Source organism: Candidatus Paracaedibacteraceae bacterium, from assembly GCA_019636055.1.
Taxonomy (GTDB): Bacteria; Pseudomonadota; Alphaproteobacteria; order Paracaedibacterales; family Paracaedibacteraceae; genus Paracaedibacter.
The window spans coordinates 403,701-452,369 of record JAHBYH010000002.1; the positions used below are offsets into that span (position 1 = coordinate 403,701).

Consider the following 48,669-nt stretch of genomic DNA (forward strand, 5'->3'; position numbering starts at 1 on the left):
ACGCGTCGGGCAAAGTATATTTTGATTCATACAGATACTGGTTATACCTGGATTATCCATTTAGGGATGTCTGGTCGGATTCATCAGGTGGCCTCAGGCGATCCGTATGGTAAGCACGACCATGTGGTTCTTCATCTTGACGATGGACGACGCATTGTCTATAACGATGCGCGTCGTTTTGGTTTTATGGATATTATACCAACGCAGCGTTTGACTGAAAGTCTTCATCTAAGCCATCTCGGGTGTGAACCCTTTGATCCGACATTGACGCCTGAAGGTCTGGTGAAACTTTTTGCCAAGCGAACCAGCCCCATTAAAACGGCCCTTTTAGATCAGCGGTTTATTGTGGGATTAGGCAACATTTATGTTTGCGAAGCCTTGTGGCGATGTGAAATTCACCCTACAACACCAGTTAATCAAATTACATTAAAGCAATGGCAAAAACTATTGCCTGAAATCCAAAAAACATTACAAGAAGCCATTGATTCAGGAGGATCAACTTTACGGGATTACCGTCAGGTTAGTGGCGAGCTTGGTTATTTTCAGCATCGATTTTTTGTTTATGATCGTGAAGCAGGGGCTTGTCAACGACCGCAATGTGGGGGCACAATAGAACGACTACAGCAAAGTGGGCGATCCACTTTTTTCTGTCCACAATGTCAACGGAGGAAATAATGACAGCACAAGATATCCAAGAACGTCCGCAAAATGAAGAACTTGTCCGTGTCGATTTTGACGACCGCGTTATGATCATCACCTTAACACGTCCCGATGCTTTGAACGCCTTGTGTCGTAAGCTGATTAGCCAGCTGAATTCAGCTTTGGATCAAGCGGAAAATGATACGCGAATTGGTGCTATTGTGGTGACAGGTGTTGGTAAAGCCTTTGCTGCAGGGGCAGATATTTCAGAAATGAAAAATCTTACTTTTGCCGAGGTTGCTGAAAAAGACTTTATTCAACCATGGGAACGCTTATCCCGATGCCAGAAACCCGTTATTGCGGCTGTGAACGGCTATGCACTGGGGGGCGGGTGTGAAATGGCGATGATGTGTGACATTATCTATGCTAGCGATCAAGCCAAATTTGGCCAGCCAGAGGTAACCATTGGAACCATGCCGGGGGCAGGTGGAACACAGCGTTTGACAGCCCTTGTTGGTAAAGCGAAAGCCATGGAACTCTGTTTGACAGGGCGGATGATTACGGCGCAAGAAGCCGATACGATGGGATTGGTGACACGAGTCATTGCGGGTGATGACTTAATGAAAGAAGCCCTCGCGACTGCCCATAAGATTGCGAATTTTTCAGCACCCGTTGTTCGCATGATCAAAGAAGCCGTTAACGACGTTAGTGAAATTCCGTTGGTCGGTGGTATTCGCATGGAACGACGCATGTTCCAGTCGACCTTTGCTTTGGATGATCGTAAAGAGGGCATGACCGCGTTTTTGGAAAAGCGTCAGGCTAACTTTAAACATCGTTAAGTAAGTAAAAAGTATCTCTCCCCCTTGAGGGTAGAGGTATTTTAATAAAGTGATTCTGGCTTTTTTTTGAGATTTGGTATATCTTTTTAGTAAGCAATTATAAATTGAATGCAAATGAGAAACCCATTATTTCTTGGTCTTGTTGAACGTCTAGCTGTGGTCTCAGTCCCCCTTGTTGGGTTGTGGATTGGGGCTATCTATTTAGGATAATATTGTGTCAACGTTGATATCAGTCGCCGTCAAAAATCATTGTTATGGAACCATACGGGCTTTGTGTGATGTGACGTGTTCGATATCTAAAGAATCCATGACCGCCGTTGTTGGCCCCAATGGGGGGGGGAAAAGTACCCTGATTAAACTGGTTGCCGGTTTATTTGATGCAACGGATGGTCAAATCAACAGGCATGGCCTAAAACCCAGCGATATAGCCTATCTAGCCCAGAGAACCGAAATTGATCGCACATTCCCGATTAAGGTCGAGGATGTAGTTGCCATGGGACTATGGCCAAAAATAACATCATCCACACGATACAATAAACATCACCATGGTATCATTGAGGATATTCTTGATAAAGTTGGTTTGTCGGGGATGGGGCGACGCTCCATATCCCAGCTGAGTGGCGGGCAATTGCAACGGCTGTTTTTTGGACGAGTGATGGCCCAAGATGCTCAGTTGATTTTGTTGGATGAGCCCTTTGCAGGCATTGACCAACCAACCGTTTCCCATTTAATTGGGCTGATTCAAGGATGGCACAAAAGCGGTAAGACCATTGTTGCTGTTTTGCATGATATTAATATGGTTCGAAATTTGTTCCCCGAGACAATTCTTATTGCGCGATCTCTGATTTCTTCTGGGGTGACTAGTCAAGTTTTGACACCTGAAAACCTAACAAAGGCGGCGTTTAATGTATGATATTTTAATTGCCCCCTTTGTTGAGTATATCTTTATGCGCCGCGCTCTGTTTGCCTGTTTGGCCATTGCGTTAAGTTGTGGTCCCATTGGTGTTCTGTTGGTTTTGCGCCGTATGAGTTTGCTGGGCGATGCCTTATCCCATGCGATTTTACCGGGGATTGCAGTTGGTTATTTGGTAACAGGGTTGTGGTTGCCGGGCTTAAGTCTGGGCGGCATTGTTGCAGGCCTATTGGTCGCAGCCATCAGCGGTGCCGTCAGCCGTCGGACAATCCTACATGAGGATGCGAGTTTTACCGGGTTTTATTTGATTGCCTTAGCCCTTGGGGTTTTGATTCTCTCAGTCAAAGGCGGAAACATGAATCTGACGCACTTTTTATTCGGCAGTGTTTTAGCGGTTGATAAAGAGACAATGGGCTATATCATTGGTGTGACTACCATTTCATTGCTGACACTAGCAGCCATCTACCGTCCTCTCGTCTATGAATGCTTTGATCCAACCTTTGTTCGGTTGTTGGGTGGTAAGGCTGGTCGCTATCATGCCATTTTCATGATCCTTGTTGTCCTGAATCTGGTCGGTGCCTGCCAAGCGTTAGGCACCCTCATGGCTTTGGGGATTATGATGTTACCGGCGATCACCGCGCGCCTGATCTCGACACAAGTCTGGTCAACAGCACTGCGTGCCATGATTATTGCGGCAACCTGTAGCTATTTGGGGTTGATCCTGTCCTTCCAATTCAACTGGCCATCCGGCCCCACCATCATCCTGTTGTGCGGTGTGGTGTACCTAACCGTGCTAAGCTATAAGACGTTGCAGCAAAAGACGGTGATGGGGTAATGCTGGCTGGATTCCAGGTTGAGAGAAAAATTTTTCTTTATTTGTGGTTTCAATCTAGAGACCTTAAATGAAACGTAATAGCATTAGCCCCGACAACTAAAAACATATTTTCACCATGAGTTTCAGAAAGATCTTTAAAGTTAAGTACGCCATCAATTCCAAGAGAGTATAGTCTATGTTGAGTGTCTGTAGCAGAAAAACTGATAGCTTCTAACCAGCTGACTGAATCTTTAGGGGCTAAAATTTTCACAGTTCTAGGGGTTCTTGCAAATGCTGATTTTAAATGGACACGGGTTGCTGATAAAACAATATCTCCTTGGGCCTCATAAACAGTTTGTTGCATTAACATATTATTTCCAGTAGTGACTTTTATGTCGGTTTCAGCCTTCATAACAACGCATATATCTTTGGAGTCAGTTCCTGTTTCTATATCGATATGACTTTGAGAGAGCATAGTGCATCCCTTGTATTTTGTATTATTTCGTAATGCTTCGGAGTAAATGTCATTCCATGCTTGTATAATATTTGGATCTGAAAAAAAACCTGTTTCAATTCCGTTATCTTTAATTTCATATGTTATATTTGATGGGGAATCTACTTGACAGGTCACAGATATTCTTTCTGCTCCATTAAAATCAACCTCTTTTCTATCGATTGTAATAGCATAGGTGTATTGGGTTGAAAAAATAACGGCAAAGATAAAATTTATCATAGATAATTTAATGTGCTTCATTCTATTCTCTGTATTTAATGTAACGTTTATACATCCTTTTATCTTAAAATTTAATTTTTGTAAAATTATTTATTACCTCATTTCCCTTCATCTCAAAACACCGTGGTTGACAGGCTTATTCATGTGTGCAGTTGAAAAATGACTTTAATTTAATCTGAAATCTGGTAAAAAACCGTGCAAAAAAACGATGGTGGAGGAGCGTTTCTAATCTCGGTTATTGATACATGAGACTAATGAATCTCATAAAACGACCGTTTTATGAGATTGATGGTTTACCTTTTGAAGTATTATAAATTTCAACACGTGTATTGTTTTATATACTCATCTCATAAAACAAAGTATTATAAACTCATATATTGGCATATTAAATGAGGTTTTATCGAATCATGGGACGAGTTATCGGATATGCGCGTGTTAGCACAAACGAACAAGACCTAAATTTACAACTTGATGCTTTGAAAAAAGCAGGGTGTCCTAAAGAACTCATTTTTGTTGATAAGGCTTCAGGTGCAAAAACAGAGCGGCCAGGATTAGATAAATGCCTTGAGGAAGTGGAGTCAGGCGATACACTTTTAGTCTGGAGATTAGATAGACTAGGAAGATCTATGGTGCATCTTGTCAATTTGGTTCAGTCGTTGTTTCAGCGACAAATAGGATTTAAGTCTTTATGCGATGGAGCCATAGATACGACGACTGCTTCTGGCGAACTTATATTTAATATTTTTTCAGCAATGGCTCAATTTGAGAGGCGACTCATTCAAGAAAGAACACGGGCTGGACTCGCATCTGCGCGAGCAAGAGGAAGAGTAGGGGGCCGTCCTCCTTTAAGATCTGATGACCCAAAAATCATAACGGCTCGTAAAATGTATGAGAACAAGAGCCTTTCTATTGATGATATTTGTAAGACTCTGAAGGTTTCGCGGTCTACTTTCTTTAGGTATTTAAAAAATTAACATTATTTTTAGCTTGAGAAAGGTACAATTTTAACATGTTGTCATTGGGGGGTAAAAATTTGATCCATATGAAAAGTACATCTGTAACTTCTGGAGATTTTAGTGAACAAACGATTTCAAAAACAGAAAGGGTAGAAATAGTCTGTAAGGCACAATATGCTAAAAAGCAGAATGAGGTTGTTGTATCCCTTAGACTTATTCTAGAGAAGAAGAGAAAAAATAAAAGTAATTGGGAAACTGAAAGACAGATAGAATTAAATAGTGAATCTACAAATAATCTACTTGAATATATTGAAAAATGTAAAGCTCTTATAAAAGAGAATGGGTTTGTATTTGGAGAGAAATCCTACCATGTAATTTCCGTGGATATGTATGACCTTTCATCACAAAATAATAAAATAGATTGTATTAGAAAACTTATAGAAAATTTGGGCAATGTTCCATATGAATATCTAGATGAATTTGTAGAAATCGATAATCCTGTTCTAGACAAACTGGCGGATCTACAAACTATTGCCAAAAGAAAAAAATCTTTAGCCGATTTTGACGAGCTTCTTGGAAAAGACACTAATGAATCCGAGTGGCAAAGGTTCTTTGAAACTAATTCATGGATTTTTGGTTATGGATTAAGTTATCATTTTCTTCATTTAGAACAACCTCAGGTTCTTGTTGGTGGAAAAGATATGAAGAATAAAGATGGACAGATTTCTGATTTCTTATCCTCAACGACTTCAAATAATGTAAGATATACAGTCCTAGTTGAAATTAAGACACCTAAGACAAAGTTGTTGCACAATGATGAGGTTAGAAACAGAGTATACCCCCCCCATCATGAATTATCTTCTGCAGTTGCACAGGTTCAATCTAATGCTTTTACTTGGCAAATAGATGGTTCACAAGATCCTAATAATAAGGAGATTCTGGCGGATCTACAAACTATTTATCCTCGCCCAATATTGGTCATAGGAAATACCAATCAACTTACTTCTGATAAACATAAAAAATCCTTTGAAATATACAGAAGAAGCCTTAAAGATCCTGAAATTATCACCTTTGACGAATTAAGAGAGCGTGCTGCTTATATTCTAAATAACGAAACAGAAGTTCAAAAGGTGAAACAATGGAGCAATGTTTAGTAGTAGGCCCTACGTACACACCAGGCCAATTACGATACTTGTAATTTTCATTAAATACTATCTGATTAAATAAAACTCATGACAAACAATTCTTTAATAAATGATCTTTAATATTTAATATATAGCAAGGGAGATAAAAATTATGGTCAACCAAAACGGAACCTTTATTAACAATCAAAATAATTGTGATTCCTGTAAAAAAGATCATTTTCCAGAAAATAGACAAACTATTGGAAGCCCAGTCTATCATGAAATCTCAATAGGAAGAGGATATGATAGAACAGAATATTATTATTACCAATGCTTAGATTGTGGTTCGATTTGGGCAAAGATTGTAGATAGTGGTGCAGGAGGTCATGGAACATATTATCACAAAATGGGGAAATAGGACTTGGATTATATAAAATCAAGAGATTTACATAAGATTATACTTATTGATCCCTTTATTTTTGGGATGATTACCGGATTAATTATTCTTAAACCAATCGTATCGATTTTTCCATTGATCCAAATCTTTATGTTCTTTATTTTCCATATAGTATGAATAACCCTCTATAAAGTGCTGTACTTTTGGTGTAAGAGCGTGTAAATCCTGAAATATATTTTGGAGATCCTGAGCTTTAGTATCTCGGATGTGATCAATTATATTTTCTCTTATTTTACCCCACTTTTGCTTATTTTCTTTCGGTATTGCAGGATGATCAATGTTTACTGAATTGATTATTGCATAAACGTAATCAATCTGAACCCATGAATGCCAGTTTTTCTCTTGTATTTCTCTAATCTGTTCGGGGGGGATTTTAACTTCTTTGAGCACATTTCCTATTTCATTATAAATAGCCAATTTTCTGTCTTCATCATCTTGCATGAATCTACCTTGACACTGTTCTAAGTAAAGGATAGAACTTGCCATTACCTGACTAAGTTGGCGTAGTTCAGTAATGGTATCTTTTATTTCTCTTAGTTTTAAACTGTTTCCAAAAATGGAAATAGATTCAATATTTGATTGTTCAGTTAAAACGAAAGAAATTATACTAAAAGTTAGCCAAAGAGTAGACATAGTAACATTTGGCACGTCAACCCAAAAACTAAAATAGAAAGCACTCAATAGTCCTATTAATGATATTGCTGTTATAAAAAATTTTCGCATATATTTAGTAATTTCATTTTAATATTTACAATATTACCTAAAATTTCATTTTGATGAAAGTGTATGAATGTTGGTTCCAAAATTTGGAAGAAAATAAAGGAACAAGGTTTAGGAACAGAAATTAAGGTGTTTTTGGATAACTGGTGGAGTAGGGGAGTTATGTTCGTAAAACGATCATTAATCGGATAAACATACATTCCGTGTGATTCATATAAAGTATTGAAATTTATCAGATGAAACCCAATCATTCTAAATAAAGTTATAATTTCCTGAGAAGTAAAATTTATGAAGAAGATCATCTTAGCTATTAGTTTGTTTTCGATTTTTGATACCTGTCGTGGGGCTGACTCAATCCCTTCGTCTAGCTCAAACGGTCATTTACAGCCATGTGTTTCTTGTAAATTATTTGAGACTGACAATCTTAGATTAGAATTGATAGATTCAGCTGAAAAAGATACGGCTTGTTATCTGGCTATTTATCAAGATTGTGGCTGGAGAAATCCATGGTTCTCAGGAAGTTCTACCAGTGTTTATCCTGATAACTTCAATACGCCTCATAACATTGATATGCTCTTAGGGGATGATGTAATTGATCCAGTTTTTGAATCTCAGCATGAACGGATTCAGGAAAAAGACATAGAGAACTTTAAAACGAAAGAAAAAACCGGCTTTTATAGTCAGCTAGATAGTTTTCCTAATTATATTATTTTTGATAGGCAAACAAATGAGTTAGTTGGGAAATTTATTTTTTGCCAGAGTGTAAGATCTGGAAGAATTGAGAAAGGTACATATATACTCAGTAAGTTTAGAGGTAAAGGTTATGCTCCTGAAGCTTTAACGGGTGTCATGAGAAATGTTATTGATCCCGCTTTGGGAAAACCATTTGTTGCAGAGGGGGTAATTCATCGTGAATTTAAAGGTATATACTCGAAAATATCGCCTTGGTATAATTACCCTTCGTTGAAGGCAAATTTCAAAGCAGGATCTGCAATACGTTGGATGGACTATTGTCCTATTACATTTTATCCTGCGGGAGAAGATGCTTTTTTAGACCCATCTAATGAATTACAATCTTTTCTTAATGTTATTTATTTGATTCATGTTATGAGTACTACCTTACCCTTTGACGCCAGCACAAAACACATTGACCTCAAGCTGATCTTTCTTTTTATAAGGGGATTAGAAGATAAGATTAAAAATCCGATGATAAAAGATCTTTATAATCTTGTTATGTGCGGTGATGAGTCAACGGCAGCATTTGCTCAAAAAGCTTTAAATGTTTTAGAAGAAGAACTTTAAATAGTGAAAAGTCTGAGTCAGGTGAAGATTAGTATGGTAATATAAACCTTATATTATCTCTATTTACCTTATTTTTTAAGTTGTGAATGTGGATTCCTTTCATTCAATTTTTAGGTGTACACAGCCCCGTGATTATAGGAAATCTTCCCCCATCACAAAATACTGTGCTCGGGACCTTGATTCATGTACACTGTTGAAAAATAATTTTAATTTAACAGAGTCCTATGAACTTAAAGAAAATATCATTTAAAACAACATCAGCAGCAGCTCTTATTTTCGGGGATGCTTTGGATGAGCAAGTATTGGCTGTCTCGTGGCATGAAATTGATGAGGATACAGATCATTGGGTTTTTGAGGCAACCGTGTCAGATGCCCATGATCTGGATTTGATCCAGTCGCTTCTGGTGCAAGCCGCAGCTCATCATCAACTGGCTGTACCGCAAATTGTGGTTGAGGTATTGCCTGAAACCGATTGGTTGGAACAAACGTGGAAGAACTTTCCGCCGCGTCAGATAGGTCGCTTTTATGTGTATGGCAGCCATACAAAAGGCGATGTGCCTGCAGGTTTGATTGGTATGGAAATCAATGCTGCAACAGCCTTTGGATCTGGTGAACACGAAACCACGACAGCGTGTATCGAAGCGTTGACGAAAATGCACGCTCAAGGCATGACTTTTAACAAGCCGTTGGATATGGGCTGTGGGTCCGGTATTTTGGCGATGGCTATTGCAAAACTATGGGGCATTTCTGTGTTGGCGGTGGATAACGATCCGGAATCTGTTCGTGTTGCAACGCGTAATGCTGAGCTTAACACCTGTGATGATTTGGTTTCTTGTTTGTGTAATGAAGGATTTGACGGAACTGTTGTTAAGGATCAAGGACCATTTGATCTGGTTTCGGCTAATATTTTGGCGGCTCCCCTGTGTGAGATGGCGCCCGATATGGCAGACTGTGTAGCGCCAAAGGGGAGAATTGTTCTGTCTGGTTTGTTAACGCGTCAGATCGATCAGGTTCGTCAATCCTATGAGGCAGTTGATTTTACCTTTGTTGAGCATCATCTTATTGGTGATTGGGCGGCGTTAGTTTTTGAGAAGAAATGAAAGTGACTATTCAGTCTATGAGATGAATAGTTTTATGAATGGTGAGAAATGAAACATTTATACATCATGCGCCATGCGGCAGCCTCTCATGCTTCTTCTGATTTTGATCGCCCTTTAAATATAGAAGGGCGCAAACAGTTAGAGGATTTTTGTAGCCACACTTTAGGATTGTTTGATAGCGTCAGTCATGTCTTGTGTTCAACGTCAACGCGAACGCGTCAGACCTGTGCCGGAATTAAAGATATTTTGATGCCCTCAATTCACTACCAATTTTTGGATAGCCTGTATCATGCACCGGCAGGAATTTTGTTGGAAGAAGTACAGTTATTGCCGGATACGGCTCGTGATATTCTGGTTATTGCCCATAATCCGGGTGTCTCTGACTTTTTGGGATTGTGTGCTACCTCCGTTTCGATGACGCTAGGCACGGCACAAGTTGCTTGCTTTGAGGTTAAGGCTGATTCTTGGGCGGCCTTGACGTTTAATGATTGTACCCTTCAAGAGATCAGATAGATCTCAAAAAAATATTCACTTGAACTCGCGGGTCATGTATTAATAGGATAAGTAAAATTTTTATCCTGTATGATCATGAATATATTTAATAAATTACACCAAGACCTTCTCTCTATTCTCACCTCACTCAAAGCTGAAAAAGTACTGCCTGACGATTTAGATTTGTCACGAGTTGTTATTGAGACACCTAAGGATCCAACGCACGGTGATCTGGCGACCAATGCAGCCATGGTTCTGGCAAAGGCTGCAGGGACAAATCCGCGAGCATTGGCTGAGCATATTTGTGCGAAGTTAAAAGCAGTTGATCATGTCACTAAGGTTGATGTGGCAGGGCCCGGTTTCATTAATTTCTTTATGTCGAATGATTTTTGGCAATCGCAGCTCTTTAATATTATCAAGGCGCAAGATCATTATGGTTCATCGGATCTGGGTAAGGGAGAAGCCTTGAACGTTGAGTATGTTTCTGCGAACCCAACAGGCCCCCTGCATACAGGGCATAGTCGCGGGGCTGTTTTTGGTGATGCGATTGCCTCTTTATTGGCGAAGATCGGCTATCAGGTGACCCGTGAATATTATATCAATGATGCAGGGGGACAGACTGATATTTTAGCGCGATCTGCCTATTTGCGTTATCTACAGGCCTGTGGTGAAGTAGTTGATGAATCTCGTTTCGAAGGGTTATATCCGGGGGATTATTTGGTTGATATCGGCCAAGAGCTTTATACCCAATATCAAGGGCAGTATGTTGATCAGCCTGAGACAGCGTGGTTGGATCTGTTTAAGCAATTTACCATTGCCAAAATGATGGACACCATCAAGGACGATTTGTTGGCTGTTGGGGTCAAGATGGATGTCTTTACATCCGAGCGTGAACTTGTTGAGGCTGGCGGTGTCGTCAAAGCTGTTGAATTTCTAAAGGAACAAGGTGATATCTATACCGGTGTTTTAGAAAAACCAAAAGGTCATGACATTGAGGATTGGGAACCCCGTCCACAACTGTTGTTTAAGGCAATGGCTTATGGCGATGATGTGGATCGGCCCTTACAAAAATCAGACGGGAGCTGGACCTATTTTGCCGGTGATATTGCCTATCACTATGATAAATGTCGTCGTGGCTTTAACAAAATGGTCGATATTTTCGGGGCAGATCACGCGGGGTATGTGAAGAGAATTAAGGCAGCCGCAGCAGCCGTGACCAGTGGTAAGGGCCAAGTTGATGTGAAAACGACACAACTTGTCAATTTTATGGAAAATGGTCAGCCTGTTAGAATGTCTAAACGTGCCGGGACCTTTATTACTATGCGCGACGTTATTGATCGCGTTGGATCTGATGTGACGCGCTTTATCATGTTGACCCGCCATCAAGACATGACCATTGATTTTGACTTTGCCAAAGTGATTGAACAAAGTAAGGATAATCCGGTTTTTTATGTTCAATATGCTCATGCTCGTTGTCATTCGGTTCTGCGTCATGGGAAAGAGGTTTTTGGGGATCTTAGCTTTGTTAACACTGATATGTCACCCTTGACCGATGACGCAGAGTTAGCGATGATTAAAGTATTAACCCAATTGCCAAAGCAAATTGAAGTTGCAGCTATGGCGCGTGAGCCTCATCGCGTTGCAAACTATCTGTATGACGTGGCGGCAACGTTCCATGCGTTGTGGAATAAGGGTAAGGATCATGTAGAACTTCGGTTTATTGATCCGGCAAATAAAGAAGGAACCATGGCACGTTTAGCGTTAGTGCAAAGCGTGGCCAATGTAATTGCAGAGGGGTTGATTGTGTTGGGCGTCACCCCAGTTGAGGAGATGCGTTAATGACACCTTTTTTCCGTAAACTTCAGGAAAATGATGAGCCAAATCAACCATCGTTAGCGCCGAACCCTTATAAACAACAGGAACAACGTCAACCTGTTAATCAGGATATTCGTGTTGGGGAGGTCCGCGCCACATTTGGTCATGTGGATCGGGATGAACAAATTCATCGTCTGCGATTTATGCAAGAAAAAGATCCTATCTCATCCAATGAGCAAGAAGATGATTGGGATGATCGTCAATCACCCTTGAATTTTGTAATTTTGGCCAGCTTGGTTATCATTCTTGTTGTACTTGGTTGGTTTGGCTATCGTTGGTTTGCCCATTCTTATAATGAAGCACCGCCTGTCTTGATTGCTGATGAGTCTCCGTATAAAGTCCGACCGGATAATCCGGGGGGGATGGTGATTCCTCATCAAGATAAATTAATTTACGGTCGTATTACACCCCAACAACAACAAATGCCAGAGCGACTCTTGCCGCAACCAGAGACCCCTGTTCTGCCAGAGCAACAAGTCTATCCGCAACAGCCTCAACAGGCGTATGAGCAACTACCTCAGACGCAGATTTTGTATGATCAATATGGTAACCCTGTAACCGTTCCTGTTTACCCACAGCACGCTATGCCGTCTCAGCAACAAGCATTTGTTTCTTCCCCACAGCATCATGCACCGCAACCTCAAGTGCAACCCATGTATCCGCAAAATCAAGAGGTGATACAGCAGCCAGTGCCCCAACAACATATCTATCCACAGCAGCAACACTCGGCACCTTATGGGCCATCTGCCGCAGCACAGCAGTTAGTACAACAACAGACTGCTGTTCCTGTTGAGGCTCCCAAGGCTTTAAATCAACTATCGGAGTCTGAAGAAGAAATTGATCCCTTGGATAATTTGGTTTCAAACGAAGCGTCTCGTATTGAAAAAATCGATACAACAAAATTAAAGCTGGCTTCTTTAAATAATGATTCACCTTATGCGTCGACGCAGGCTGTTAAAAAACCGACTATAAAAGAAAATGTTCGATCAGCGATGGCTGTTCAAGGTAACTATAGAGTCCAACTTGGAACATTTTCTTCTGAAAAAGAAGCGAAAACTGAGATTCGTCGTCTAAAGGGAATCGATGGATCAGCATTTTCCGGTAAGAAATTTATTATTCAAAAATCGACATCATCGTCTACGGGAAAAATCCTTTATAAAGTTATGGTTGGTTTTTTCGCATCAGCCAACCAAGCAAATACATTCAAGAATAAATTAAAGATTCACCGAATTAACGGTGCTGTTGTTAAGGGATAAAAAACACCTCTCTTTACAAGAGAGGTGCAGCGTTTATCTTAGATAGAAAATCATATGATCAAAGCGCTTATTATGCCAAAGCTCGATCGAGCGCTTGGAGCATTTCTTCAATAGTTGAAATCCCTCTAAGATCTGCTGTATAACGCTGTTGATCGACAATCAAGTCCGTAAAGACTTCGGCTGTATCGATCGTTGATTCTTCAAGGCTAGCTGAACGAATGCCTCCGGCAGTTCCTTCGTTTACAAAATTGAGCGTGTAATTTCCGGAATCTCCCGAGGCAACAAAACTACCGCCGGTTTGCTCAACTAATTTATTGGGATCAGGAAATGTCGCTAATGGAATTTTCGCATATCGGCGTGTATCTCCATTATCGAATGTAGCCCACATGTATCCTTGATCGTCAATCGATGTCCGCATGTATTTCCCAGCTTGCATCCCATCAACTACGGGTTGCGGAAGGTCATAGCTTTTTGCCGTACCAAAAGAACGCATACCGTTGGTTCCACCAATTGCCCCAAAATTCATATTGATGGTTGATGGTGCTGCTGCTGTTGACCAAGTAATAGCTAAATTCGGGGCTGGACCGGCTGCGCCATTAATAAGTGCCGGGTTACCTGTGGCTCCGTCGAACTGGATAATCATGCCCGTATCATAAGGAGCACCAATGGTCGCCGCATTCGGTGATGATGCCGTAACCGTCCATTCCATAGGGCTGACGTTTGTCTTGGCAAAGTTTAACGTGATTGTTTGGGCAACACCTAAGGAATCATAGGCATTCATAATCATTGATTTCGTTGTTCCAAGAGCTGCATCACTGGCGAGAACGCCTTTAATTGTGGCAGCTGTTGTGGCCGACGGGTTCCCCGATAAACTAGCACTTGATGCTGTTTCTAGGGCGTCAATTGTGGCCGTATTCGTACTAATGGGGTCACCATTAGCGTCAACATAAAAGACTTTCAAATATTCGCCAACATGGTTGACAAAATTATGATCTTTATTTTCTGAAAAGGTACCGACGCGTGTAAAACCATAAGCGCCAGGGTTTGTATTATCAGCTTTTTTGTTAACAACAAAAAATCCTTGCCCATCTAGAGACATATGCGTATCGACACTGGATTGTACGGGGGATCCTACGGTTGAGACAAAATGCTGTTGAGTTGCTGTTATCCCTGCAGGGATAAAGGCATCCAACGATTGTCCTGTATTGACAACGGATAAGAATGCTTGGCGTGATTTTGAGGCATAAGCACCAGCTGCTGCTAGGTTTTGTGAGTGACAATTAACACGTGCCGAGACACCTTTTAATCCTGATACGCATGCGTTCATTCCTGAGTTTAAACCTGCCATTTTATGTTCTCCTAACTATAATAATCTGGAATTGGTGTGGATGTTGGTTCTGGTGGAATTTGGCTTTTAATCAATTTATTTAATTCCTCGTACTGTTTTATTTGTTCTTGCATGGTCTTTGTCAGGCCGACAATGTCTTGAGAAGCTGGTTTGCTGACACTTAAAACATCATCTAATCCCACGCCTACTGAGTCATTCACGAGTAAAAGAAAATCTCCGGAATCATCTTGATAGGCAATTTGTTGGACACGTCCTTTAAAGGCTGTTGGGATTTCGACAACTTGTTTTTTACTGTCAACTGCCAGAACTTTGGTATGATAGATTCCATGGCTTGCCGGCATTTCACTATCATTGAGCCCATCCCAAGAAAAAGTTTGTTTGCCAATTTTAGACGGATCTAAAGGAAACGTTTTAACACGATTGAGTTGTTGGTCAAGAACAACGAGTTCTGCTTCAACAACACCGCCGGGCATAATCAATGAAATGTCTTCAGGTTGTCCATTAAACACAAGGCGATCATCTTCATAGACAATTTCTTTGTTAAGATAAGTTTTGGCAGCAGCCATTTGTTCTTTGACCTTCATGTCATTACCGTGTTTGAGCAATTTATTGGTTTGTGCTTGCTCAGCGGCACTAAAGAACGACATGACGCTTTGGGTCATCTCGTGCGTACTCATGGGATTATCGGGGTTCTGGTTCTTAACTTGGGCTAAGAACATTTTCATGAACACGTTATATTGTTCATCACGGCTTTTCTCAAGCATGCGAGATAAGGCGCTGCGATCTTTCGTTTTTTCAGTTGCGACAGCTGGTTGAGCTGTTATTGGTGGTTGAACAGATGTAACCATAACTTAGCTCCTTTAAGTTAAAATATTAATCTGAGAGGATGGTAATAGCCCTGAGTTGATGGCTTTGACTTCCTCTAATTCAGGTGTGGTTTCTGCAGAGAGCATTTCTCCAAAGGAATTTTGTTCATCATGATTTCCTCTCGACATGGAAAAGTTCATGCCTTGTGAATCTGCTTGTAGCCCTGCTTCATTGAAAATATTTTGAAAATCAATGGCGTGGCGGGTTAGGGTTTCCAGCGTTTCTCGATTTTCTGCCTTAAAGGCAGCTGTGACAAGGCCATCGCGTGAGATATCAAGTTTGATATCAACTTTCCCCATTTCATGAGGTTTTAGCTGAATTTTTAAGTGTGTTTCCCCTTTTTGAAGAGATTGTTTCAACTGCTCTTTAATTTGGTTCAGTGCATTCAATTTATCTAAGGTTGTTAATGTTGCTGCTTTTGTCCCTTTGACTGAGGATGTGTTGGTTGCTGAGACCTTTAAATCGAGTCCGTTTTGCTGAGATGTTCCCTTTTGTAGAGGTTGAAACTCTGTTTGTGCGGCTATAGGTTGGACAACAGGAGGCTGTATTTGTTGATTAACCTGTTGAATTTCATGAGCCCTAGATGGGCTTGAGCTCAGGCCACTAGATAAATCATGTTCATTGTTCATCAAAGTTTCCTGATTGTATAATATATCATTTTTATCTGATCTATCTTGACTGATGGCTTGTTGTTCCACAGTTGAGTGCTGGGCTAAGTTAATATGAGTTGCCATAGATTCTTGATTTGGTTCCGTCACGAGTTCTATTTTTACGCGGCCCTCTTGTATCCATTCTTGGATATCATGCTCTTTCATATGAACACTTTGCGATTGTGCAGGTTTTTGTTCTTGAAGTTGGATAATTTCAGGCTGCGATTTTATCTGTATAAAATTATTTAAGTCAGATTCTTTTTGAATCAGTGTTGTGCATTCATCAAGATCTATTTCTGATTCAGATATTGCCTCAGAACCTGTTTCCTTATTGGATTCTGTATATTCAGCGTTCTTTTTATCAACTGCTTTGTCTGCTTGTCGAGTAGTTGGTCTCTGATTCGAAAGATCCTTTTTTGATCCATCAGATTTACTTTGAGTCTGAGTTTGATTAGATTCGACAGTTTTATGTGCAACAGGGTCAATTAAAAAGTTTTTGAAGTCATTTTTTTTCTGCCCTTTTGCGGATGCGTCTTTAATAGCATCCATCAGATCATTCAATGGTTTTTTAGTAACCTGAGATGCCGTCATCTTTTGGGACGATGCTTTTGAAATCGCCATAATTTACCTCTGAGTTTAATGTTCACCCAAAAGTCAGCAATTATCGTGCCAAGTATGAAATAAGCCCAGAGTAGATGGTTTAAATCAAAGGCTAAGAAATAATATCTTTCTAATTTTTTCAAATGACTCTTGAATTTCATCGCTCGTCACACAATAAGGCGGTAACAGGTAGATTGTTTTGCCAAGAGGGCGAATGAGTAGTCCTTGATCTAAGAATTGTTGACGCAGAGCAGGCGTTGCCGTTTCAGCAATATCAAAGGCTGCAATCGTTCCCTGGATTCGAACTCTTTCGATATCTGTAAGGTTTTTTATGTTATTTCTATGGGCTTTATTAATTTCTGTAATCCGAGTTTGACACTCCGGGCTCATTAATAAATCAAAAGAGGCGACCGCAGCCGCACACGCCAAAGGATTGGCTGTGTAAGAATGACCATGGGCAAAGGCTTTGTCCCAATGATTACTTAAGAAAGCTTGGTAAATGGTGTCGGTTGTGATGGTCAGGGCAAGCGGTAAAAACCCCCCCGTTATTCCTTTAGAGACACATAGAAAATCTGGTATTCGATTAACTTGTTCTAAGGCAAAAATAGTCCCTGTTCGACCAAAACCCGTCATGATCTCATCAAAGATTACTAAAATTCCATGAGCTCGAACTTTATCTATGATTTGTTGTAAGAATTCAGGGCGACAGATGCGCATACCTGCGGCTCCTTGAACAAGAGGTTCAGCGATAAAGGCGGCAATATGATCGGCAGATTTTTCCAAGTGACGATCTAGGATCGCGAGTGTATCGTTTTCTTTTGCATCGAGATCAGGATCATTAACCCACGTTTCAGCGTAGGGAATCGTGAGAACTTGAAACAATAGATCATCAAAGGCGGTATGAAATCCTGATTTTTTACCGACTGACATGGCGCCAAAGGTATCTCCGTGGTAGGCACCATCAAAACTTAGGAAAAGGGTTCGTTGAGGCTCATTCTTGTTACGCCAATATTGATAAGCCATTTTTAGAGCGACTTCAACGGCAGTGGAACCATTATCAGAGAAGAAAAAGCGATTTAAAGTATCAGGCAGAATAGTCTGGAGTTTTTCGCATAAACTGACAGCAGGTTCGTGGGTAAATCCAGCAAAAATGATATGCTCTAGTTGTTGTGCTTGGTCATAAATGCTTTTGGCAATAGCAGGATGGGCGTGGCCATGCAGGTTGACCCACCAACTGGAAATCAGGTCGAGATAGGCTTTGCCGGATTCATCATAAACATACGCCCCTTTCCCATGGCTGATGGGGATAACCTCAGCGGCAGTTTGGTGCTGTGTAAAGGGGTGCCAAATGATGGTTTTGTCACGATGCGCAAGGGACATGATAACTCCTTAAAATAGATTCTTTAATTTTTCGGGTAAGGGGATTTTTTGCAGTTCTTGTTTAGTAATGATTGGTAAGTGCGGTAGGGTTGCTAATATTGAAACATTTCCGTAGTGTTGAATAGCTGTTGCATTGTCAGTATTAGGCTCTCCGCTTAAAATCACACCGGCGATTTTTAGTCCTTTCTGGCGGATTGCCTGAAGTGTTAGAAGTGTATGGTTTATGGTTCCCAAGGCTGTTCGCGCAACAATAATGATGGGTAAGTTAAATTGAACCATCAAATCAAGCATGACATCTTTGTCATTCAGAGGCACAAAAACCCCGCCTGCTCCTTCAACGATAAGGTTTGAGGTGTGTGGTAGATTGATGGTAGATAAGTCAATCTGAAGACCTTCATGACGAGCTGCCAGATGTGGCGATAATGGTTCTCTTAAGGAATAGCATTCAGAATAACAATGGGTATTAGATAAACGCTGAACCTCAATTCTGTCAATGGATTCAATCGTTCCGCTTTGAATCGGTTTGAAATAATTATATTGAGTATGTAAGCATAACCAACTGCTGATCAGTGTTTTTCCAATATTTGTGTCAGTTCCGGTAATAAAATAGGACATGGCATAATTCCTTTTTAAACCTATAGGTTAATATTTTCGCTGCAAAAATCAACTTAGAGGCTTATCTTTTGATGCTATAACACAAAATAGAACTTTGTAGGTAACTGTAATAGGCTCTTTATGATGTTGAATAAGGGCTTTGAATTTTGCTTTTTCTTGGATCCTTTTGCCAACGGTTGCTCCTAAATCTCTGAGGTATTGAATAAAATCAGAAATACTGGTGAAGGTTAGGCTATAGTCTTGTAAATAAATGCGGCTATCCTGATTCAAGTTTAGGCAAATTTGGTTCAGTTCTTGGACAGAGAGCATGGGTAAAAGGGGACTGGTAATCCCATTTTGACAGAGCAAATCTTCCCATTCTTGGAAAGTCCCTTGCGTTAATGTTGTAAAGGCAACTATTGAGGTTTTACTTGTAAGATTTGACAAAAGGGCACGAAGATCTTTAGACCACTGAACAGCAAGATTACTGATGATTAAATCGGCTGAGGGGTAGATATATTCATCCATATTGGCTGTGGCAAATGTAATTGAATCATTGTTTTTATATTTCTCGCGACAACCTGCGATCATTTGATCTGATAAATCAATGAGGTGAAAATGACTATCTTTGTGTTTTGTTAAGAGAGCATCAGTGACAAACCCTGTCCCGCACCCCAGATCAATAACAGAGGTCAAGGGCAGTTTCGGTAAATACTCAACAAGCTGGTTGGCGACACGATGCTGAATCGTTGCGGTTGAATCATAGGTGGGTTGTGCTTTATTAAAGGCTAATTGTACATCCGGTGTTGTCCAAGTCATTATTTTTCCTTTTTATGATGGATGCAACTTCTGCTGCGTGATTGTATCCTAAACCGTGACCTCCTGACTCTAGCATAGTTATCATCTCAGAGCCAAAATTATCCTGAATAACGTCAGGAGGGCAGACGATATCATCTTGGGTTGCAATCAGTGTTAGCCTGTCCGGAACAGGAAATGAATCTCGTAAGAGGTCTAGATCACTTAAAAGTCTGTCCTTGTTAGGATCCCTTAGATTGAATGTTACGCCACACCGATGATGAAAGGATTTTAAAGCAAGGTTAGGACTTGTGCGAATAAGAATTTCAAAGGTATCAAGTTCTATGGCGCGACGTTTATGGATATGAGGCTCATTGCCCAGAAAATTCACAAAACTATTAAGACCGATCAGGGTTTTGAAGTGGAAGTTTTGTTGCATTAATTTAATAAGTCCTAACGAATGTCCGATACCGATCAATGGTTCTTTTATTTCTGGGATGTTCAAATCTCCATAATATCCTAAATCCATATGATGAATTGTAAATTCTGGTAGGAGGGTTATAAGATTATCCCAATAATCTGGGGAATAGCTAAACCCATGACAAAAGACAAGATGCGTCATGATAAAAGGCTTTCAATGAGTTGATCGACATCCTTTTTTGTATGCTGAGCATTGATCGCAATCCGTAGTCGATCTGTGTTTTTAGGGACGGTGGGCGATCGAACCGCGGAGATTTCTATGCCGTTTTGCGACAAACGATTTTTCAAATCAACTGTTTTTGCAGGATCACCGATGATTATGGGAATGATATTTGTTTCTGATCCAATGACTTCGAACGTTGTCAGTTGATGTCGGGCATAATTGGCAAGATCTTGGATATATTGACGTTTGTGCCCAAGAGAAGGGAGTAACTCCCATGCTTTTAACGTCCCACCGATGAGCATGGGGGATGGAGCTGTTGAATAAATGAAACCACCGGCTCGGTTGATTAGGAATTCTTTGATTAAGATGGGGCAGGCTATATAAGCACCACTGCTGCCCAAGGCTTTGCTAAATGTGCCCATGATGATTGTTTGATCTGGTAAAGCGTGACAGGTGGACAGGCCATAACCTTGGGGGCCATACAGCCCTGTTGCATGAGCTTCATCCAGATAAAGCCATGTGCCGTAAGTTTCTGCGAGCTCAGTAATCGTTTCTAACGGGCATTTTTGTCCGTCCATCCCAAAAACAGTTTCACTAATAATCCACTTAGGGGAAGGATTATCCTTATGCTTTTTTAGTAAATCCGCCAGATGGTCCATATCACACGAGCGATAACGAATAAGCTGACAATCACTATTTCGGACAGCTTGGTATAGACTTGCATGATTGAGTTTGTCAAAAAAGACAAGGGCGTTCTGATCTGATAATAGAGTTGATAGAGTACTGGTGTTGGCTTGAAACCCTGTGGCAAAAACTAACGCCGCCTCAGACTTTTTATCCTGTGCAATTTGATTTTCTAAGTGCTCAATTAAGAGATAATTGCCGGATAATAATCGTGATCCTGTTGCTCCAATGCCATATTGAAGGCCTGCTTGATAGGCGGCTTCAATAACCTGTTGGTTATGGCTTAATCCTAAATAATCATTGGATGAAAAATCCAGTGCCCCTTGACGGCAAGGGGGCAATCTGCGATAGTTCCGATTATATCGGATCTGTTTTAACGTTTGTTGAAAATGATCTGTCATGACAATAAAAGAGGGCGATCAAATGAAACCTTGGACTACATATCCCAGCAACCAGAAGAAGTCAGATTTTGATCCTTCATCTTGCTCTGTCTTTTCAGCCGATGGTTCTCCTTCGGTAGAGCCAGCTACCGGCGTCGAATCATCATCGAAAACCCAGGGCAACCTGAAGTCCAAAACATCGACTTCTTCTGGTTGCTGGGATATTGACTCTGCAGAAAAAATCTACAATTTACCGTTTTCTGATTTGCTTTTCGAAGCGCAATCGGTTCATCGTGCCAACTTCTCTCCTAATACGGTTCAGATAAGTACACTGATTAGTATAAAGACGGGCAGTTGTCCAGAAAATTGTTCTTATTGCCCTCAATCTGCCCATTATGAGACAGGTTTGAAAAAAGAACCGCTGATGGAAATTCAAGAAGTTGTTGAGGCTGCTAAAAAGGCCCAGGCTGCCGGAAGTACTCGTTTTTGTATGGGGGCAGCTTGGCGCGGGCCACGAGATCAGGATCTGGATGTTGTTTGCCAAATGGTGTCCGAAGTTAAAAAACTGGGCATGGAAACCTGTGTGACACTCGGTTTATTAAAAGACCATCAGGCTGATGCACTGCGTGATGCTGGACTGGACTATTACAACCATAACATTGATACATCCCCAGACCATTACGGCAAAATCATTACAACGCGCACATTCGAAGATCGAATTAAAACTATTGAAAACGTTAGAAAATCTGGCGTGAAAGTCTGTTGTGGCGGTATTCTGGGTATGGGCGAGACTGCTAAAGATCGCCTAGAAATGTTATTGGTTTTAGCAAATATGGATGAACAACCGGAATCCGTGCCAATTAACCAATTGATTGCCATTCCGGGAACTCCACTTGCCGATCAAACCTCAGTGGATCCTTTTGATTTTGTTCGAACCATTGCGGTTGCTCGTATTTTGATGCCAAAATCCTATGTACGGCTTTCCGCAGGACGTGAGCAAATGTCAGATGAGTTACAGGCGCTGTGTTTTATGGCAGGAGCGAACTCCATTTTTTACGGTGAAAAATTGTTGACCGCCGATAATCCAGTCCCTGAAAAGGATATGTCTTTATTCAGCCGATTAGGCTTAGAGCGATTGCAATAATATTAACTCATTTTTTAATTATAGGCATAACGATGGACATTTTTTTAGACTCAACAGATATAGAAGAAATTTGCAAATTATCACAGACAGGCTTAATCGATGGCGTTACAACTAATCCGACATTAGCAGCCCAGCAAAAACGCCCGTTTAAGGAACTTATTCAAGAAATTTGTTCAATTGTTGATGGGCCGATTAGTGCAGAAGTGATTGCCGAAGATGCTGAAGGGATGATTAGCCAAGGTCGTGAACTGGCTCGTTTACATGATAATGTTGTTGTCAAAATTCCAATGACATTAGAAGGATTAAAAGCATGTCGCGTTTTAACAGATGATGAGATCATGACAAATGTAACCTTGGTTTTTTCTACAACACAAGCGCTACTCGCAGCTAAAGCCGGTGCGACTTTTGTTTCGCCGTTTATTGGTCGTGTTGATGATCAGGGTTGGAATGGTATGGATTTAATTCGTGATATCAGACAAGTGTTTAGTAATTACTTATTTGATACATCAATTCTTGCTGCATCTATTCGACATCCTCAACATGTGCTAGAGGCTGCAAAAGCCGGTGCTGATGTTTGCACAATTCCACCAAAGGTATTCCACCAACTGTATCGTCATACTTTGACAGATATTGGTCTGAAAAGCTTTATGGATGACTGGAATAAAAGCGGTTTAACAATATAGACACGTTTTGGCATTGTGGTTTAAAATGTTGTCATAAAATAGAATATTGGTGATCTTATGTATCAAGCGCAGGTTTGTATTCTGGGGGGTGGCTTAGTTGGTGGTGTTATGGCCTTAAGTCTAGCTCATCGTGGTATTTCCTCAATTGTTGTGGATGTTGAGACGCCGGATAACCTCCTAGCTCAAAAACTGGATGGCCGCACGACTGCTGTTAATTTAGCCTCAGCCCAGTTTTTCGAGGAAATAGACCTGTGGCAGCCCTTATCCGGACAAGCAGCTTGCATCGATAATATCAAAGTATATGAAGCAAATCAGCCATGGTCTATTCAATTTGATCATCAAGAATTGGGATCTGATCCCATGGGATATATCATTGAAAATCGCTTTATTCGCCAAGGTATTTTTGAAAAAACTCTGAATCATCCTTTAATAAAATGGTGTGCTCCAGATAAACTTTTGACCAAGAAAATTACAGCGTCCGGGGTTGACGTTTATTTGGAGTCGGGCGAAATGGCTACGGTTTCTCTGATCATTGGTGCTGAAGGACGCAATTCCCCGACTCGGGATGATCGAGGGATAAAGAAAAAGCAATTTGGCTATGGTCAGAAAGGCTTAGTTTTTTCTCTTTATCACGACAAACCTCATCATAATGTAGCTTGGGAAGTTTTTCACCCGTCTGGCCCTCTGGCATTTTTACCGATGTTGGATTCAGTAGATGGAGGTCATCGATCAGGTGTTGTGTGGACATTGCCAGAAGCTGAAGCGGATATTTGGGCTCAAAAAGACCCATCTGATATCGCCAAACGATTAGTTGATATGTTTCCGCATTTGGGTGAATTTGATTTATTTACCCAAGTTTGGTGTTATCCATTAGTTGCCCAAATGGTCGATCGCTTTATTGATGATCGCTATGTGATTATTGGTGATGCTGCGCATGTGTGCCATCCCGTAGCCGGTCAAGGGGTCAATGTGGGGTGGCGTGATGCCAAAGCGTTAACAGACGTCCTTGTTAATCATATTCGACTTGGACTTGATTTGGGATCTCAGACAGTCCTTTCCGCCTATCAGCGATCCCGTCGGGTTGATACCTATGCAATGTTCGCCATGACAGATATAATGGTTCGGTTATTTAGTAACGATTCTAAGATTTTGCGGCCAATCCGCAGTATGGGGTTGGGGGTCGTAAATAAGATATCTCCCCTTAAAAAATTCTTTATGAAGAGAGCTATGGGGATTTAATCCTCAAGTTTTTCAATAACAAATCGCTCAAAGGAATTAATCGCGGTATTTGTTTGTTCGTGCTTTAGTAACGAGATATGAGTGTTGTCGAGTTCAGGTAAATCATAGGATCCTGAGATAATATCAAGATCAAGCGGGATCATTGTCCGGGGTAAAACTGTAATCCCCATCCCGGCACGAACAGCAGCGATTGTCCCTGCATAGCTATGGGACGAGAAAACAATACGCCAAGCCAGTCCATGGTTGTCCAAGGACCGAATAGCGTGATCCCGATAGACACAAGGTATAGGCGATAAAACAAGGGGTTTGACCTTATTAGACGCAGTTAAATCTAACTGATTGCTTTTGCCAACCCATTCTAATGTTTCTGACCACACATCCAGACCGTTTGGAAAATCATGTGGTTTACTCATTTTAACAAGGACGAGGTCAAACTCATTTTGCTTAAATCGTTCGAAAAGCGTCAGGGTTAGATCACATTCCACTTTGAGTAAAATGCGGGGATGTCTTTGGGTAAATTCACTGAGCACATCGGCTAGATAGACGCTGGCAAAATCTTCGGGAACGCCAAATCGAATTTCTCCTTCAAGATCGGGGTCTTGAAAACGGTCGATTGCTTCATTGTGAATTTGGATAATTCTTTGGGCATAGGAGAGGAAAATTTCACCATCAGGCGTTAAGCAGAGTGTTTTGTCACGCACAAATAGCTTAACGCCGATTTGATTTTCTAATTTCGCAATTTGTTGGCTAATGGCTGATTGTGTGCGCCCCACTTTTAAGGCAGCCTGTGTAAAACTACCTGTTTTAACACTTGCTAAAAAACATGTTAGAGAAAATGAATCAAATAGCATCATTAGAAAATCTTATAGATAAAATTAGAATTATTCGTTTTACTAATTATTAAGCGAATTTATATTATGATTCAAGATCAACATTCATGTGTAAAGATAAAAATGGACCATTGGCTAAAATATATCGATCTGGATCAGCTCTCAATTATTATGATTGTGCTTATTAATTATGTGAGTTTAAATGTTGGCTTTTTTGCTAGAAACTACCTGAAAGGTGATGCCAGCTACCGTTCTTTTTTTGTATATTTCCCATGGTTAGTTTTATCATTAAATTTGATGATGGTTATCGACCATGTAATGTTATTCGCGATTTTCTGGGCAACAAATAATGTTTTATTATGTTTTATGATGGGATTGCGTTCCCGATGGAAAGCTGCTCAAGCTTCGGCAATTTTGACCTATAAGACTTTAGGTTTTGGTTGGCTTTGCTTAGGTGTTGCTATCGGTATTTTGGTATGGCAGGCCAACACTTTTTTTATCCATGATCTTTTACTATACCCTTTTTCTTCTGATGTTTTAGGTGTTGCAAGTATCCTGATTTTTATCTCTGCAATGACGCAATCTGCGCTTTGGCCTTTTCATAAATGGCTAACAAGTTCGCTGAATTCACCAACACCTGCATCAGCGATGATGCACGCGGGACTGGTGAATGGGGGAGGATTTCTTCTTGCAAAGTTTTCTCCGTTGTTTATGGGGAATAATTTTATCTTAACATTAGTTTTTACTGTGGGTCTGATAACGGCTGTTGTTGGGACGCTGTGGAAATTGGTTCAAAGTGATTATAAACGCATGTTAGCCTGTTCAACAATGGGACAGATGGGGTTTATGATTGTACAGTGCGGTTTGGGGCTTTTTCCTGCTGCAATCGCCCATTTGTGTTGGCATGGTCTATATAAAGCCTATATGTTTTTGGGGTCAGGAACGGCGCCTCAGGAAAAACGATATAATTTAAATTATCCTCTTTCTGTCCAAGACTTATTATATGCCTTAACCATTGGCCTTATCGGAGGGGCAGTATTTACCGCAATTGCCTATCCGGATATTGATAGGATAGATACGCGCTTTATTCTTATCAGTGTTGCTGTTATGGCAGGGGCGCAGACTGTATTACCCATTATTCGGCAGTCATATCGGTATCGTTGGTTGATGGGGCTGGGGATGGTTATCGTGCTATCTGGGCTTTATGGGATGAGTGTTTACGGAATAGAAGTTCTTCTTGGTCATTCAATTATGGTTTATCCGTATGATCTTAATGTGATTCATATAGTTGGGCTAATTATTTTAATCATAAGTTGGTTATTTGTGCTGTTTCAAAAAAATCTAGATCCATCATCAGCACTTTATAAATTATGGATGAGAGTGTATGTTGCTGCATTGAATGGGGGAAATCCTCAGAAAAATACAATCACAGTCCATAAAACACAATATACAGATCGATGAGGCCCTTGGATGCAAGATAAAGTGAATAAAATAGAACAAGAAGTTAAACATAAGTTAACAGAAAAACTCAGTGAATCATGGTCGGTTATTGCGCCATTTTGGCCTTTAAAAAATTTGATTGCGGTTAATCCCCTGATAGGGTTTGATCATCTGCATTTTACCGATGCGCTTAGGATGGGGTGTGTTTACTTTCAGCAAACTGATCAACCTGTCATTATGGCGGATGTTAACCGAGAGAGCTTAAAATGGTTGCAGGTTTTTTTTGATGAGGGGCAGTCAACGCTTGTTATTCCAGGTCGAAAAAATGGTTTTTTGGCTTGTATTCTTGATCTAATGGCTTTTGATTCTGGTTTGCCTAACAGACAGATTTTATCGGATTTGCCGAAAGATCCGTTTTTGATCATTGATTATTGTTTGTCGGAACTTGAAGTTGGTGAAGAAGATCAACAACAATTCATGACCTTAATGTTGACGACTTTATCAGGCTGGTCATCGTATGTGTTGTATAAAACAGATTGGTCAAGTGGTTCTGATGATGTACCGGTCACCAAAGCAGAATTCACGGCTTTTCGATTGCTCTTATTTGTTTTATTCAAAGGGGACAGTGATGATTTGCTGTCTTGGTATAGATTATCTCTTGAGAACGCTGACATTTCATTGACTTATGAAAAAGTTCAGCAATATGAACAGCAGTATCAAGACCGTCTGTTTAAAAAATTACCCCAAATAAGTCATCAGAAGAAATCATCCGATGCTCAATTTGTGTTTTGTATAGATGTTCGCTCAGAGCCATTTCGTCGTCATTTAGAATCGATTGGTGATTATGAGACTTTTGGGTTTGCAGGATTTTTTGGTGTTCCGGTATCTGTTTGTCATGAAGGGTTGCAAGAAACATATTCATCTTGTCCTGTGTTGATTCAGCCCCGATATCAAATCAAGGACAAATCGACTGTCAAGACACATGCAGAACATATCAAAACAGTTTATCAGTCAACAAAGTATACGTTTACAACATCGTTCCCGCTAGTTGAAGCTGTTGGTTTCTGGTCAGGACTCTTGATGGGCATCAATACGTTTTTTCCGAAAGTTGCGGTAAAAATTGGGAAAATGATGACGAGCAAAAAGAAACCTGTATATCACCTCGACATGCCTTTGGATGATCAGGTTTGTTATGCTCAATCTGCCCTTAGAGGCATGGGGTTAGTTCGTGATTTTGCCGAGCTTGTTTTTATTTGTGGCCATAAGGGTGAATCCCAAAATAATGCATTAGCGACGTCGCTTGACTGTGGGGCCTGTGGCGGACGTCCTGGCGGGGCTAATGCTTATGCTTTGGCATATATCCTGAATAATCCAGGGGTTCGGCTTCGTCTATCTGATTTGGATATAAAAATCCCTAAAACAACATATTTTATTGCAGCAGAGCATAATACAACAATAGATGCTATGGATTTTATCACAGAATCAATTCCAGAGCGATACCAAGATTTACTTGGTCAGGTTCAAGAAGATCTTAAAAAAGTTCAGGTTCTAACATATCAAGAACGCCTAGAAAAATTAGGGGAACAGGGCGGACTTCACCCGTTAAATAGAGCGCAAGATTGGTCGCAACCAAGGCCTGAATGGGCATTGGCTACTAATGGAAGTTTTATTATCGCACCAAGGCAAGTTACACAGTCTGTTGATCTTGAAGGGCGATCTTTCTTACACTCATATGATTGGACAATTGACCCTGATTGTTCAATTTTAACATCAATTATGACCGCCCCAATGGTCGTTGGTTACTGGATTAATTCACAATATTTATTGTCGACTCTTGATCCTGTGGCTTATGGTGTTGGCAGTAAAGTCACTAAGAATATTGCAGGAAAAATTGGGATAACTCAGGGGAATGCAAGTGATTTAATGCACGGTTTATCCCTGCAGTCGATTGGGTTGGATTATGATAACCCTTATCATGAACCTGTGCGATTGACGGTCATTGTATATGCACCCCAATCAATGGTAGAGTCTGTAATTCACAGTGATGACTTATTAACTAAGCTCGTTCGTAATCAATGGCTTCATGTTTTTTCGATGAATCCGGAAACTCATATCCTACAGCGGATTGTCTTGGGAGAAACTACTCATGTCTAGTATTTTTAATTGGATTATGGCTAATCAAGAGCCTGCTTGTGTTATTATTATTAGTTTTATTATCCTATTAACGCTTAGACATTTGTTTTTTAGGCGTCCATTGTCCGGTTTTCTCTATCACAGTGTCATTGGAGTCGCGTGTTTTGTCTTGGCCATTGGCGGTGGTGGTGTTCAGAATGATGGGTATAAAAACCTTGAGATCATCCGAAATTTAGAGCAAAAGGGTCTTTTAGATGATGTGATAAAGCATCCTGAAAAATATGATCATATGATGCGTGCTGATTTAGAACAGTTTAAAAATTCTCAGAACCTTGAGGATTATTTAAGGAAATATGATTCCGATGTTGACAGAAACGAAGCTGTTACCGTTGGTTGGTTGTTTGTCTTATTTTCTGAGTTTTGCTTGGGGCTTGTAGCGCTTATTCGGGGGTTTCATGGTATTAGAAAGTAATACCAGTTACTCAGCAAATTTAGGGAAATGCTGGTTTGCGCATGGACTAACGTGGCATATGATGTTGGATATATAAAATAGCACCTACGGTCTAAAGACTTTCGTTAGCAGTCTAATGGCCTGCCGCCCGAAGCTCATAAGAGCGTAGGGTGGCGGAGAGAGAGGGATTCGAACCCTCGATACGCGATTAACGTATACACGATTTCCAATCGTGCGCCTTCGACCACTCGGCCACCTCTCCAGCAATAGATTGACGATACACTATTTAAAGGTTAAAACTCAAGTATTTTGTTAGTGTCATTGTATTTGACTCTCTAACAGAGTCATCTCATTGCTCCTGTGCGACTAGACAATTATCCTAATTGCAGATGATCATAGGCTATTTCGGTTAGAACACGACCTCGAGGAGTACGTTGTAATAATCCGCATTGAATTAAATAGGGTTCAATGACTTCTTCTAAGGTATCTTTTTGCTCTGATAGGGCTGCTGCAATGGTTTCCACACCAACAGGGCCGCCCTTATAGAAATCACAAACGTATTGCAGATACCTGCGGTCCTGTTCATCCAATCCAAGGGGATCAACCCCAAGACGATTCAAGGCTGTTCGTGAGACTTCAAGTTGAATATCTTGGCTGCCTTGAACGGCTGCAAAATCACGAACACGGCGCACCAATCGGCCAGCAATTCGCGGTGTTCCTCGGGAACGAGACGCGATTTCTGCGGCCGCAGTTTCTGCGATACTGCATCCTAAAAGGTTTGCACTCCGTGTGATAATTTTTTTAAGTTCATCCACGCTGTAGAATTTTAGTCTTAAGGGGATACCAAACCGTTCTCTAAGAGGTTGGGTTAAAAGGCCTGACCTTGTTGTTGCTCCTACTAATGTAAAGGGGGGAAGATCAATTTGAATAGACCGTGCAGATGGCCCCTCGCCAATCATGAGATCGAGTTTGAAGTCTTCCATGGCAGGGTATAAAACTTCTTCAACAGCTGGATTCAGGCGATGGATTTCATCAATAAACAAAACATCATGAGGTTGTAGGTTGGTTAAGATTGCAGCCAAATCACCAGCACGAGCAATAATAGGGCCTGAGGTTGATCTAAAATTGACCCCCATCTCCCGGGCAATAATTTGAGCAAGGGTTGTTTTTCCCAGGCCGGGAGGGCCGTATAGGAGAACGTGATCGAGGGATTCACTTCGAGATTTTGCGGCATGAATAAAAATCTGTAGGTTTTGGCGAACGTCTTCTTGTCCCGTAAAATCACCTAGCTGTTCAGGGCGTAAAGAATGATTGAGATGATCTTCACTTAAGGCATCAAGACTGATCAAACGTTCTTCCATTAGGCGGCTCCTGTAATTTTGGAGGCCAAGAAGCTAAGAGCTGTTCGGATCAGAACTGCTGTTGGGGCTGTTGCACCTTCTTCTTCGATGGCACGGGCAACAGCGGGGGCTGCCTCTGATTTCTTGTATCCCAAATTTTCTAGGGCTGAGATAACATCTGAGGCCGATCCCATCGATGTTTCGGTTTGGCTGGATGGGGTTATTGTTACACCCTTAACTTTGTCTTTGAGTTCTGTTACTAATCGGCTGGCAAGCTTAGGGCCAACACCGTCTGCTTCACAAATGCGTGTTTTGTCAGACGATTGGATGGCTATAATCAGATCATCTGGTGTCAATGCTGATAAGAGTGCAAGGGCAACCCGTGCCCCAACACCTTGGACAGTGATGAGTTTGTTAAACCATTCTTGTTCAAAAGGAGAGGCAAAACCATACAATATAGGTTGTTCTTGTCGGACCAACATTTCTGTATATAAGGTCACAGCTTCACTCAGGGCTGGGAGCTGGGCCATGGTCTTACTGCTAATGAAAACTTGGTAACATAAACCCTGAACGTCAACGATAACCCAATCGAGTCCTGTTGAGTCAACTAAGCCTTTGAGTTTTGCAATCATGGATTTTTCCCATCTGTCCTGAGTAATCGATTAACATCCCGTGCCACATCTTCAGCAAGTGCAATAGCTGCGCGTGTAATCGCTGCCTGATCCGCATTGCGGGTGATGAATTCATCTGTAGCAACCACAGGATAAGATGTTGTTACCTCATTTTTAAATTCGCCAATTGCCCGATCCATGTGGCGAAGCTGATAGCTAGCATGGACAGTGATTTGGCTACGGGTAATGCTTGCGTCTTCTGCATAGGTTGCTGCTGCTTTTGTTTCAGAGAGGGTAATTGCAAGTTTATATTCTTGGTTATTGAGACGTGGGAGAATTGCAAGTTGCTTTTCCAATTCACGACGGAATTTATAGGCAAAGAAACCATCCCCTTTAACTGTTAGGCATATGGCTTGAGTTTGAGATCGATCGCCACAGTACATGGGGCTAAAACCACAAGAAGACAGGCCGTAGGCTAGGATCGGAAGGATCAGTATCCGTTGTAGTTGGTTCATGGTCTTCCTCTCCTTAGTGTCGTTAGTTTGCTACAATATTTACAATACGATTTGGGACAACAATGGTTTTGCGGATCGTCTTGCCTTCAAGATCACGTTGGACTGTTGCCAATTCCTGAGCAAGTCCTAACAATGTATCTTGATTACTGTCGGCTGCAACGTCAAAACTTCCGCGCATCTTACCATTAACCTGTACCGCAATCGTAACTTCCGTCTGAGCCGCAAGTTGTGAATCAACTTTTGGCCAAGTAGAGTCGGCTAGATGAGAACTTGTTAATTGTTGCCACATGTCGCTTGTGAGGTGCGGGATCATTGGGTTAAGTGCCATCATCAAAATCTGAGCGCACTCTGATAGCGCAGATCCTGAAACGGATGGATTAGTGATTCCTTCGTCCAAATCACGTGTTAATTCGCGGGCGAAGGCAATGACTTTGTTAAACCCATTGGCATCGTACCCTTTTGTGAATTTCACAATGGATTGATGCGCTATTTTTCTCAATTTTAAGGTTTCATCCTTTTGGCCGATGCGGTCTTTGTTTTCAATAACCGTTTCAAGGGTACGCCATAATTTATTCAGATAGCGCCACGCGCCTTCAAGTCCTTCATCACTCCATTCAAAGTCTTTTTCCGGGGGTGTGTCAGAGAGAACAAATAGACGTACAGCATCGATGCCATAGGTGTCGATCATTTCTTTGGGATCAACTGTATTCTTTTTAGATTTACTCATTTTTTCAGAACGACCAACAGTAACAGGTTGACCGTCTTTTTTAGAAATATATTTTCCTTCGCTGACGCGGGTTACTTCTTGTGGGAATAACCATTTGCCATCGCTTCCTTTATAACTTTCATGACAGACCATCCCTTGAGTCATCAAATTCTTGAACGGCTCATTAAAGGTGACATAACCACAATCACGCAATGCTTTTGTAAAGAAGCGGGAATAGAGCAAATGCAAAACAGCGTGTTCAATCCCACCGATATATGCGTCAACAGGCATCCAACGTTGAACTGCTTCCTTATTGAGCGGTTCAGATGTTTGATTGTCACAGAACCTTAAGAAATACCAAGATGATTCAAAAAAGGTATCAAGGGTATCTGTTTCTCGGGTTGCTTTACCGCCACAGGTTGGACAAGAGGTATGTTTCCATGTAGGGTGATAGTCTAAAGGATTACCTGTTTGATCAAAGGTCACATCCATTGGTAATTTAACAGGTAAATCTTTTTCCGGAACGGGGACAATGCCACAAGAATCACAATAAATAATTGGAATCGGGCAGCCCCAATAACGTTGACGTGAGACACTCCAGTCGCGTAGACGGAACGTGATTTGCCGTTTGCCAAGGCCCATGGATTCTAACTTATCAATGGCTTGAGTCCGAGCAGACTCTGCATCAAGACCATTTAAGAAATCAGAGTTAATCATGGTGCCGGGGCCTGTATAGGCTGAGCCGTTTAAGGTCTCTCCTGCTGCATTCATGACAACTTGTGTAATCGGCAGATTATACTTTGTTGCAAAATCATAATCGCGTTCATCATGGGCTGGACATGCGAAAATCGCACCGGTTCCATAATCCATAAGGACAAAGTTTGCCACATAAAGCGGAACCGTACGACCTTCTTGGAAGGGAAGTTTAACGCGTAAGCCTGTATCAAAGCCTTTTTTCTCAATAGTGCTAAGGGCTTCTTCTGTTGTTGGGGTGCGTTGACATTCCTCGATGAAAGTAGCTAACTCTCGATTTTTTGCAGCGAGTTCATCAGCAATCGGATGCGTGGGCGCAATGCCACAAAAGGCTGCGCCATATAATGTCTCGGGGCGTGTTGTAAAAACGGGTAGGCGATCGGCGCGTCCTTCGATTTCGAATTCGATATAGGCACCTTCGGATCGTCCAATCCAGTTCTCTTGCATTTTAACAACTTTTTCAGGCCAGCCTGTTAATGTTGATAAATCATCCAACAGTTCTTGGGCGTAATCAGTGATTTTCAAAGACCATTGCATCAATTTTCGTTTTTCAACAAGGGCACCAGAGCGCCAGCCACGACCGTTAATAACCTGTTCGTTGGCTAAGACGCAATTATCAACGGGATCCCAGTTCACCCAAGATTCACGGCGATAGGCTAAGTTGTTTTTATAAAAATCAAGGAAGAATTTCTGTTCATGCCCATAATAGTCTGGCAAACAAGTTGCGATTTCACGCTCCCAGTCAAAAGAAACGCTCAGCATTTGGAACTGCTTTTTCATGTCCTGAATATGTTCCAGTGTCCATTTTTCCGGACAGACGCCCCCTTGAATAGCAGCATTTTCTGCGGGAAGTCCAAAAGCATCCCATCCCATCGGATGCAGAACATCAAAACCCTGAAGCCGCTTTAACCGGGCAATCGCATCACCAATCGCATAGTTTCGAACATGTCCCATATGGAGTTTCCCGGATGGGTAGGGAAACATTTCCAAAACATAGGATTTTGGTTTGTTCGACAGAGCCGGCGTTTTATAAGCATTTGTTGCTTGCCAGTGGGATTGCCATTTTGTTTCAACGTCGCGGAACGGATAGGACATGATTCAGCTTACTTTCCTTTTTGTACTTTTAATTCTCGAGCTTTAGTTAAGATTAGGTCTTCCATGTCGCGAGCAACTTTTGTATCTGCTGTGACAGAAATCCAATCGTTTCCTTTTTTAATTTCTTTGTTGATGGTGACATGAACAGCATCGGCACGTAAAACGCGGTCTGTGATTTTAACAGTTACTTTCAGGCGTTCTGATGGTTTTGATGCTGTAGAATACCAATCTGTGATTAAAACACCACCCGCCGCATCGGATGAGGCAAGCGGCATAAAAGATAGAACATCTAACGTTGCTTGCCATAAGTGATGGTTAACTTTGGAAGAACCACCTAGGCTTGGATCATATTTTTTTGCAGGAGATCCGAATAGCAACAAATCATCACCAAACAGTGTACCATAGCCGCGTTTGCGGGCATCATCGCGTCCAATTGGTGCTTCTTGACCTTCATTCGGAGTGTAATCCCCGGAACATCCGGCAAGGGCTGATACAAGAACGAGAGATGAAATTAGTTGGCGTGACATTATGATTGCTCCTCATTTTACTTATTATCCTGATCAGTATACACAAAAATCTACACCGCATCAAAGAGGTTCTGTTTATACGAATTACGATAAATAACGTGAGTTCGATATAAGAAAGATCAGACACGTTCGTCATCTCCGACTAGCAAAGCTAGGGTTTCGCTAGAAAACCTTAGCTTTGCTAGTCGAGGATGCCGGATTCTATTGCTGGACAGATCTTCTTATGTCGAACTGTCGTTAAATAAGTATCTTATAGCAAATTCTGTGGAGCATCAGCAAATTAATCATTAATAATCCATGCAAATTCATAATTGAATTATGAAATTACATGGATTGTAGGTCTTTGTACAAGGCTAAGGCGCGTTTGCGAGCCACATCATGATCGATCATAGGATAAGGGTAAGTATGGCCTAAACGAACGCCTGCCCCTAGAAGTTTAGTCTCTGATGCTGTCCAAGGGTGGTGAATGAATTTATCTGATAGATTGGCTAATTCCGGAACCCAACGGCGAACATAGGTACCTTTTGGGTCAAATTTTTCTCCCTGCAAAACGGGGTTGAAGATCCTGAAATAAGGTGAGGCATCAGCACCGCATCCGGCAGCCCATTGCCAACTCGCGCTGTTGTTGGCTAGATCCGCATCCACCAACGTATCCCAAAACCAAGCTTCCCCATCTTGCCACGGAATGAGCAAATCTTTGATCAGAAATGAGGCAACAATCATACGTACGCGATTGTGCATGTATCCTGTATGCCACAGTTCACGCATACCCGCATCAACAATAGGGTAACCCGTCAGGCCTTTTGACCAAAGTGAAAACGCTTCAGGATTATTATGCCAAGGAAATGTGGTAAATTTCTGTTGTAACGGTTGTGTTGGCAGGGTCGGAATATGAAACAGCAGGTGATAGGAAAATTCACGCCAGCCAATTTCGGATAAGAAATTAAGGGCATCTGGTTCGGGCGCTTGGCCAGATTCTATCGCTTTGTGAATCAGATACCATATTTGGCGCACACTGATTTCTCCCCAGGTAAGATGGGGGGATAGCCTAGATGTTGCCGAGATATCGGGACGGTTTCGATTGTCTTTATACCCGGACAAATTGTCAATGAAATCTAATAAGCGTTCCTGTGCTCCGGACTCACCGGGAACCCAAGATTTTCTCAACCCGCCTGCCCAATCCGGTTTTGTTGGTAGGAGATCTAAGGTGTCAAGAGAACACCCTTTGATGGATGTGATCTTTTCCAGAGACGGTGTTGCAAGACAGGCAGGAATGGTTGATGCAGCCATGCACCGCTTCCAATAGGGGGTAAAAACTTTGAAATAGGCACCTTGGTTATTTTTAATTGTCCAAGGTTCATTCAGTAAATGACTGTTATAGGTTTTAACCTGAATGCCATTTTCTTCGAGGGTTGATTTGATTTTTTTATCTGTTTCAATGGCTGATGGTTCATAGCGACGATTCCAGTAGACTTGAGTTGCTCCTGTGTCGCGGCAGATCCTTTGTAAGATATCGAGGGGATGCCCCTTATGAAAAGTGAGCTTTTCATTTAATGATAGGGATAGGGTGGATAAACTATGGTGTAGCCACCATTTGCTGGCTCCCCCCAAGGGATATGCCTTTTCTTCATCAATAAAAATTGGGATAACCGATGTGCTCTCTGCCACTGCGTGAAAGAGCGCAGGGTTATCAAATAACCTCAGGTCTTTTCTAAACCAGACAATGGAAATCATAGGGCACCCAATCTAAAGATATTTTTTTAACCAGTCTGCTATTTCGCCAATAATGTTCTTGTTGGCTTGATCAAGAGCTGCGGCTATGTCTTCAGCCGAGGGTGTCGATTCGGCTGACATTGGAATTGACGTTGTAAAGGTGTAGCGCGCAACTTCATCTCGTGAGATAACATTAATGAGCTGGACATAATATTCAGCTTCGGCAATGGGTTGTGTGCACAGATTCACTTGGAATTTGCGAATGTTGATTTTTAACTGTCGATCCGGAATAATCCCGTCATTTTGTCGGGTAACAGCCCGGAACAGATTTAAATTCTGTAAGGAATAAGTCACAGATTCTTGGACAACCAGTTGTAATCGTTCAGCCCATTCCATATTTGCAAAGTAATCAATTTGCTGGGGAGCAGGGACAACCGCGACACGCTGAGTATCCAAAAATACAGATGTTGTCGGTATATCAACGATCAGCTGTAGGGGTGAGGGTTGAGCTCTTTGCTCTACCGGAATTGCTGATAGATTAAAACGTTTTGGTGATTCTCCTGGGATCGGAATTAAGGGGCCGCAGCCAGATAACACAGACAGGATTACGATAATTAAGGAACGCTTCATCGGACGGGGACTCCTTCTTTTGGATCATTGTAAAAGAATCGAGACGGTGAACGCTCAAGGGATTCACTAACACGGCGAATGGCTGCCAGCGATTCACGACCTTCAGTCATAAACCGAGTAAACGAATTAAGACCTGTTGTGGTGAACTCGCGTAGACCTGTTTTATTATCGTTAATAAGCAGTGAGAATTCACGCAAGACGGTGTTCAAGTTGGCGATTGCCTGAGTTAGTTCAAACAAGAACGTATCTTTACTCTTATCCCCTTCTTTTGGCTTAAAGTAGGCGGTGATTTCTGAAATATTTTTCAAGACTTGAGAAAATGCTTCGCGGTTTTCATCGGAGAACATTGAGCGAATATCCGAGACTAAACCATCCATTTTCTTAAGAATATCGGGTAATGTTCCTGAAACCTGCTCTAACAGGGACGATTTTGACTTAATAACAGGAATACCGTTTGACGTATTGATGTTTTTAGCAGCGGCTGTACCTCCATTAATCTGAATGTACGAAATCCCTGTTAAGCCATAGGTTTCCAAACTTGCAATCATGTCTTCTTTGATCAGAACCTTTTTGTCGATTTTGACAGAGACCATAATGCGTTCAACATTTTTAGGGTCAATCTCAATTTTGCTGACTTTTCCGATGGGAACGCCACGATATTGAACAGCGTTACCGGATTTAAGTCCTGAAACTGCACCGGTGAAATAAATGTGATAGGTTTGGACATTTTCCCCAAATCCAAATTTATTCAACCATAAGATAAAGGCAATCATCGCTAAAAAGCCGCCGATGACAAAGCTTCCAACGCGAAGATAATTAACGTGTGTTTCCATCTTAACCTCTATTTAAAATACCGTTCGCCACGGGTGCCATGAAAATAGTCCTTAATCCAAGGGTGATCTATTTTTTGAATCTCATCAAGGGGGCCTATTAATACCTTTTTATCAACCAGTACCGCAATCCTATCACAAATCTGAACCAAACTGTCTAAATCATGAGTGACCATGACGACTGTAATTTTGAGTTGTTCCCGCAAGTGATGGATTAACCGATCAAAGGCTGCTGCACTAATGGGGTCTAACCCTGAAGTTGGTTCATCCAGATAAAGAATGGGCGGATCCAGTGCCAATGCCCGTGCTAGGGCTGCACGTTTGATCATTCCGCCTGATAACTGGGAGGGATATTTAAAAGCAGTATCCAAAGGCAGACCAACCATTTCAATTTTTAACATGCCAATATCTTTGGCTATATCGTCTGGTAAATTTGCCACTTCTTTTAACGGAACAGTGATATTCTCCAGAACAGTGAGAGAGCTAATAAGGGCGCCATGTTGGAACAAAACACCTGCTTGGTAAGGGGTGAAGGGTGTGCCAAGATTATAGGTAATTGTTCCTTTCTGGGGCGGCATTAAGCCAATCATAAATGTCATCAAGACAGATTTGCCTGACCCTGATCCCCCAACAATCCCCAAGACCTCACCCTTGTGGACATCAAAAGATACATCTTTGTGGATTTCTTGCTTGCCAAATTTGGTCGAGAGATTTCGAATTTCTATAAGTGCTGTCATCGTTTACCAATCCATGGCTGTGAAGAAAATTGACATAACGGCATCACAGATGATGACTGTGAAAATAGCTTCAACAACGGATCGGGTCGTCATTTGTCCAACACTTTCAGCACTGCCTTTAACTTGCATGCCTCGATAGCAGCCGATCACAGCGATAATAATCGCAAAAAGGGGGGCTTTGCTCATCCCTGTCCAAAACGTCGTTTTGTGAACAGCGTTTTGATATAGCGACCAAAATTCAGAAAAGGGAATTTCTATGGTTGCGTTGATGACAAACATACCGCCTAAGCTGGCCGTTAGTATTGAAACTAAAACCAATAACGGAAGGGCAATCACTAAAGCAATGATTCGTGGAATAATAAGGACTTGAAAGGGGTGGAGTCCCATCATGCGGATGGCGTCTATTTCTTGATTGAGTTTCATCGTGCCAATTTGTGCGGTAAAGGAGCTTCCTGACCTGCCGGCCACAACAATCGATGTCATGAGCACAGATATCTCGCGCAGAATGGATACGGCGAGAAAATCAATGGCATAGGGAGCCGCCCCAAATTTCTCGAGCTGGCGTACGCCTTGATAACACAAGACAGCACCAATCAAAAGTGAAATCAGACTGATAATACCAATGGCTTTCAGGCCAACTGTCTCAATCAGTGAATAGATAGATGTCCAGCGGAATGTTTCTTGAGATCGGATTGTGTGATATATGCGAAACACAGCCTCACCAAAGAATGAGAGTGTTGATTTGGCATTTTCTACAAAATTCAAAGAATCTTTGCCCACTGATTCAACGAACTTCTCAAGTGTTGGCCGAACATCCGGCTTAGGGTATGTATATTTTTTGTCGATTAATGATCTGATTGAGTCCGGAAGAACTGATTCTGATGATGGGGGTGATGCAGACAAAGTTTTTGCAATTATGAATGCCCCAGCTGTATCGCATTTAAAACTAGGATCAAATTCCACAATTGTTTTTGAGTTTAATTTTGCCTGCGCCAGATCCTCCAGAATTGATTGTAAGGATAACGTAACCCAATCCCCTGAAAAGATTAAATAATCAGTGGTATTTTTTTTAACCCGTTTTACACGGGGATTTGCGGGATCCTGAGGATGCGTCACAATAAAAACCTTAAGATTAAACTCTGATTCTTAAGGAAAATTATTGCATACTTTGTGAAAATAAGCTATATACCATAATAAGATTCTAATTTTATTGGGTATAATTATGAAAAAAGATATTCATCCTTCCTATCATGAAATCAATATTGTCATGACAGACGGTACAAAATTCACAACACGCTCAACCATGGGTAAGCCAGGCGATACAATGCAACTTGATATCGACCCAAAAACCCATCCGGCATGGACAGGGGCTTCAGCGCGTCTCATCGACAAAGCTGGTCAAATCAGCAAGTTCAACAAGCGTTTTGGTGACTTTGGTTCAAAGAAATAAGCTCAACTTGATACGATTGAAAAAACCCCGATTAATATCGGGGTTTTTTTGTTGGGCACGTACTATTTGAGGACCTAATATAGCCACAAGATCTAAACCGATGCGACGGGCATTAACGCGCCAGTCTCCGTCGATGATGCCGCACCAAGGTAGTCGGATAGGGTGGTGTGGAGGGATTTTAAGAGTTCACACGATCAAACAATTTGCAAGACCTACATATCAATAATGATATCGTAGCGGGGGACTTTGGTAAGTTTGTGGTGAACGATTTGGTCTTCGACATCTTGGCGAAGTTGTTCGGGATTGGCGATTTTTTCTTGCATATCTGCGTACCAGTCATCGATGGTAATACTTTTGCCATTTTTATAAATACCATTATCACCATATTTTTCTTTGACACCAGACAATCCCCAGTCAAGACAATCTTGAGCCACTTCAGGGCATCCAGCCCAAGCCGCGATCAAAGCAGGGTCTTCGAAATGGCGTTCTTCGTAAACTGAGCCCGTATAATTTTTATAACCATTAATAATTTGAGAGAGAGTCAGATCCCCCTCAAGCGGGATTGCTGCGAGTTCTTTGATCTCATTTATGGCCTCTAGGAATTTTCCGTCCTCGAATTCTTTCCATGTGACCGAATAACGACGAGACTGTGGTTCGACACCTAAATTGGCGCAACTGTTATCTAGTGGATTGGCAAGATTGAAAACACACCCCATTAATTTAATGTCGGTTCCCCAGTCGACCCAGTACCCTACTGACTGTTCTAAACACCCAATGACCCTTGAGAAATTCTTTTTCCCTAACTTTTTGTAATCAGGTAAAAAGTCCATAAGATAATTTGATATTATAGTAATTTTTTTAGGATCAATTTTTTCTATATTAGTCATTTGAACTACTCGGTTTTACGGTATGAATTGATGCGTTTTGGCCATCTGTTTTAGGTAAGTTTGCCTCATATTTTTGTCGCTGTCTAGCCGACATTGTTGCGTTACCAAACTTATAATCATAAGCTTCATTTACTCGTTTGTTATATACATCAGGTGTAGATGTTCCTTTCGTTCCATCTTTTGGCTTCCACTGACGTCCATCAGCAAACCTCTTCTCTGCTTCCATATGCCGTCTCTCACCTGTCATGCGTTGATAACGCTTATGAACCTGTTCTGCATATTTATGCTTTTGCGTCCCCACGCGCGGTCCTTTGCCTTCGAACTTCTTATCTGCCCGATCAGCCAAACTCTGGACATACTCACGGTCGGACATATCACGAACAGGTTTTGTGGATCTTCCAGCTCTCCCCTCCAACCCCAAACTATCCAGACTTGTTTTGGTTGTGGGTACATCTCTGGTTCTTGATGAGGTTAGGCTTGCCTTAACCTTCCCTGTAACATCTTCGGCTTTCTTAAGGATCTTGTCCTTAGCATTACCAACAAGGCCGGCAAAACCAAACATCATCCCAAAGGTACCGGCACTGGCCAGCATATCGGCCTTTTGGGCGGACATGCCAAGGCTGCCTTCCAGTTGACTTGACAGCCAAGATTCCGCTTGGTGAATCTTGCCATCAACATAATCGTTTAGGCCAACAGCATCACCGACTCTTGTTCTAATATACCCTGCAACGCCGCCCATGGCTAGCTCAATCGATGAGAGCGTCAACTGAGTTAGCTGCGGATGCTCCCTCGCGCATTCATCCAAGGCAAGGGCTGCCGCGGACATGAGGTTTAGTCCCTTAGCTAAATAGCTCGGCTCATTGAGCTTGCCACAGAACGATAGTCCATCGCCAGTTCGATCAGCCTTGAGCCAATCCTTATGAAAGACATCAGTTGCATCAATCAGTCGGCCAACCTTACCGGAGAGAACTTGGTGGATCTGTTCCTCTGTGGCGCCTTGTTGCCGGAGCGCATCACCAATTGCCGCGCGCGCTTGTTCTGAACTGCCGCGACCTTTGTAGAATTTACCCGCTAGATCCCGTTCAAGGATTTTTTGAATCTGAGATTCAACGCGAGCTCTGTCGAGAGCAAGGAAAACACGAGTTGCATCATTATCCAACGCATTGTTGGCTTCAAGCATCGCCTCGGCATAGCCGATAGATTAGGAGTTTTGATGCCTCTTAATTTTAGCTAGCATCTCGTAATTTTATATCCATGTTTTCTCCAGAAGCTATTTTAAATACGTCACTAAGTGGTATTTGAAACCAATACTCAAAGTCTCTGTTATCAAAGAAACTAAAACAAAAAGCTTTCTCGTCAGAATCATAACCACCATTGTAGAGTGTACTTTGAAACATATCGGAAGATTCGGCGTTAGACCACTCTTCTTCCGTTCTTTTCATATTTACTATTTCTTGACAAATGTCACGCAATTCAGCATCAATTTTTAGGTGTTTCATTATCTGTTAGTGTAACTAAAATCAATTTCTTCATATTTTCTAGTGCCTTAGAAGTTGCGCGCAGATCCTCAGAGTCCAAATTATCTCTTTCCTCATATAGCATGAAAGCATATGATTCCTCTAAAACGCCCCACATAGACAAAAGCTTATTTTCTAAATCAGCTACAAATTCACCAGAGCTTATTAACACATCGAGGCTATTAACTAATTCTGAAAAATGTATTTTACCTGATTCGTATTTCAAGATGTCTTCTATCATCCAATTCAGATGCCTTAAATTTATCTCTTTCATGATGCCTTCCCAAATCTGACCGTTACTACGTTGCCTTTTTCTGTAACAATTGTAATATTGTTTGTTACATCATAATGACATATTCTGTTGGCTCTATTGCCCTGAGATATATTTCCATTTTTTATGATATCTTCAACAACAGAAGAAGTTAATCCTCTAGTTTGCATTCTATCTAGAGCATGACCAGAATAAAATCTCCCTTTAATAATAGCTGGTTTGTTAGTTCCTGCAACAGTATGAATTTCTTTTCCTTTATGTCCCATAACAGTATTGCTATAAGCTCTACCATCCACACTTGTCCGAGTTGCGGCTTTACTGCTACTGCTCGCGGTGCGTGCTCCGAATTGTGCTGCACTTTTTGCCAAACCCGCAGCACCAGCAACCATCATAAAGTCATTAATGGCGCGGTGGACGTTACGGGCGGTGGCTCGGTCAACGCCAGCTTTGAGTAGAATGTATTCCGTACCTTCTCCCGGAGCATCAAGAGCTACACCGACACCTTTCAGTGTTGTGCTTGCTGCTTCTTTCAGCATTTGGCGTATTTCAGGGGACACATCATTTAGACCTGTGGTTTCCTTGATGACTTTAATCATCTCATCCGCATAACCATCGGGTCCGAAAATGACATTTCCGGCATAATCAGCAATCTTAGCGCCATACTTCTTCACAAGCTCTGGCGTTACGGCATCGATCGCTTTTTTGCGAGCTTTGCCGTAGGCTTGCTGGTCGGCCTCGTCGTCGACCTCATCCGCTTGAGCCTTACCAAACGCATACAAACTGAGGAACACCTGCGAGAAGTTATTCTCCAGCGCATTGTTCGCAGCAAACATGGCGGCATTCAGGTCAAAGCGCATGGCCTCGGCGGAGGCAGCGACGGCGAGTTGGGCGAACATCTTGATCTGCCGCAGCTCATCACTCATGAGCTTGGTGCGCAAATCCGCATAGGCCTGTGATGTTGGTGCATGCCCTGATGCGTTGAGTTTTTCCTCAACCTTGGCAAGGGCGCCGTGCATCATGTATTCACCCACAGCCTCGGCAATCATGGCACCACTGGCGGCCCCCATGATGCGCTTGCGACGCTCCGGGCCCTTCACGTGATCTAGGCGAGCCGTGGCAGCAGAGGTTGCTCTTTTAAGGTTTAGAACTCAAGTTTGATAAAGGGAAATACCTCTTTAAACCGTTCGAGGATATGGGGATTTTTCTCGAGGGCTGAAAGGACAGTTTTCGAGCTGGTGCGGAGATCACGCAGCTCTTCTTCTGTATTGATCCCGCGGAGGTAGCCGATGGCGCGTAGAGAATTTCTTTCCCCAGGACTCAGTTCTTTCTTGAAGTTTTCATTAAAAAAAACATCGTTTCTTGTTTCACGGAATGCATGATCTCCAAAATCTAACAAATCAAAAACGATAGTCGGAATATCTTCTTGCATCTTTATACATTCATAGCACCAATTATTAAATTCATCTTGTGTAATAGCACCTGTAGATTTACTTCGTAAACAGAAATATAGATTATCATCAAAAGGTTTCATTTTTTCCCACCTACTCTCATTTGATTCAGGCTGGCTGACCCTGTATGAGACGTGTCGCTATGTTTATCCTCACGCACCAACTGCATACGTCTTGCCTGTTGGTCATGGTGCCACGTAAATCCATTAATCTTAGCTTTCCCAGCATTAATCTGTGCCATCTGATGACTATTAAATTTACTAGCATCGACTCGTCCTGCTTGGATGTCAGATCTTAGCTGTTGTGTTGCAAACCGCATATGATCTCGGGATTTTAATCCATAAAACTCGCGAGGTGACAACATTGTTTCATATTTCATAAATTCTGTAAAGTCGGGATTCCCTCGTGCATCGTATGTCACACCTGATTTAGCATTACGCATTCCCGCCATCCGACTCCCAGGAGTTCCCTTCGCTTGGAACGTACTGGACCAGACATTTTTGCTGCCATACTGTTCTTGCAGGTAAGATTGCCAGGCCTGAGGGTTATACGGTGCTGATCGTTGATGAGATGAAGAAGCGTGCTCTGACCCCGCAGGATATTGACCGCCACGTCCCGCTTTATGAGCTCTTAATGGATGGCCTGGCTTGCTCTTTGGGCCGCCACGGGCTCCGACAAAGCCGGACAGGACGCCTGTAAAGTTGGGGCCCCAGCTGTTGATCAGTTCTTTGTACCCATCAATCCTGGAATCATCAATAGATTCCCCACGGCTCATGTCATACAAGATATCTAAGCCATCCTTGACAACTTTTGGTGTATCCTTTGCCACGCGACGCATCTCTCGACGAGCTCGCAACGCACTGCTGGCGCCATTACCATCGACAGACTCAACAGCATAAGATCCCCAGTAGAGCGCTTTATCCCAAATCGTCCCCTGATTTAGGGCATGATCCCGGAATTCATCCTCGACGCTTTCGACAAAGGCAATCTCGTCCAATTGACGTAAATCTTCGGCTGATGAGCTGCGTTTCAATCCACCTGACTTAGATTCCCCCTTGCTCTGACCTGAAGCATAATCACCTTCGCCATCAAACCCGGCTTCTTTGAACGCATAAAGACTGAGGAACACCTGAGAAAAGTTATTCTCCAACGCATTGTTCGCAGCGAACATGGCGGCATTCAGGTCAAAGCGCATGGCCTCGGCGGAGGCAGCGACGGCCAGCTGGGCAAACATCTTGATCTGCTGTAACTCTGCCTTCATTAACTGACAGCGCAAATCCGCATAGGCCTGTGATGTTGGGGCATGCCCTGATGCGTTGAGTTTTTCCTCAACGTTGGCAAGGGCGCCGTTCATCATGTATTCGCTGACAGCCTCGGCACTTGATTGATGTTATTGATTATTAAATATAATGGATTACAATGATTTCTTTAGCTTTCTTGAGATTTATCAATATAAAATTGTATGTCTGGATATTTGTGTCTTTCTGAAACGACCATTTCTTTAGGTAGTTGATATTTTTCACAAACATGTAAAAGAGCCTCGAGTCCTGCCATAATGAATATATCAATAAGTAGTTGGGGGTCTGTACTATCAGCCCACTTTAGTAGACCTAGATCTAATTCTATTGCAATAGGCAAATCACCATATTGTTGGTTAATCTTCATGAAAGAAGGCTTAAGTTTATTTTTTTCCGTTAGCCTATACATAAGATTAATCCATTTAAATGGGGCATTTTCTAAGAGGGTTGATTTTATAATTACGTTTTCGATTAAATCTTGAATGATTATTATTTTTTGCAAATTTATTAAATGGCCTTTTTTGCAAAATATTACCCCAGGCACGAATTTTCTACTATGCATAATAAACCTCTAGTGACCATTCTTATTTAGGGGCAAAGATTTAGAGCCATTAATATCCCTTGATCTTTTAATTAAGTCTGCCTCATATTTCTTTGCTTCGGCCTTAGTAGCAAAATTTTTTCTAATTCTTGTATAGTACATTTCTCCAGTTTCTCTGTTTAATTTTCGTGCTTGTGATTCAGCGCGTTTTGATGCGCCATCACTGGTTCTTACTCCTCTAGTGCTTTCTCCTACCTTCACAGCACGTTTATCAGAGAAGCGATGTATCGAGTACACATGAGTATCACCCTTATAGTTCAAAGAATTTCCATGCGGTCTCTTATTGGCATTCGCAGCCCTAGTTTTGTCTAGCTTAGCAGGCTTAAGGTTTTTCGCAATCCCTTTTGAAGAGTTTTTGGCTGCTCCCTTAGCCGTCTCTTTAGCTGCTTCTTTTGTTGCTTCCTTAGCCTCAATTTTAATGGCTTCTTTCGCAGCCTTTTTCCCGGTTTCATTTGCCGCTTTTTTGACAAAAGCTTTACCTAATGAAAGGAAAATTTTAGCAAAGTTATTCTCCAACGCATTGTTCGCAGCGAACATGGCGGCGTTGAGGTCAAAGCGCATGGCCTCGGCAGAGGCAGCGACGGCCAGCTGGGCGAACATCTTGATTTGACGCAGCTGCTCGTTCATAAGCTGAGTCCGCAAGTCCGCATAGGCCTGAGAATTTGGCGCATGCCCGGATGCGTTGAGTTTTTCCTCAACGTTGGCAAGAGCGCCGTTCATCATGTATTCGCTGACAGCCTCGGCCATCATGGCGCCACTTGCTGCTCCCATGATGCGTTTGCGGCGGTCGGCTCCCTTCACATGATCTATGCGCGCTGTGGCGGCAGACATGGCCGCGGCCAAAGCACCGTGCATGATCTTGTGGCTGGTGACGCTGTCGATTTATTCTGTCAAGAATTTCTATATTTTAGAATGAGAACTTATTATACTGCTCATCAGTTAGAAATTGGCAACCTTTGATTTTGTGTTTAACGAAAGCGTTTTTTAATTCAGGAGATGCAAGCATAAGTCCTCGATATGAACGTTCTCTGGCTAAGTGAATTTTCTCACTTGATAACAATTGCTCCTTCAAAAGGATATAACGTATATCTTCAACCTCATTTTCATGAGAAAAAGTTAACTCTGAATTTTCTAAATCTAGTGCATCAACTAATTTATTTATATTAATAAGCCAATACTCATTTTCAATAATAAATGCTGTTTTTACTTTGCTTCCACTTTCTATAATCACAGGAAAAAACTGAAAGTCGTCTGGACACAACTCTAGTAAAACATCCAAAATCCTTTTGTTAACAATAGGAGCTGGGGAGGATGGTAAGTAATCATACTTAGATAGTTCCGTCCTTTCTGCATTCACACTATATACTAAATCGTAGGTCGATGGATCTTGTGAGTATCGAAGTTTTCCAACATCAGGTTTTGGTAGCCTTTTCCCTGACATGAATATCACGTTTTCCGTTGCACATTTTTCATGGTCATATACCGCAAAATATTTGTGAGGAACATCGTAGGCATAATTTAAAATATATAATTTAGGATAATATAGATTCATTTTCTCTCTCTAATCATTTGCCCAAGAACGCTTGTTTTTATTTAAAGATCGTGCGCCTGATCTTAACATTGTTCTTTCACTAGATATAATTTTTTTCAGTTGATCTGCATATTGCGTTTGAGTCCAGCTATTAAGAAGTCCACGTTCTCGCACCGTATCCATTTTTTGAGCCAATCTTGCATTTATTCCTTCATAGTGCCTACCCTGGTGGATAGATCGTGTTGTTGATGAAATGTTAGCTCCTTTAACGGTAGGTAAAAACATCATATTAGCTCGCGCATTTGGATCCATACCTGCTAATTCCCATAAGGGATGATTTTGTGTTAACGGATGTTTGTTACTGATTATATGATGATCTTGGAAGAATTGTCGATTAAGATTTCGATTAAACTGGCCACCAACACTCTCCAACCCCAATCCATCCAGGCTCGTCCGTGTCGTGGCTTTGGCGCTGCTGCTTGCACCACGGGCACCAACCTTTGCAACACCCTTCACGGCACCAGCAACACCGGTCACGGTCAGGCCGTCATTGATGGCGCGGTGGATGTTGCGGGCGGTGGCTCGGTCGAGGCCGGCTTTGCGCAGGGCATATTCGGCACCCGACCCCAGAGCATCTCCAATGGCGCCCATCCCTTGCATCACGTTAAAGGCATGGAGCATGTCAAAGTAATGCTCAGAATACGCATCCAGCAACACTTGGCGCACTTCCGGTGTTAACTTACGCCCACCGGTATTGGCCTCAAGCATCGCCTCGGCATAGCCGTCTGGTCCTAGACTCAAGTGGTACGCGTACTCGGCGGCGGCTTGACCATACTTCTTAACAATGTCTGGCGTTACGGCATTGATCGCTTTTTTGCGAGCCTTACCATAGGCTTGCTGGTCGGCCTCGTCGTCGACCTCATCCGCTTGAGCCTTACCAAACGCATAAAGACTGAGGAACACCTGAGAAAAGTTATTCTCCAACGCATTATTGGCAGCGAACATGGCGGCGTTGAGGTCAAAGCGCATGGCCTCGGCAGAGGCAGCGACGGCCAGCTGGGCGAACATCTTGATTTGACGCAGCTGCTCGTTCATAAGCTGAGTCCGCAAGTCCGCATAGGCCTGAGA

At 41.9% G+C, this 48,669-nt stretch carries 51 protein-coding genes and 1 tRNA gene (1 of these 52 cut by a window edge); 19 read left to right on the top strand and 33 right to left on the bottom strand.

The window, feature by feature from the left end; all coding sequences use genetic code 11:
- The 4 genes from mutM to KF820_05440 all read left to right on the top strand — a co-directional run.
- Nucleotides 1-675, top strand: partial view of a bifunctional DNA-formamidopyrimidine glycosylase/DNA-(apurinic or apyrimidinic site) lyase gene (gene mutM, locus KF820_05425; protein MBX3457784.1) — the 3' portion only. The gene continues 159 nt to the left of window position 1, outside the view; the window shows 675 of its 834 coding nt (coding positions 160-834); its start codon lies beyond the left edge, outside the window; the stop codon is at nucleotides 673-675.
- Nucleotides 675-1,478, top strand: coding sequence for an enoyl-CoA hydratase/isomerase family protein (locus KF820_05430; protein MBX3457785.1), 804 nt, complete (start codon nucleotides 675-677; stop codon nucleotides 1,476-1,478). Before mutM ends, KF820_05430 begins: the two co-directional genes overlap by 1 nt.
- 214 nt (nucleotides 1,479-1,692) lie before the next feature.
- Nucleotides 1,693-2,391, top strand: a complete 699-nt coding sequence (locus KF820_05435) for a metal ABC transporter ATP-binding protein (protein ID MBX3457786.1) — start codon at nucleotides 1,693-1,695, stop codon at nucleotides 2,389-2,391.
- Nucleotides 2,384-3,226 carry a metal ABC transporter permease gene (locus tag KF820_05440; protein ID MBX3457787.1) on the top strand — a complete coding sequence of 281 codons (843 nt, stop codon included), beginning with the start codon at nucleotides 2,384-2,386 and terminating at the stop codon, nucleotides 3,224-3,226. The genes KF820_05435 and KF820_05440 overlap by 8 nt, the downstream gene beginning before the upstream one ends.
- Nucleotides 3,227-3,275: 49 nt before the next feature.
- Here the strand turns inward: KF820_05440 and KF820_05445 are convergent, their stop codons facing one another.
- Nucleotides 3,276-3,959, bottom strand: coding sequence for a hypothetical protein (locus KF820_05445; GenBank protein MBX3457788.1), 684 nt, complete (start codon nucleotides 3,957-3,959; stop codon nucleotides 3,276-3,278).
- 386 nt (nucleotides 3,960-4,345) lie between these two features.
- On the opposite strand from KF820_05445, the gene KF820_05450 reads away from it, so the two are divergent.
- The 3 genes from KF820_05450 to KF820_05460 all read left to right on the top strand — a co-directional run bounded on the left by KF820_05450 (nucleotide 4,346) and on the right by KF820_05460 (nucleotide 6,436).
- Nucleotides 4,346-4,912, top strand: coding sequence for a recombinase family protein (locus KF820_05450; GenBank protein MBX3457789.1), 567 nt, complete (start codon nucleotides 4,346-4,348; stop codon nucleotides 4,910-4,912).
- 68 nt (nucleotides 4,913-4,980) lie between these two features.
- Nucleotides 4,981-6,048: a DUF4263 domain-containing protein gene (locus tag KF820_05455; protein MBX3457790.1), complete on the top strand. Its 1,068-nt coding sequence runs from the start codon at nucleotides 4,981-4,983 to the stop codon at nucleotides 6,046-6,048.
- Between the two features lie 142 nt (nucleotides 6,049-6,190).
- On the top strand, nucleotides 6,191-6,436 hold the full coding sequence (locus KF820_05460) for a hypothetical protein (protein MBX3457791.1): 246 nt from the start codon (nucleotides 6,191-6,193) through the stop codon (nucleotides 6,434-6,436).
- A 78-nt stretch (nucleotides 6,437-6,514) separates the two neighbouring features.
- On the opposite strand, the gene KF820_05465 is transcribed toward KF820_05460, so the two are convergent.
- Nucleotides 6,515-7,123: a hypothetical protein gene (locus KF820_05465; protein ID MBX3457792.1), complete on the bottom strand. Its 609-nt coding sequence runs from the start codon at nucleotides 7,121-7,123 to the stop codon at nucleotides 6,515-6,517.
- Nucleotides 7,124-7,483: 360 nt separating this feature from the next.
- On the opposite strand from KF820_05465, the gene KF820_05470 reads away from it, so the two are divergent.
- From KF820_05470 to KF820_05490, 5 genes are all read left to right on the top strand, one after another.
- A complete protein-coding gene (locus KF820_05470; GenBank protein MBX3457793.1) occupies nucleotides 7,484-8,497 on the top strand; it encodes a hypothetical protein in 1,014 nt (337 codons plus the stop codon).
- A gap of 224 nt (nucleotides 8,498-8,721) precedes the next feature.
- Nucleotides 8,722-9,597, top strand: a complete 876-nt coding sequence (locus tag KF820_05475; GenBank protein MBX3457794.1) for a 50S ribosomal protein L11 methyltransferase — start codon at nucleotides 8,722-8,724, stop codon at nucleotides 9,595-9,597.
- 48 nt (nucleotides 9,598-9,645) lie between these two features.
- Nucleotides 9,646-10,110 carry a histidine phosphatase family protein gene (locus KF820_05480; GenBank protein MBX3457795.1) on the top strand — a complete coding sequence of 155 codons (465 nt, stop codon included), beginning with the start codon at nucleotides 9,646-9,648 and terminating at the stop codon, nucleotides 10,108-10,110.
- A 75-nt stretch (nucleotides 10,111-10,185) separates the two neighbouring features.
- Complete coding sequence (locus tag KF820_05485) at nucleotides 10,186-11,928, top strand: arginine--tRNA ligase (protein ID MBX3457796.1); 1,743 nt, start codon at nucleotides 10,186-10,188, stop codon at nucleotides 11,926-11,928.
- A complete protein-coding gene (locus tag KF820_05490; GenBank protein MBX3457797.1) occupies nucleotides 11,928-13,220 on the top strand; it encodes an SPOR domain-containing protein in 1,293 nt (430 codons plus the stop codon). Before KF820_05485 ends, KF820_05490 begins: the two co-directional genes overlap by 1 nt.
- Nucleotides 13,221-13,290: 70 nt before the next feature.
- Here KF820_05490 and KF820_05495 read toward each other — a convergent pair whose 3' ends face one another.
- The 8 genes from KF820_05495 to KF820_05530 all read right to left on the bottom strand — a co-directional run bounded on the left by KF820_05495 (nucleotide 13,291) and on the right by KF820_05530 (nucleotide 21,182).
- Nucleotides 13,291-14,568 (bottom strand): flagellar hook-basal body complex protein, encoded by a 1,278-nt coding sequence (locus KF820_05495; protein ID MBX3457798.1) that lies wholly within the window; start codon nucleotides 14,566-14,568, stop codon nucleotides 13,291-13,293.
- An 11-nt stretch (nucleotides 14,569-14,579) separates the two neighbouring features.
- Nucleotides 14,580-15,416: a hypothetical protein gene (locus KF820_05500; protein ID MBX3457799.1), complete on the bottom strand. Its 837-nt coding sequence runs from the start codon at nucleotides 15,414-15,416 to the stop codon at nucleotides 14,580-14,582.
- Between the two features lie 12 nt (nucleotides 15,417-15,428).
- A complete protein-coding gene (locus KF820_05505; GenBank protein ID MBX3457800.1) occupies nucleotides 15,429-16,706 on the bottom strand; it encodes a flagellar hook-length control protein FliK in 1,278 nt (425 codons plus the stop codon).
- Nucleotides 16,707-16,790: 84 nt separating this feature from the next.
- Nucleotides 16,791-18,065: an adenosylmethionine--8-amino-7-oxononanoate transaminase gene (bioA, locus tag KF820_05510; protein ID MBX3457801.1), complete on the bottom strand. Its 1,275-nt coding sequence runs from the start codon at nucleotides 18,063-18,065 to the stop codon at nucleotides 16,791-16,793.
- A gap of 9 nt (nucleotides 18,066-18,074) precedes the next feature.
- Complete coding sequence (gene bioD / locus KF820_05515) at nucleotides 18,075-18,680, bottom strand: dethiobiotin synthase (GenBank protein ID MBX3457802.1); 606 nt, start codon at nucleotides 18,678-18,680, stop codon at nucleotides 18,075-18,077.
- Between the two features lie 48 nt (nucleotides 18,681-18,728).
- Nucleotides 18,729-19,478 (bottom strand): methyltransferase domain-containing protein, encoded by a 750-nt coding sequence (locus KF820_05520; protein MBX3457803.1) that lies wholly within the window; start codon nucleotides 19,476-19,478, stop codon nucleotides 18,729-18,731.
- Nucleotides 19,441-20,076, bottom strand: a complete 636-nt coding sequence (locus KF820_05525; GenBank protein MBX3457804.1) for a hypothetical protein — start codon at nucleotides 20,074-20,076, stop codon at nucleotides 19,441-19,443. The genes KF820_05520 and KF820_05525 overlap by 38 nt, the downstream gene beginning before the upstream one ends.
- Nucleotides 20,073-21,182 carry an 8-amino-7-oxononanoate synthase gene (locus KF820_05530; protein ID MBX3457805.1) on the bottom strand — a complete coding sequence of 370 codons (1,110 nt, stop codon included), beginning with the start codon at nucleotides 21,180-21,182 and terminating at the stop codon, nucleotides 20,073-20,075. Before KF820_05530 ends, KF820_05525 begins: the two co-directional genes overlap by 4 nt.
- A 22-nt stretch (nucleotides 21,183-21,204) precedes the next feature.
- Here KF820_05530 and bioB point away from each other — a divergent pair, with 22 nt between their 5' ends.
- The 3 genes from bioB to KF820_05545 are packed head-to-tail and all read left to right on the top strand — an operon-like array spanning nucleotide 21,205 to nucleotide 24,227.
- Nucleotides 21,205-22,305, top strand: coding sequence for a biotin synthase BioB (gene bioB / locus KF820_05535; protein MBX3457806.1), 1,101 nt, complete (start codon nucleotides 21,205-21,207; stop codon nucleotides 22,303-22,305).
- A gap of 32 nt (nucleotides 22,306-22,337) precedes the next feature.
- Complete coding sequence (gene fsa / locus KF820_05540) at nucleotides 22,338-22,988, top strand: fructose-6-phosphate aldolase (GenBank protein MBX3457807.1); 651 nt, start codon at nucleotides 22,338-22,340, stop codon at nucleotides 22,986-22,988.
- A 57-nt stretch (nucleotides 22,989-23,045) separates the two neighbouring features.
- Nucleotides 23,046-24,227, top strand: coding sequence for an FAD-dependent monooxygenase (locus KF820_05545; GenBank protein ID MBX3457808.1), 1,182 nt, complete (start codon nucleotides 23,046-23,048; stop codon nucleotides 24,225-24,227).
- Here KF820_05545 and KF820_05550 read toward each other — a convergent pair.
- Entirely contained in the window at nucleotides 24,224-25,081 is an 858-nt protein-coding gene (locus tag KF820_05550; protein ID MBX3457809.1) for a LysR family transcriptional regulator, read from the bottom strand. The genes KF820_05545 and KF820_05550 overlap by 4 nt on opposite strands.
- Before the next feature lie 99 nt (nucleotides 25,082-25,180).
- Here KF820_05550 and KF820_05555 point away from each other — a divergent pair, with 99 nt between their 5' ends.
- The 3 genes from KF820_05555 to KF820_05565 are packed head-to-tail and all read left to right on the top strand — an operon-like array spanning nucleotide 25,181 to nucleotide 29,102.
- Nucleotides 25,181-26,518 carry a hypothetical protein gene (locus KF820_05555; protein ID MBX3457810.1) on the top strand — a complete coding sequence of 446 codons (1,338 nt, stop codon included), beginning with the start codon at nucleotides 25,181-25,183 and terminating at the stop codon, nucleotides 26,516-26,518.
- A 9-nt stretch (nucleotides 26,519-26,527) separates the two neighbouring features.
- A complete protein-coding gene (locus KF820_05560; protein ID MBX3457811.1) occupies nucleotides 26,528-28,651 on the top strand; it encodes a DUF2309 family protein in 2,124 nt (707 codons plus the stop codon).
- The gene (locus KF820_05565; protein MBX3457812.1) at nucleotides 28,644-29,102 is read left to right on the top strand and encodes a hypothetical protein; all 459 of its coding nucleotides are present in this window, start codon (nucleotides 28,644-28,646) and stop codon (nucleotides 29,100-29,102) included. Before KF820_05560 ends, KF820_05565 begins: the two co-directional genes overlap by 8 nt.
- Nucleotides 29,103-29,252: 150 nt before the next feature.
- Here KF820_05565 and KF820_05570 read toward each other — a convergent pair.
- From KF820_05570 to KF820_05620, 11 genes are all read right to left on the bottom strand, one after another.
- Nucleotides 29,253-29,343: transfer RNA gene (locus KF820_05570), tRNA-Ser, on the bottom strand.
- Nucleotides 29,344-29,455: 112 nt separating this feature from the next.
- Nucleotides 29,456-30,442 (bottom strand): Holliday junction branch migration DNA helicase RuvB, encoded by a 987-nt coding sequence (gene ruvB / locus KF820_05575; protein ID MBX3457813.1) that lies wholly within the window; start codon nucleotides 30,440-30,442, stop codon nucleotides 29,456-29,458.
- Nucleotides 30,442-31,053, bottom strand: a complete 612-nt coding sequence (gene ruvA / locus KF820_05580) for a Holliday junction branch migration protein RuvA (GenBank protein MBX3457814.1) — start codon at nucleotides 31,051-31,053, stop codon at nucleotides 30,442-30,444. The genes ruvB and ruvA overlap by 1 nt, the downstream gene beginning before the upstream one ends.
- Nucleotides 31,050-31,547, bottom strand: a complete 498-nt coding sequence (locus tag KF820_05585) for a hypothetical protein (protein ID MBX3457815.1) — start codon at nucleotides 31,545-31,547, stop codon at nucleotides 31,050-31,052. The genes ruvA and KF820_05585 overlap by 4 nt, the downstream gene beginning before the upstream one ends.
- Before the next feature lie 22 nt (nucleotides 31,548-31,569).
- Complete coding sequence (leuS, locus tag KF820_05590; GenBank protein MBX3457816.1) at nucleotides 31,570-34,101, bottom strand: leucine--tRNA ligase; 2,532 nt, start codon at nucleotides 34,099-34,101, stop codon at nucleotides 31,570-31,572.
- Between the two features lie 8 nt (nucleotides 34,102-34,109).
- The gene (locus tag KF820_05595; protein ID MBX3457817.1) at nucleotides 34,110-34,628 is read right to left on the bottom strand and encodes a DUF3576 domain-containing protein; all 519 of its coding nucleotides are present in this window, start codon (nucleotides 34,626-34,628) and stop codon (nucleotides 34,110-34,112) included.
- Between the two features lie 324 nt (nucleotides 34,629-34,952).
- Nucleotides 34,953-36,362: a deoxyribodipyrimidine photo-lyase gene (locus tag KF820_05600; GenBank protein ID MBX3457818.1), complete on the bottom strand. Its 1,410-nt coding sequence runs from the start codon at nucleotides 36,360-36,362 to the stop codon at nucleotides 34,953-34,955.
- 12 nt (nucleotides 36,363-36,374) lie between these two features.
- The gene (locus tag KF820_05605) at nucleotides 36,375-36,971 is read right to left on the bottom strand and encodes a membrane integrity-associated transporter subunit PqiC (protein ID MBX3457819.1); all 597 of its coding nucleotides are present in this window, start codon (nucleotides 36,969-36,971) and stop codon (nucleotides 36,375-36,377) included.
- Nucleotides 36,968-37,804, bottom strand: coding sequence for an MCE family protein (locus tag KF820_05610; protein ID MBX3457820.1), 837 nt, complete (start codon nucleotides 37,802-37,804; stop codon nucleotides 36,968-36,970). The genes KF820_05605 and KF820_05610 overlap by 4 nt, the downstream gene beginning before the upstream one ends.
- A gap of 8 nt (nucleotides 37,805-37,812) precedes the next feature.
- Nucleotides 37,813-38,538, bottom strand: coding sequence for an ATP-binding cassette domain-containing protein (locus KF820_05615; GenBank protein ID MBX3457821.1), 726 nt, complete (start codon nucleotides 38,536-38,538; stop codon nucleotides 37,813-37,815).
- Between the two features lie 3 nt (nucleotides 38,539-38,541).
- A complete protein-coding gene (locus tag KF820_05620; GenBank protein MBX3457822.1) occupies nucleotides 38,542-39,654 on the bottom strand; it encodes an ABC transporter permease in 1,113 nt (370 codons plus the stop codon).
- Between the two features lie 106 nt (nucleotides 39,655-39,760).
- On the opposite strand from KF820_05620, the gene rpmE reads away from it, so the two are divergent.
- Nucleotides 39,761-39,988: a 50S ribosomal protein L31 gene (gene rpmE, locus KF820_05625; GenBank protein MBX3457823.1), complete on the top strand. Its 228-nt coding sequence runs from the start codon at nucleotides 39,761-39,763 to the stop codon at nucleotides 39,986-39,988.
- Nucleotides 39,989-40,200: 212 nt separating this feature from the next.
- Here the strand turns inward: rpmE and KF820_05630 are convergent, their stop codons facing one another.
- The 11 genes from KF820_05630 to KF820_05680 all read right to left on the bottom strand — a co-directional run bounded on the left by KF820_05630 (nucleotide 40,201) and on the right by KF820_05680 (nucleotide 48,546).
- Nucleotides 40,201-40,875, bottom strand: a complete 675-nt coding sequence (locus tag KF820_05630; GenBank protein MBX3457824.1) for a hypothetical protein — start codon at nucleotides 40,873-40,875, stop codon at nucleotides 40,201-40,203.
- Nucleotides 40,868-42,055 carry a hypothetical protein gene (locus KF820_05635; GenBank protein MBX3457825.1) on the bottom strand — a complete coding sequence of 396 codons (1,188 nt, stop codon included), beginning with the start codon at nucleotides 42,053-42,055 and terminating at the stop codon, nucleotides 40,868-40,870. Before KF820_05635 ends, KF820_05630 begins: the two co-directional genes overlap by 8 nt.
- 46 nt (nucleotides 42,056-42,101) lie before the next feature.
- A complete protein-coding gene (locus tag KF820_05640) occupies nucleotides 42,102-42,374 on the bottom strand; it encodes a hypothetical protein (GenBank protein MBX3457826.1) in 273 nt (90 codons plus the stop codon).
- Complete coding sequence (locus tag KF820_05645; GenBank protein ID MBX3457827.1) at nucleotides 42,355-42,666, bottom strand: hypothetical protein; 312 nt, start codon at nucleotides 42,664-42,666, stop codon at nucleotides 42,355-42,357. The genes KF820_05640 and KF820_05645 overlap by 20 nt, the downstream gene beginning before the upstream one ends.
- Nucleotides 42,663-43,760 carry a DUF4258 domain-containing protein gene (locus KF820_05650; protein MBX3457828.1) on the bottom strand — a complete coding sequence of 366 codons (1,098 nt, stop codon included), beginning with the start codon at nucleotides 43,758-43,760 and terminating at the stop codon, nucleotides 42,663-42,665. The genes KF820_05645 and KF820_05650 overlap by 4 nt, the downstream gene beginning before the upstream one ends.
- Nucleotides 43,761-43,804: 44 nt before the next feature.
- Complete coding sequence (locus KF820_05655) at nucleotides 43,805-44,194, bottom strand: hypothetical protein (protein MBX3457829.1); 390 nt, start codon at nucleotides 44,192-44,194, stop codon at nucleotides 43,805-43,807.
- Nucleotides 44,191-45,468 carry an HNH endonuclease gene (locus KF820_05660; GenBank protein MBX3457830.1) on the bottom strand — a complete coding sequence of 426 codons (1,278 nt, stop codon included), beginning with the start codon at nucleotides 45,466-45,468 and terminating at the stop codon, nucleotides 44,191-44,193. Before KF820_05660 ends, KF820_05655 begins: the two co-directional genes overlap by 4 nt.
- Nucleotides 45,469-45,539: 71 nt before the next feature.
- On the bottom strand, nucleotides 45,540-45,971 hold the full coding sequence (locus KF820_05665; GenBank protein MBX3457831.1) for an immunity protein 39: 432 nt from the start codon (nucleotides 45,969-45,971) through the stop codon (nucleotides 45,540-45,542).
- A gap of 9 nt (nucleotides 45,972-45,980) precedes the next feature.
- Nucleotides 45,981-46,865 (bottom strand): hypothetical protein, encoded by an 885-nt coding sequence (locus KF820_05670; GenBank protein MBX3457832.1) that lies wholly within the window; start codon nucleotides 46,863-46,865, stop codon nucleotides 45,981-45,983.
- Nucleotides 46,866-46,917: 52 nt separating this feature from the next.
- Complete coding sequence (locus KF820_05675; GenBank protein ID MBX3457833.1) at nucleotides 46,918-47,562, bottom strand: hypothetical protein; 645 nt, start codon at nucleotides 47,560-47,562, stop codon at nucleotides 46,918-46,920.
- A gap of 9 nt (nucleotides 47,563-47,571) precedes the next feature.
- Nucleotides 47,572-48,546: an AHH domain-containing protein gene (locus KF820_05680; GenBank protein MBX3457834.1), complete on the bottom strand. Its 975-nt coding sequence runs from the start codon at nucleotides 48,544-48,546 to the stop codon at nucleotides 47,572-47,574.
- Nucleotides 48,547-48,669 lie beyond the last annotated feature (123 nt).

Excerpts from the sequence above, each read along its gene's own strand:
- KF820_05430 (MBX3457785.1), top strand. The coding sequence starts at position 675 with ATGACAGCACAAGATATCCAAGAACGTCCGCAAAATGAAGAACTTGTC.
- KF820_05440 (MBX3457787.1), top strand. The coding sequence starts at position 2,384 with ATGTATGATATTTTAATTGCCCCCTTTGTTGAGTATATCTTTATGCGC.
- KF820_05445 (MBX3457788.1), bottom strand. The coding sequence starts at position 3,959 with ATGAAGCACATTAAATTATCTATGATAAATTTTATCTTTGCCGTTATT.
- KF820_05450 (MBX3457789.1), top strand. The coding sequence starts at position 4,346 with ATGGGACGAGTTATCGGATATGCGCGTGTTAGCACAAACGAACAAGAC.
- KF820_05455 (MBX3457790.1), top strand. The coding sequence starts at position 4,981 with ATGAAAAGTACATCTGTAACTTCTGGAGATTTTAGTGAACAAACGATT.
- KF820_05460 (MBX3457791.1), top strand. The coding sequence starts at position 6,191 with ATGGTCAACCAAAACGGAACCTTTATTAACAATCAAAATAATTGTGAT.
- KF820_05470 (MBX3457793.1), top strand. The coding sequence starts at position 7,484 with ATGAAGAAGATCATCTTAGCTATTAGTTTGTTTTCGATTTTTGATACC.
- KF820_05475 (MBX3457794.1), top strand. The coding sequence starts at position 8,722 with ATGAACTTAAAGAAAATATCATTTAAAACAACATCAGCAGCAGCTCTT.
- KF820_05480 (MBX3457795.1), top strand. The coding sequence starts at position 9,646 with ATGAAACATTTATACATCATGCGCCATGCGGCAGCCTCTCATGCTTCT.
- KF820_05485 (MBX3457796.1), top strand. The coding sequence starts at position 10,186 with ATGAATATATTTAATAAATTACACCAAGACCTTCTCTCTATTCTCACC.
- KF820_05490 (MBX3457797.1), top strand. The coding sequence starts at position 11,928 with ATGACACCTTTTTTCCGTAAACTTCAGGAAAATGATGAGCCAAATCAA.
- KF820_05495 (MBX3457798.1), bottom strand. The coding sequence starts at position 14,568 with ATGGCAGGTTTAAACTCAGGAATGAACGCATGCGTATCAGGATTAAAA.
- KF820_05500 (MBX3457799.1), bottom strand. The coding sequence starts at position 15,416 with ATGGTTACATCTGTTCAACCACCAATAACAGCTCAACCAGCTGTCGCA.
- KF820_05505 (MBX3457800.1), bottom strand. The coding sequence starts at position 16,706 with ATGGCGATTTCAAAAGCATCGTCCCAAAAGATGACGGCATCTCAGGTT.
- bioA (MBX3457801.1), bottom strand. The coding sequence starts at position 18,065 with ATGTCCCTTGCGCATCGTGACAAAACCATCATTTGGCACCCCTTTACA.
- bioD (MBX3457802.1), bottom strand. The coding sequence starts at position 18,680 with ATGTCCTATTTTATTACCGGAACTGACACAAATATTGGAAAAACACTG.
- KF820_05520 (MBX3457803.1), bottom strand. The coding sequence starts at position 19,478 with ATGACTTGGACAACACCGGATGTACAATTAGCCTTTAATAAAGCACAA.
- KF820_05525 (MBX3457804.1), bottom strand. The coding sequence starts at position 20,076 with ATGACGCATCTTGTCTTTTGTCATGGGTTTAGCTATTCCCCAGATTAT.
- KF820_05530 (MBX3457805.1), bottom strand. The coding sequence starts at position 21,182 with ATGACAGATCATTTTCAACAAACGTTAAAACAGATCCGATATAATCGG.
- bioB (MBX3457806.1), top strand. The coding sequence starts at position 21,205 with ATGAAACCTTGGACTACATATCCCAGCAACCAGAAGAAGTCAGATTTT.
- fsa (MBX3457807.1), top strand. The coding sequence starts at position 22,338 with ATGGACATTTTTTTAGACTCAACAGATATAGAAGAAATTTGCAAATTA.
- KF820_05545 (MBX3457808.1), top strand. The coding sequence starts at position 23,046 with ATGTATCAAGCGCAGGTTTGTATTCTGGGGGGTGGCTTAGTTGGTGGT.
- KF820_05550 (MBX3457809.1), bottom strand. The coding sequence starts at position 25,081 with ATGATGCTATTTGATTCATTTTCTCTAACATGTTTTTTAGCAAGTGTT.
- KF820_05555 (MBX3457810.1), top strand. The coding sequence starts at position 25,181 with ATGGACCATTGGCTAAAATATATCGATCTGGATCAGCTCTCAATTATT.
- KF820_05560 (MBX3457811.1), top strand. The coding sequence starts at position 26,528 with ATGCAAGATAAAGTGAATAAAATAGAACAAGAAGTTAAACATAAGTTA.
- KF820_05565 (MBX3457812.1), top strand. The coding sequence starts at position 28,644 with ATGTCTAGTATTTTTAATTGGATTATGGCTAATCAAGAGCCTGCTTGT.
- ruvB (MBX3457813.1), bottom strand. The coding sequence starts at position 30,442 with ATGGAAGAACGTTTGATCAGTCTTGATGCCTTAAGTGAAGATCATCTC.
- ruvA (MBX3457814.1), bottom strand. The coding sequence starts at position 31,053 with ATGATTGCAAAACTCAAAGGCTTAGTTGACTCAACAGGACTCGATTGG.
- KF820_05585 (MBX3457815.1), bottom strand. The coding sequence starts at position 31,547 with ATGAACCAACTACAACGGATACTGATCCTTCCGATCCTAGCCTACGGC.
- leuS (MBX3457816.1), bottom strand. The coding sequence starts at position 34,101 with ATGTCCTATCCGTTCCGCGACGTTGAAACAAAATGGCAATCCCACTGG.
- KF820_05595 (MBX3457817.1), bottom strand. The coding sequence starts at position 34,628 with ATGTCACGCCAACTAATTTCATCTCTCGTTCTTGTATCAGCCCTTGCC.
- KF820_05600 (MBX3457818.1), bottom strand. The coding sequence starts at position 36,362 with ATGATTTCCATTGTCTGGTTTAGAAAAGACCTGAGGTTATTTGATAAC.
- KF820_05605 (MBX3457819.1), bottom strand. The coding sequence starts at position 36,971 with ATGAAGCGTTCCTTAATTATCGTAATCCTGTCTGTGTTATCTGGCTGC.
- KF820_05610 (MBX3457820.1), bottom strand. The coding sequence starts at position 37,804 with ATGGAAACACACGTTAATTATCTTCGCGTTGGAAGCTTTGTCATCGGC.
- KF820_05615 (MBX3457821.1), bottom strand. The coding sequence starts at position 38,538 with ATGACAGCACTTATAGAAATTCGAAATCTCTCGACCAAATTTGGCAAG.
- rpmE (MBX3457823.1), top strand. The coding sequence starts at position 39,761 with ATGAAAAAAGATATTCATCCTTCCTATCATGAAATCAATATTGTCATG.
- KF820_05630 (MBX3457824.1), bottom strand. The coding sequence starts at position 40,875 with ATGACTAATATAGAAAAAATTGATCCTAAAAAAATTACTATAATATCA.
- KF820_05635 (MBX3457825.1), bottom strand. The coding sequence starts at position 42,055 with ATGCTTGAAGCCAACAATGCGTTGGATAATGATGCAACTCGTGTTTTC.
- KF820_05640 (MBX3457826.1), bottom strand. The coding sequence starts at position 42,374 with ATGAAACACCTAAAAATTGATGCTGAATTGCGTGACATTTGTCAAGAA.
- KF820_05645 (MBX3457827.1), bottom strand. The coding sequence starts at position 42,666 with ATGAAAGAGATAAATTTAAGGCATCTGAATTGGATGATAGAAGACATC.
- KF820_05655 (MBX3457829.1), bottom strand. The coding sequence starts at position 44,194 with ATGAAACCTTTTGATGATAATCTATATTTCTGTTTACGAAGTAAATCT.
- KF820_05660 (MBX3457830.1), bottom strand. The coding sequence starts at position 45,468 with ATGATGAACGGCGCCCTTGCCAACGTTGAGGAAAAACTCAACGCATCA.
- KF820_05665 (MBX3457831.1), bottom strand. The coding sequence starts at position 45,971 with ATGCATAGTAGAAAATTCGTGCCTGGGGTAATATTTTGCAAAAAAGGC.
- KF820_05670 (MBX3457832.1), bottom strand. The coding sequence starts at position 46,865 with ATGCACGGTGCTTTGGCCGCGGCCATGTCTGCCGCCACAGCGCGCATA.
- KF820_05675 (MBX3457833.1), bottom strand. The coding sequence starts at position 47,562 with ATGAATCTATATTATCCTAAATTATATATTTTAAATTATGCCTACGAT.
- KF820_05680 (MBX3457834.1), bottom strand. The coding sequence starts at position 48,546 with ATGTTCGCTGCCAATAATGCGTTGGAGAATAACTTTTCTCAGGTGTTC.